Raw genomic sequence first — 56,672 nt, forward strand, 5'->3', positions numbered from 1 at the left:
CCGGGATCGGTCGCGCTCATCCACACGAACCTCAAGCCCGGCGACTCCCTCCGCCAGTACCTCGACCAGCCGGCGATCCGCGACTCGGTGAAGCAGATCGGCGGCAACCTGCTGCTGGGCGTGCCGTTCGGGGTCCTGCTGCCCGTCCTGTTCCCGAAGACGCGCGGCCTGCTGCGGGTGGTCCTCGTGACCGCGTTCGTGATGGTGCTGGTCGAGATCGCGCAGGGCCTGATCGTCGAAGGCCGGGCCTTCGACATCGACGACGTCATCCTCAACACCACCGGCGCGCTGGTCGGTTACCTGCTGCTCGGCCGCCGGCTGGGCCGGGCCCTGCACCCGCGGCGCCACCACTGGTGGCAGCGGCGGCAGCCGACCGAGGCCGCCTGACCGTCCCGGTCAGGCCGGCTCGTCGGCCAGTTCCGAGACGCCGGTGATGCGGTGCAGGGCGAACGTGCGGACCTCGTCGGCGGTGTGGTCGTAGGCGGTGACGAAGCCGCCCTCGACCCGCACCGGGCCGATGACGCGCTGGCTCGCCGCGCCCTCCGCGTTCACGTAGCCGATCCACAGCGAGTCGCCGGTCAGCACGGCGGCCTGCATCGTCGCGAGGGTCTCCGCCGCGGCGGTCCTGGGCAGCCCGCCGCCCGCCGCGGGAGCCGGGACGCTCTCGCGGTGCACGGCGGTGGAGGCCCGGTCGCCGGCCCTGATCGCCTTGACCGCGGCGCTGAGCAGCGTGCCGTCCGGGACCGGGGGTCCGTCGGTGACGGGGGTGGGCGCGGCCCGGCGCGGGGTGCGGACGGCGTCGGCGCGGGTGATGACGACATCGCCGTCGGCGGACTCCGCGGCCGGCGCGAAGCCCATCGCGCGCAGCCGCTCCAGCAGCGTCTCCGGCGCGGACTGGGCCGCGAGGACGGTCGGCGCGAGGCGGCGCAGGCCGAGGCCGGAGGCCCGGCGGTCCGCGAGCAGCTCGGTCAGCAGCGCGTCGTCGTCGCACCGCAGGTACGCGGAGGCCGCGCCGACCCGCAGCCGGCCGTGCCGGCGGGCCACGTCGTCGATGAGGTAGCTGAGCGGCTGCGGTACCGGCGTGCGTGAGTGCTCGGCGAGGAAGGCGTGCAGGTCGGCGGCGGTCTGCCCGGCGTCGAGCGCCCTGCGCACGGACGCCGGCGTGAACCGGTAGACCGTCGCCCCGCCCTTGGACTCGATGTCGGCCAGCACGCCGATCATCTCCGCGAGCGGCGCCTCCAGCGGGCCGGGCGCCACCGCCGTGAGGTCCGCCTGCAGCAGCACGTGGTCGAGGGGCTCGGGCAGCAGCGGCGCGAGGCGGGCCGCGGCTTCCGCGTCGGGCGTCGTGCCGCCCCGGCGGCCACGCCCCGCAGCCGGGGCCGGCCCGACGAGCGGGCGGGCGTGCCCGGCCAGGGCGCCGCGGCCGGTCAGGCCCAGGAGTTCGGCCTCGGTGACGGTCCAGCGCAGCAACTCCGCGCGCAGCGCGTCCGTGCCCGCGCCGCCGCGCAGCGGCCGGTCCCAGCGCAGCCGCTCCAGCAGTTCCGCCGGGGCGGCGGAGGCACCCTCGGGGAGCGCGGCGAGCAGCTCCAGCACGCGCCGCCGGACCTCGGGCGCCAGCGAGCGGTCCAGCTCCGGCCCGAGCGCGGACAGCGCCCGGCCCTTGGCGTCGCGGCTGCCGACCAGGCCCGCGGTGCGGGTGGCGGAGAGCCAGGCCCCGGCGAGCGCCGTCCAGCGCTCCTGCGCGGGCAGCCGGAGCCAGTCGTCCGACGCGGGCGTCGGCGCGTACGCCTCGTCCAGCTCGCCGTCGGAGGCCAGCAGCCCCGCCGCGTACGCCAGCTCCAGCCAGAACGCGGCCATCGTCTCGGAGACGTCCAGCTCCGTCGCGATCCGCTTCAGGTCGCGGACGCTGATGCCGCCGGCCCGCATGACGGCCGGGCCGCCGGTCTGCCACGCCTTGAGCAGTTCCTCGACGGTGCGGACGGCGTTGAACGCCTGACCGGCCGCCGTGCCGTCCACAGCCTGTGGAGCGTGCTCGACGGGCGTGACGGCCGGCGGCGCCGGCTCGACCGTGCGGTGCGCGCGGCCGGCCCGCAGGTGCAGGGCCGCCTCGCGGGGGAGCACGACGTTGTGCTGCCCGGCGGGCAGCAGCAGGCCCCGGGCGAGCAGCCACTGCACGGGCGTGGCCGCGGTGGCGGCCCGCACTGGCACGGTCGCGTCGCCGACCTCGCCGTACGGCGGGCCCCACGCCAGCTTGCCGAGCGCGCCGGTGGCGCCCTCCGGCGCCGTCGCCAGCAGCTTCTTCATCCGTTTGCGGTCACTGAACAGCCCGGCCAGCGCCGTCACCGCGCTCATCGGGTCGTGCGTCGCGGGCAGGCCGACGTCGGCGAGGATCTCCTGCAGCCGGGCCGGCGACATGCCGGACGTCGCCTCCGCGACGGACGGCCCCAGGCCCGTGGGCGACGGGACGGAAGCCGACGGCGCGAGCAGGTCGCGGGCGGTGCGCACCAGCCGCAGCCGGTCCTCGCCGCCCCACACCAGCCCCTGGGCGCGCAGGCTCTCCAGGGCTTTCGGCAGGGCGCCGGCGGTGGCGCTGTCGCCGGCGTCGCCGGTCATCAGCGCGCGCAGCACGGCGTAGGGCCCGCCGTCGGGCATCACGGCGAGCGCTTCCGCGGTCTGCAGCGTGAAGCGGTCCAGGCGCTCCAGCGCGCGCACGACGGACGCGCGGGTGGCGGCCCGGGTCGCGAGCTGCGTCAGATCGTTCGGCACGGGGCTGAGCAGGTCCGGCCGGGCGCGGAGCAGCACGGCGAGCGCCTCGTCCCCGCGCGCCCGCAGATCCTCCGCCAGCGTGCGCGGCGGCGCGCCGCCGGCCTTGCCGGGCTGCTCAGTGGTCATCCGTCCTACATTACCGGTCCCCTGGGACAGGTGGGGCCGGTGCCGCGGGCCCCGCCCGACCCGTACTCCGCGCCGGAGGCGGCGCGGTACCTTCGACGGGGAGGCGGCTGTCGGTCGAGCAGGGCGGGTGGGGGCACGTGGGTGTGGAGAGCGATCAGCTCGTGTTCGACTACCTGAGCAAGGTGGGCGACCTGGCGCAGGCGACGCTGCCCGCCGCCCAACGGATGCGCCTGGTGGCGCGGTTGCGCAGCGACATCGACCGGGAGCGGGTCAGCTCCGCGGCCGGCGGCGACAGCCCGGCCGCGGTGCGGCGGATCCTGGGGCGGCTGGGGTCGCCCGACGAGGTCGTGGAGGCCGCGGCCGGCGGGCCGCAGGTGCCGGACCTGGGCCCGCGGCAGCCGAGGCCGTTCCGGAAGATCCCGCAGCAGCGGGAGGACGAGCCTGACGTCCCCGTGATCGACGCGGGGGACGAGCTGGCGGGGCTGCCCGGCATGACGGGCCGGGTGTACTTCGACTTCGACGACCTGGACGACGAGGCCGAGAAGGAGGACGCCGAGGAGGAGGCCGAGGCCGCCGAGGAGGCGCCGGAGGACGAGGCCGAGGAGGCCGCCCCGCGCCGCCGGCTGCTGCGGCGGGGCCGCGTGGCCCGGCAGCCGCTCGGGCGGGCCAGCCCGATGCTGCTGGTGGCGGGTGCCCTGCTGGTGGTCGGTGCGGTGATGGGCTCGTGGGTGCCGCTCGGAGTGGGCTGGCTGGTCGCGTACTTCGCCCGCCGGCTGTCGCGCAACCAGGCGAAGTTCGCGGTGTTCGGCATCCCCGGCCTGGCCGGGGTGGGCCTGCTCGTCTGGCTGTGGGGGCGGAGCACGGGCAAGTGGGGCGAGCCCGTCCCGCAGGGGACGATGGGCGAGGCGCTGCGGGACGGGCTGCCGGTGGTGGTCCGGGTGGCGGCCGTGGGCTCCGCGCTGTACCTGTTCTGGCGGGGCCGCCGGGTCTGAACCTGTTCCGGCGGGGGCGGCGGGTCCGGAGCCGGTCCGGCGGGGGCGCCGGGGCCGACCGGTCGTCAGGCGGTGAGGTGGTCCGCCGAGGCGGCGTCCCCGGGGCACCAGGGCGCGCCCGGGACCACCAGCGGGTCCCCCGCCACCGGGTCCGGGACGACGACGCACTCCAGCCCGAACACCTCGCGCACCAGCTCCGCGGTGACCACGTCGCGCGGGGCGCCCTGGGCGACGACGCGGCCGGCCTTCATGGCGATGAGGTGGTCGGCGTACCGGGCGGCCTGGTTGAGGTCGTGCAGGACGGCGACGACGGTGCGCCCGCGCTCGCGGTTGAGCTGCCGCACCAGGTCGAGGACCTCCACCTGGTGCGCGATGTCGAGGTACGTCGTCGGCTCGTCGAGCAGCAGCAGGTCGGTGTCCTGCGCGAGCGCCATCGCGATCCAGACGCGCTGCCGCTGCCCGCCGGACAGCTCGTCGACGAGGCGCTCCGCGAGGTCGAGGGTGGCGGTGCGCTCCATCGCGTCGGTGACGGACCTCTCGTCGGCCTCCGACCACTGCTGCCACCACTTCTGGTGCGGCTGCCGGCCCCGCGACACCAGGTCCGCGACCGTGATGCCCTCCGGCGGCACGGGGGTCTGCGGGAGCAGCCCGAGCGCCTGCGCGATCTGCTTCGAGGGGATGCGCGACAGCTCCGTGCCGTCCAGCAGGACCGCGCCGGACCGGGGCTTGAGAAGGCGGCCGAGGGCGCGCAGCAGGGTGGACTTGCCGCAGGCGTTCGGGCCGACGACGACGGTGACCTGCCCGTGCGGGATCTCCAGGTCGAGCCCGTCGACGACCGTGCGGTCCTCGTACGCCAGGGTCAGCGCCTGCGCGGTGAGCCGGCTGGGCCGGTGGTCGGCGGTGGTCACGAGGTGCCTCCGGAGCGGGAGCGGATCAGCCACATCAGGTAGGGGGCGCCCACCGCGGCGGTGAGGACGCCGACGGGCAGTTCGGTGGGGGCGAGCAGCCGGCGCGCCAGCAGGTCGGCGACGACCACGATCAGGGCGCCCGCCAGGGCCGAGCAGAGCAGCGGGATCTGGGCGGTCCTGGTGAGGCGGCGGGCGATCTGCGGGGCGAGCAGCGCCACGAAGTCGACGGGCCCCGCGGCGCCGGTGGCCACGGAGGCGAGCAGGACGCCGATCACGACCAGCCCGAGCCGGACCCGGTCGAGCCGCACGCCCAGCGAGGTCGCGGTGTCGTCGTCGAAGGAGACCGTGCGCTGCGCGCGGGCGGCCCAGACGACGCAGGGCAGCAGGAGCAGCATGACGAGGGCGAGCGGCCCGGCCTGCTCGTAGCCGCGCCCGTTGAGCGAGCCGGTCAGCCAGACCTTGGCCTGCTGGGCGACGAGGTAGTCGCCCTTGGTGAGGAACAGCTGCGTCAGCGAGGCGAGCGCGACGGAGAAGCCGATGCCGATGAGGACGAAGCGCGAGGCGTGCATGCCCTTGCGCCAGGCGAAGGCGTACACGAGGGCGGCGGCGCCCAGCCCGCCCGCGATCGCGACGTACGGCAGCGCGGTGTACGAGGTCAGGCCGAACGTCATCGCGGCGACCGTCACCGCGCCCGCGCCGTGCGTCACGCCGATGACGTCGGGGCTGGCGAGCGGGTTGCGGGCCACGGTCTGCACCAGCGCCCCGGCCACCCCGAAGGCCGCGCCGACCAGCAGCCCCAGCACCAGCCGCGGCATGCGCAGCTCCCCGACGACGAGTTCGTCGGGGCTCGGCCGCCCGAGGACGACGTCGACGACGTCGGCGGGGGAGACGAAGGACTCGCCGACGCAGAGGTAGCCGACGCAGGCGGCGGCGAGCAGCAGCGTGAGGACGACCGCGACGGCGGCGGCCCGCCGGTGCAGCAGGAAGGTGCCGCCGCCCGCGCGCAGCACGGTGTAGCCGGCGGGCCGGACGGGGTGCGGGCGGGTCGGGTGGCCGGTGCGGCTCATGCGGCGACCACCGCCTTGCGGCGGACCAGGGCGACCAGGAACGGGACGCCGATCAGGGCGGTCATCACGGCGACCGGGACCTCCGAGGGCGGGAAGACGATCCGGCCGATGACGTCGGAGACGAGCATCATGACGGGCCCGAGCAGGGCGGCCATCGGCAGCACCCAGCGGTGCGCGGTCCCGACCAGGGCGCGGGCCATGTGCGGGACGGCGAGGCCGACGAAGGCGATGGGTCCGGCGGCGGCGACCGCCACGCCGGTGAGCACGGTCGCGCCGAGCGCGCCGAGGACGCGCAGCACGGCGACGTTCTGGCCCAGGCCCCTGGCCACGTCCTCGCCGAGGGCGAGGGCGTCGAGGCCGCGGGCCATGGAGAGCACGAGGAGCAGCCCGGCGACGAGGAACGGCCAGGTCTGGTCGATGACGTCGGTCTGGCGGCCGGACAGCGAGCCGACCTGCCAGAAGCGGAAGCTGTCCATGGTCTGCGCGTCGGTGGTGACGACGCCGGAGACGACGGACGTCAGGAAGGCGTTCATCGCGGCGCCCGCCAGGGCGAGTTTGACCGGCGTCGCGCCGCCGCGCCCGCCGGCGGCGATGACGTAGACCAGCACGGCGGCGGCCCCGGCCCCGACGAACGCGAACCAGACGTAGCCGCCGAGGGTGCCGACGCCGAAGAAGGCGATCGCGCAGACCACCCCGACGGAGGCGCCCTGGCTGACGCCGAGGATGCCGGGTTCGGCGATCGGGTTGCGGGTGATGCCCTGCATGACCGTGCCGGCCACCGCGAGCGCGATGCCGACCATGATGCCGATGACCGTGCGCGGCACCCGCATGCTCGTCACGACCTGCGCGTTGTCACTGCTCCCGCCGTGCAGCAGCGCGTCGACGACCTGGCCCGGGGGGATCTGCCGGCTGCCCACGGCCAGGCTGAGCAGGATCGCGAGCAGGAGCAGCGCCGCAGCGGCGAGGATCCGGCCGAGGCGGCGCCGGGTGAGCATGTCGCGGTCGTCCGTCCATCGGCTGGGGTAGGTGTGCGGTACATCGGTAAGCTTAGGCTTCGCTAAGGGTACGGGGTACGCGGGGTGAGAATGGCGGTATGACTACCGCTTCCCCGGTCCCCGGCGCCCCCACGATCACGGTCGGCTTCGACCTCGACATGACCCTCATCGACTCCCGGCCCGGCATCAAGGCCGCCTACGACCGGCTGTCCGCGGAGACCGGCGTGCACATCGACTCGGAGCTGGCCGTCACCCGGCTCGGGCCGCCGCTGGACGAGGAGCTGGCCCACTGGTTCCCGGCCGCCGCCATCGCCGAGACCGCCGACCGCTACCGCGCCCTCTACCCGGACTACGCGATCGCGCCGACGCCCGCGCTGCCGGGCGCCCGTGCCTCCGTCGACGCCGTGCGCGCGGTGGGCGGCCGGGCGGTCGTCGTCACCGCCAAGCACGAGCCCAACGCCAAGCTGCACCTGGCCCACCTGGGCATCGAGGCCGAGGTGCGCGGCTGGCTGTGGGCCGAGGCCAAGGCGGAGGCGCTGCTCGAGTACGGCGCCTCGATCTACGTGGGCGACCACACGGGGGACGTGCGCGGCGCCCGCGCCGCCGGGGCGCTGTCGGTCGCCGTGGCCACCGGGCCGTGCGACGCGGCGGAGCTGCGGGCGGCCGGCGCCGACGTGGTGCTGGCGAGCCTGACCGAATTCCCCGCCTGGTTCGCGAGCTACGCGCCCGCGGCGGCCTGACCCTCCCGCACCGCGCGCTTCTGCGCGAGCGCGGAGCGCAGCAGCCCGCCGAGCGCGAGCGCCAGACCGGCGCCCATCAGCATCGACACGAAGTACGCGGGCGTCGGCAGCGGGTCGGTGCCGAGGAGCAGCGGAACCATGGTGGCCAGCGTGCTCACGGCGCCCACGAAGAAGACGATCGCGCCGACGCGCACGAGGACGTCGCCCGCCCCACGGGTTTCGGACGTTGCGGGGGCCGTCCCCCGGGAGTGAGGTGTGTTGGTCACCCGACCAGGGTAGATCGGTCCGGAGAGATGGGGGACCACGGCGTCTTGTCACAGGCCACCGGGCCAATAGGCTGGTAGCACGAGCAGGTCTGGTCAGAACGGGCCTGCCGCACTGCTATCCAGGGCCCTTTCCAGGGCTTTACGAGCGATGAGGACGAGGTCGGACGTGCCTACCGGCAAGGTCAAGTGGTTCAACAGCGAGAAGGGCTTCGGCTTCCTCTCCCGCGATGACGGCGGCGACGTCTTCGTGCACTCGTCGGTACTGCCCGACGGGGTGGCCGCGCTCAAGCCCGGCCAGCGTGTGGAGTTCGGAGTCGTGAACGGCCAGCGCGGTGAACAGGCGCTCTCCGTCACCCTGCTCGAACCCGCGCCGTCCGTCGCGGCCGCGCAGCGCCGCAAACCGGACGAACTGCTGCCCATCGTGCAGGACCTCACCACGCTCCTGGAGGAGGTGGCCCGCTCGCTGCAGCGCGGCCGGTACCCGGAGAAGACCCACGGCCACAAGATCGCGGGCGTGCTGCGGGCGGTGGCGGACCAGCTGGACGTCTAGCCGCCGGGGGCTCGCAGGGCTCCCAGCACGTCAGTACCCGCAGGTCAGAGCGCCAGAAGATCCGGGCGCCAGAAGAGCCGAGCGTCAGAAGGTCAGCGCGTCGGGGCCGAGGGGCGGTACCAGTCCCTCGGCCGCCGCGCGGGTGAGCAGTCCGCGGACCGCCGCGTAGCCGTCCTCACCGAGGTCGGCCGTGAACTCGTTCACGTAGAGCCCGATGTGCTGGTCGGCGACGGCCGGGTCCATCTCCTGCGAGTGTGCGAGCACGTACGCGCGCGAGGCGGCGGGGTCGTCCCACGCCGCGCGCACCGAAGCGCGGATCGTGTCCGTCAGCGCGGCCAGCCGCTCGGCGCCCAGCGACCGCTTGGCGATGATCGCGCCGAGCGGGATCGGCAGGCCCGTGGTGGCCTCCCAGTGCTCGCCCATGTCGGCGAGCTTGTGCAGCCCGTACTCCTGGTACGTGAAGCGCGCCTCGTGGATGACCAGGCCCGCGTCGACCCGGCCGTCCCGCACGGCCGGCATGATCTCGTGGAACGGCATGACCACGACCTTGCCGATGTCGTCCGGCACCTCGGCCGCCGCCCACAGCCGGAACAGCAGGTACGCCGTCGAGCGCTCGCTCGGCACCGCGACCGTCTTCCCGCCCAGGTCCGTCGGCTCGCGGGTCAGCACCAGCGGGCCGCAGCCGCGGCCCAGGGCGCCGCCGCACGGCAGCAGCGCGTACTCGTCGAGCACCCACGGCAGCACGGCGTACGAGACCTTCAGCACGTCGTACGCGCACTCCGCGCCCTGCTCGGCCAGGGTGTTGGTGATGTCGATGTCCGCGAACGTCACGTCCGGGGCGGGCGCGCCCGGCACCAGGCCGTGCGCCCACGCGTGGAACACGAAGGTGTCGTTCGGGCAGGGCGAATACGCGATCTTCATGTCAGGTCCCCAGGTCCTCGCCGTCGAGCGCCGCCGGGAGTTTCCCGAAGGCCTCCGTCAGCGCCGCCAGCGCCTCTGTGATCCGCCAGGCGGCGCGGTCGCGCGGGCCCACCGGATTGGACACCGTACGGATCTCCAGCACGGGCACGCCGTGCGCCGCCGCGGCCTCCGCGACGCCGAACCCCTCCATCGCCTCGACGACGGCACCGGGATGGCGGTCCGCCAACTCGGCGGCCCGCGCGGCGCTGCCGGTGACCGTGGACACCGTCAGCACCGGTCCGTGCACCGCGCCCAGCGCCCGCGCCACGGCCGCGCCCAGCGCGGCGGGCGGGCGGTGCTCGCTCACCCCGAAGCCCAGTTCGGCGACGGGCAGGAAGCCCTCGGGCGTCTCCGCGCCCAGGTCCGCTGCCACGATCGTCCGCGCGACCGCCACCGAGCCCAGCGGGGCGGCCGGCTGGAAGCCGCCGCCGATCCCGGCGGAGACCACCAGGTCGTACGGGGCCGCCGCGCGGGCCAGCGCCGTGGCCGTACCGGCCGCCGCGGCGGCCGGACCGACACCGGCGGCGATCACGTCGCAGTGCACCGCGCCGTGATCGGCCGCGCGCACGCCGGCGGCGACGGCATCCCGTTCCGCCGCCACCGCGGTCACCACCAGCAGGCGCATACCGGGACCGCTACGCGGCCTTCTCCAGCTTGAACTGCCAGACGCCGAAGACGTTCTCGGAGCTGGCGTCGGGGCTGCCGACGATGTTCAGCGTGGCGTTCTTGAGCGGCATCGAGGAGCCGGTCTGCGGGTCGGTCGCCGTGAAGATGCCGGCGGACTCGGTGATCGTCCAGTACGTCTCGTCCTTGAGGACGTCCGTCTTCTGGTTCACGCCGGAGGCGATCAGCCAGCCCTTCTCACCGATGGACGGGTCGACGCCGACCCGGACCTTCTCGCCCGGCTTGACCTTGATCGTGTGCTCGGGCTTGGCGCCCAGGCACGCGATGAAGATCGCGCTCGGCAGCTTCTTGCCCTTGGCGTAGCACTTGGCAGTGGCCTCGGTGGTCACGGTCTTGGTGCCCACGGTCACGGTCGCCAGCGGGGTCGGCTTCTCACAAGCGGTGAGGAGGACCAGCCCGAGGGACACGGCACCGAGGGCGGCGGCAGCGCGGCGAATGCTCATGAAGAGGAGGCTACCGGGCGGTCGCCCTCCCGCCGCGCGGGGGTACGGCGTGGCGTTGGGAACAGGTGCGGGTCACGCCACGCGCGGGCGGGCCGTTCCGCGCCGGGCGGCGCCCATCAGGCCGCGGACCGACACCACGAAGCTCACCAGCACCAGTCCGGCCGCCACCGCCATGCCCAGCGAGCCGATCAGCGGCAGCACTATCCCCAGCCCGCCGCCGACCACCCACGACAGCTGCAGGGCGGTCTCGGAGCGGGCGAACGCCGACGTGCGCACCTCTTCGGGGACGTCGCGCTGGATCAGGGCGTCCAGCGACAGCTTCCCCAGCGCCTGAGAGATCCCGGCCACGGCGGCGACCACCGCGAGCGTCACGGTGCCGTACATGAGCGCGGCGACCGTCGTCGCCGAGAGGGCGGCGAGCAGCCCCGTCGCGATGATGATCTCGGGGCCGCGGGCCTTCAGCCACGACCCGAGCGCGGTCCCCAGCGCGTTGCCGCCGCCCGCCGCGACCGCGACCATGCCCAGCGAGAACGCCGGGGTCAGCCCTTCCAGGGGATGCTCGCGCAGCAGGAACGCCAGGAACATCGTCAGGAAGCCGGACAGCGCGCGGAACCCGGAGTTGGCCTGCAGGGCATGCAGCACGGACGACCCGACGCCCAGCAGTCCGGGCTTGCGCCCCGATCCGCGCGCGCCCTCGTTCGGCAGTCCGGTCCCGGGCGTGTCGACCCCGTCGCCCGACCCGCCGAGGTCGGCGGCCCGCAGTTCGGCGAACCGCGCCTTGGCCTCGCCCTTCGCCGAGTCCACCTTGTGCGGCAGCGACATCGACAGCAGCGCGCCGCCCGCGAAGACCACGAACGCCCCGTACAGCGGCCACTGCGGCCCGATCATGTGCAGCCCGGCGCCGATCGGCGCCGCGATCGCCGTGGCCAGCAGCCCGGCGAGGGTGACCCGGGAGTTCGCCTTCACCAGCGTGGTCTGTCCGGGCAGGAGTCTGGGCACGACGGCGCTGCGCACCACGCCGTACGCCTTCGACGCCACGAGCACGCCCAGCGCCGCGGGGTACAGGCCCAGGCCCGCCGTCGTCACGACCGACGCCATCGTCCAGGCGAGCACGGCGCGCGCCAGCATCGCCATCGCCATGGCGGCGCGGCGGCCGTGCGTCATCCGGTCGAGCAGCGGGCCGATGATCGGCGCGAGCAACGCGAAGGGCGCCATCGTGACCAGAAGGTAGAGCGCGACCCGCCCGCGCGCCTCGCCGGTCGGTACCGAAAAGAACACAGTGCTGGCGAGAGCGATCGTGATCAACATGTCGCCCGCAGAATTCACCGCGTGCAGTTCGATCAGTTTCGCGAGTCCGGACTCGCCCGCCCCGTGGGCGTGCGTGGACCGCCGGATGCGGCGGCGCACGGCCCCACCGGACCGCTGCGCCGCGCTCACCAGGGCACGTCCCGCCCTGCGGAGAGGTCCGGGACCGGACGTCACTGCGCTTGCCACGATGGCCATCCTGCCCCAAATGAGCTGCCTCTCACCCCCTCCTTTGCGCACGCGGTGCGCACGGGTAGCGTGCGATCGCGCAGAATGGGTGCCAACAGGTGCGCCCGAGGTCGTTCGGGTAGGGAAAGAAGCGTTGACGCGGTCCGCAGGTCCGCTCCGTTTTGGCCCCCGCCCGCCTCCGGCGGCGCACACGTGAGACGGCGTAACGGAGAGAATCGATTCTTGTGAGTGCTGCGATGCGAAGCCGTACCCCAGACCGCCTGTGCGCCGAGGCGGTCGATGTCGCGCTGGCTGTGACCGAGGAGGCCGCCGGGCCGCAATCGGTCGGTGAGCATCTCGGCGTCGTCGCCGAGGGCGACCGTGTCGTCACGCACTACTTCGCCTGCAAGGAGCCCGCCTACCGCGGGTGGCGCTGGGCGACGACGCTCACCCGGGCTTCGCGCGCCAAGAACATCACGATCGACGAGACCGTGCTGCTGCCCGGCGACGACTCCGTGCTGGCCCCCGAGTGGGTGCCGTGGAGCGAACGGCTGCGACCGGGGGACATGGGTCCGGGCGACCTGCTGCCCACGGAGTCCGACGACCTCCGCCTCGAACCCGGCTGGAGCGGCGAGGACACGCCGCTGCCGAACTCCGTTGTCTCGGAGGAGCTTGCCGACGTCGTGGAGGCCGAGGACGCGGAGCTGTCCGGCCCCGCGGCCGCGCTTCCCGCGATCGGCAGCATCGGTGCGATCGCCGGCGAGATCGGCATGGGCCGTCGGCGTGTCCTCTCCCGCTACGGCCTGCACGCCGCGGCGGACCGCTGGGAGGAGGAGTTCGGCCCCAAGACGCCGATGGCCCAGGCGGCCCCGGCCAACTGCCTCAGCTGCGGCTTCTTCGTCCCGATCGCGGGCTCGCTCCGCCAGGCCTTCGGCCTGTGCGCGAACGAGTTCTCCCCGGCGGACGGCCGCGTCGTCTCCCTCGGCTACGGCTGCGGCGGCCACTCGGAAGCAGCGGTCATGCCGAAGCCGCCGGTACCGGCCCCGATGACCCTCGACGAGATCAACGAGGTCGACCCCCTGGTCCTCCACCCGAACCGCCAGGGCTCGGTGGAGGAGTCGACACCGGCGGAGGAACTGGGCCACTCGTAGCCCTGCGGGCGGCTTGAGCGGGACGGGACGCCGTCCCGTCGGGCGGACGCCGTCCCGCGCCCCTGGCCGGGCGCGGCCCGCGGCGGCCCGCGCCCACGGACAGCCCGCGCCGGGTGTCCGGCCGGACACCCGTCAGGGCAGGCCCACCCGCGTCTCTGCCGGGCGCCAGCTCACCGCCAGGGCCGGCCTCCGGCCCGGCGCAGGCTCACCCGCGTCCCGCCGGGCGCCCGCCCACCCCCTGCCGGGCACCGGCCCCGCGCCAGACGCGATACCTTCCCCAGGCAGGGATGACGCGAGGCGAGGGAGACACCGACGTGAGCGGCGCAGCGGCGGTATGGGAGCCCGATCCGTTCGGGACGGGGCGGCTGCGCCGCGGAGTGCTCGACGCGTGGGCCGCGTCGGCCGCGCGGTTCAGGGAGGACGCCAACGCCGAGGAGGACCTGGCGCTCGGCGGCTACCGTGACCGGCTCGTCGTGGAGCTGGCGCAGAACGCGGCGGACGCCGCCCTGCGGGCGGGCGTGCCGGGCCGGCTGCGCCTGACGCTGCACCCGGCGCAGGGCGACAGCCCCGCCGTGCTGGCGGCGGCGAACACCGGGGCGCCCCTGGACGCGGCGGGCGTCGAGTCGTTGTCGACGCTGCGCGCGAGCGCCAAGCGGGAGGACACCGCGCTCACCGTCGGCCGGTTCGGCGTGGGATTCGCGTCGGTGCTGGCCGTCAGCGACGAGCCCGCGGTGGTCGGGCGCGCCGGAGGCGTGCGGTGGTCGCTGGCGGAGGCCAGGGCGCTGGCGGCGGAGACGCCGGGGCTCGCGGACGAGCTGCGGCGCAGGGACGGCCACGTCCCCCTGCTGCGGCTGCCGTTCCCTGCCGAGGGTTCCGCGCCCGACGGGTACGACACGGTCGTCGTGCTGCCGCTGCGGGACGGCGCCGCTGCGGACCTCGCGGAGCGCCTGCTCGCCGGGATCGACGACGCGCTGCTGCTGACGCTGCCGGGGCTGTCCGAGGTCGTGGTCGACACGCCGGACGGCGTACGGACGGTGACGCAACGTCAGGACGACGGAACGGTCCTCGTGGAGGACAGTACGGCGGGCGTCACCCGCTGGCGGGTGGCCTCGGCCGCAGGCCCGCTGGAGGCGGGGCTGCTGGCGGACCGGCCCGTGGAGGAGCGGCTGCGCCCGGTGTGGTCGGTGACCTGGGCGGTCCCGGTGGACAAGGACGGCTCGCCCGGCCGGCCGCGCACCGCGGCCGTCGTGCACGCCCCGACCCCGACCGACGAGCCGCTGGGACTGCCGGCGCTGCTGATCGCGTCGTTCCCGATGGACCCGAGCCGGCGGCACGCCGCGCCCGGTCCGCTGACGGACTTCCTCGTCGCGCGGGCCGCCGAGACGTACGTGGCGCTGCTGCGCGACTGGCAGCCGGTCGGCACGGGCATCGTGGACCTGGTGCCGGGGCCGCTGGGCAAGGGCGAGCTCGACGCCGAGCTGCGCCGCCAGGTGCTGGCCGGGCTGCCGCGTACGGCGTTCCTGCCGCGCGCGGTGGCGGTCCCCGAGCACGATGTCCCCGAGGTGGCGGAGGGCCACTGGGACGGCGGGGTCGGCGGCCCGGTGGTCGAGGGCGAGGCGCTGCGGCCGGTGGAGGCCGAGATCGTGGAGGGTGCGCAGGCGGAGGCCGTCAGCGTGCTCGCGGAGGTGTTCCCGACGCTGCTGCCGGCGACCCTGGAGCGCCGTCCCGAGCTGCGCGCGCTCGGCGTGGCGCGGCTGTCGCTGGCCGACGCCATCGACCGGCTGGCGGGCGCCGAACGCCCGGCCGCCTGGTGGCGCCGGCTCTACGACGCGCTGGCCGGGACCGACCCCGACCGGCTGACGGGCCTGCCGGTGCCGCTGGCGGACGGCCGGACGGTCGTCGGCCCGCGCCAGGTGCTGCTGCCGCTGCCCGACGGCGAGGTCGACCTCGCGCCGCTGGCCCGGCTGGGGCTGAAGGTCGCCGACCCGGAGGCGGTGCACCCGCTGCTGGAGAAGCTGGGCGCGCTCTCCGCGACGCCGAACGCCGTGCTGACGACCCCGCAGGTGCGGGCGGCCGTCGCCGGATCGCTCGACTCGGGCGAGGTCTGGGACGAGGACGGGCTGGACGCCGACGAGCTGGCGGAGGTCGTGCTCGGGCTGGTGCGGGCGGCCGGTCTCGCGCCGGGCGAGGAGCCGTGGCTCGGGGCGCTGGCGCTGCCGGACGACGAGGGCGAGCTGGCCCCGGCGGGCGAGCTGGTGCTGCCGGGCAGCGCGCTGGAGCAGGTGCTGCGGGAGGGCGAACTCGCCCCCGTGGACCAGGAGCTGGCCGACCGCTGGGGCGAGCAGCCGCTGACGGCCGTCGGGGTGCTGGCGACGTTCGCGCTGGTCCGCGCGGCCGACGTGGTGCTGGACCCGGACGAGTTGGAGCCGCGCGAGAGCGACTGGGCGGAGCCGGACGACGTCGGCCTGCTGGACGCCGTCGACGTGTGGTGCGAGGACGTCCTCGACCGGCTGCCGGAGACGGACGTCCCGCCGGTCGCCACCGAGATCGTCGCGGTCCGGGACCTGGACCTGGTCGACGACGACGCCTGGCCGCAGGCGCTGGCGATGCTCTCCCGGCCGCCGCTGCGGGACGCGATCACCGCGCCCGTGCGGGTGCTGCTGCCGGACGGCACGACCGACTCGGTCCGCGCGTACTCGGCGTGGTGGCTGCGCGACCACCCGGTGCTGGACGGCCGCCGCCCGGTGGGCCTGCGGGCCGCGGGCGGCGATCCGCTGCTGGCGGGGCTGTACGACGAGGCCGACGTCGACGTGGACGAGCAGGTGCTGCGCGCGCTGGGGGTCCGCACGACGGTGTCGGCGCTGCTCGACGAGCCGGGTGGCGGCGCGGAGCTGCTGGCGCGGCTGGCCGACCCGGACCGGCCGGTGGGCGCCGCGCAACTGCTGCGGCTGTACGCGGCGCTGGCCGCGCTCGACCCGGAGCAGGTGACGCTGCCGGACGAGCTGCGGGCGGTGGTCGACGGCGAGGTGCGCGTCGTGGAGGCGGGCGACGCGCTGGTCGCGGACGCGCCCGACCTGCTGCCGCTGGCCGCGGGGCTGGCGCTGCTGCCGGTGCCGCCGTACCGGGCGGGGGACCTGGCGGAGCTGTTCCAGGTCCGCCGGCTGAGCGAGGCGTTCGACGCGCGGGTGGTCTCCGAGGGGGAGACCCACGAGGTGCCGGCGGCCGTGCACGAGCTGCTGCCGACGGCTCCCCGGTCGTACGTCGAGCACGAGGAGCTCGTGGTGGCGGGCGGCACGGAGCTGGACTGGCGCTACGTGGACGGCGTGCTGCACGCCGCGACCGTCGAGGGCGTCGCGGCGGGGCTGGCCTGGGCCGCGGGCCAGTGGCAGCGCCGCTTCGAACTCGCGGCGCTGCTGGAGGACTCGTCGCGCACGGAGGAGCTGGCCCGCGCGCGCTGGTTCGACTAGGAGGAGACGACCTGGCCGCTACCCGCGCTACCCGCGCCACGCGGGCTGCGCGGGGTTCAACGGCCTGAGCTGAGCCTGGCCGCCTGGGTCCGCCCCACTTCGGTGGCGCGGCCCAGGAAGTCGGCGATGACGTCGAGGTCGCGGTCGCTGTACCCGTCGAGCAGCTCGGTGAAGGCCTCGCCGGGCTCGTCCCAGGCTTCCGCGAACCTGGGCAGCGCCTCTGGCGCGAGAGCGACCAGGGCGCGCCTGCGGTCGCCGGGGTCGGCGGTCCTGACGACGAGGCCGGCCTTCTCCAGCCGGTCGACGAGCCGGGTCGCTGAGCCGGCCGTGAGGCCGGTGAGCTGGGCGATCCGTCCGGTGCTGAGCGGTTCGGGCTCCATGCCGAGCAGGCCCAGGCACTGGAGGTCGGTGGGGTGCAGGCCGAGGTGGTCGGCCATGGCCTGGTTGAAGACCGTCCAGGCGGCGTAGTGGCGCTGACTCTCGTCGGCGATTCGGGCGAGCAGTTCTTTTCGGCTTGACATCGGGTCCTTCATGCTCCAAATTTATGTGTGTGACGCAACATCTGCGCGGCGCAATCTGACTGCCGCGGTTGCATCCTACGCGGCAACGACCGCGCCCTTCTCTCCGAAAGACCAGCTCTCATGTCCACACTCACGCTTTCCCCTGCGACGGCCCCCGAGGCCGTCTCCCCGAACCGGCGCTGGGCCATCCTCGCCGTCATCCTCGTCGCCGACGTCCTGGACCTCCTGGACGCCACGATCACCAACATCGCCGCCCCCACCATCAGCAAGGACCTGAACGGGGGCGCCGCCCTCATCCAGTGGCTCGGCGCCGCCTACGCCCTCGCCCTCGGTGTCCTGCTCGTCGTCGGCGGACGCCTCGGCGACAAGTTCGGCCGCCGCCGCGTCTTCCTCGTCGGCCTCACCGGCTTCACCGTCGCCTCCATCGCCTGCGGGCTGTCCTTCAGCCCCGCCTCGATCATCGTCGCCCGCCTGCTCCAGGGTGCCTTCGGCGCCCTGCTGATCCCGCAGGGCTTCGGCATCCTCGGTGCCGTCTTCCCGCGCGACCAGATCGGCAAGGCGTTCAGCGCCTTCGGCCCGACCCTCGGCATCTCCGCCGTCGGCGGCCCGATCCTCGCCGGCTTCCTCATCGACGCCGACCTCTTCGGCGCCGGCTGGCGCTCCATGTTCCTCATCAACATCGTCCTCGGCGGTCTCGCGATCGTCGCCGCCGTCCGCCTGCTGCCGAAGGACACCGGTGACTCCACCACCGCCGTCGACGGCATCGGCTCCGGCTACCTCGCCGGCACCATGCTCGGGCTGCTCTACGGCCTGATCGAGGGCTCCTCCAACGGCTGGACCCTCGTCCCGTTCGCCTCCCTCGCCGCCGGCCTCGTCTTCTTCGGCCTGTTCTGCCACCGCCAGCGCACCGCCGCCAGCCCGCTCATCCAGCCGTCGCTGCTCAAGAACCGCGGCTTCACCTCCGGCCTCATCCTCGGCATCGTCTTCTTCGCCGCCAACGCCGGCCTGCTCTTCGTCCTCTCGCTCTTCCTGCAGAACGGCCTGGGCTACTCCCCGATGCGCGCCGCGCTCGGCCTCGCCCCCGTCGCCGCCGGCATCGTCGTCGCCTCCATCGCCTGCTACCAGCTCGTCGGCAAGCTCGGACGCAACCTCGTCCTCATCGGCCTGCTGATCACCCTGATCGGCACCGGCTGGCTGCTCGCCCTCGTCCACGCCTACGGCACCGACCTCGGCACCTGGTCGCTGCTCACCCCGATCCTCGTCATCGGCCTCGGCATGGGCACCTGCTTCGGCACCATCTACGACGTCACCATCGGCGACATCGACCCGAAGGAAGCCGGCAGCGCCAGCGGCTCCCTCAGCGCCGTCCAGCAGCTCGCCAACGCCATCGGCGCCGCCGTCGTCACCACGGTCTACTTCAAGACCCTCGCCTCCGACGACGAGGCCCACGCCATGACCTACAGCCTGATCGTCGTCGCCGGCGTCGCGCTCCTCAGCATCGGCCTCGTGTGGCTCATGCCGCGCAACGCCCAGCCCGACGACCACCACTGACGCACCACCACGGACACATCACCACGGACACACCACCACCGCACCACACCCCCCCCAGGGGCGCCCGCACCGGGCGCCCGGACCCGGAAGGACCCACGACATGACCATCCTCGTCACCGGAAGCCGCGGACGCGTCGGCACCACGCTCATCGGCCTGCTGCACGAACAGGGCTACAAGGTCCGTGCCGCGTCCAGCGATCCCGACGAGCTGACCCTGCCGGACGGCGTACCCGACGTGAAGCTGAGCCTCGCGGAACCACATACGTTCCGCGACGCCCTGGCCGGCGTCGACTCCGTGTTCCTGTACGCCAACCCCTCGCACATCGACGAGTTCATCAAGACCGCCACCGACGCGGGCGTGCAGCACGTGGTGCTGCTCTCCTCGTCCGCCGTGCTCAACCCGGACGCGAAGAACGACCCCATCGCCCGCCAGCACCTGGAGGTCGAGGAGGCCCTCGCCTCCTCCGCGCTGCCGTGCACGTTCCTGCGGCCCAGCGCGTTCGCGACCAACACGCTCTACTGGTCCTGGCCGCTGCGGACCACCGGCACGGTGAGCCTGCCGTACCCCGGCGCGCACACCGACGCCATCCACGAGTCGGACATCGCCGAGGCCGCGGTGGCCGTCCTCAAGGACCCGGCGCTGCGCGGCGGCGGGTACACCCTGACCGGCGCCGAGTCGTTCACCTTCGCCGAGCAGATCGGCCTGCTCGCCCGTGCCACCGGCCGGCCCCTCACGTACGACGCCGTCACCCCCGAGGCCTGGAAGGCGCAGATGGCGGACTACCTGCCCGACTCCTTCGCCGACGGCCTGCTCGCGTACTGGCGGTCGCACGACGGCCGGCCCGTCGAGCTCGCCGCGGGAGTCGACGTGCTGACCGGCCACCCGCCGCGCCCCTTCGCGGTGTGGGCCGCCGAGAACGCCGCCGCCTTCCTGCAGTAGGACCCGCCGGGTGCGGGGTGGGGGTGTCAGTCGGTGTCGTGGACGCGGAGCGTCCGCCAGACCAGTTCCAGGACGAGCCCGGCCGCGAGCGCGACCCCCACCCCCACCCACGGACCCTCCGTCCCCACCAGCTTGAGCGCGAAGAAGTCCTGCAGCCAGGGCGTGACCAGCACGATCAGGAAGCCGCCGGCCATCGCCAGCACCAGGCAGATCCGCCACAGCGTGTACGGGCGGGCGACGATGGCCAGCACCCACAGCGAGATCAGGAACAGCGTGAGCGTCGCGTTGCTGGTCTCCGCGTCCAGCGCCCCGTCACCGGTGTAGTGGTGGCGGGCCAGCAGGTACTCGCCGAACGTGGCCACCGCGCAGATGATGCCCGCGGGCGCCGAGTACCGCATCACCCGCCGGACGAAGTGCGGCTTGGCCCGCTCCTTGTTGGGGGCGAGCGCCAGGAAGAACGCCGGGACGCCGATGGTCAGGGTGGACAGCAGCGTCAGATGGCGGGGCAGGAACGGATACGGCACCTGCCAGAAGACGACCAGCAGCGCCAGCAGCACCGAGTACACGGTCTTGGTGAGGAAGAGCGTCGCCACCCGGGTGATGTTGCCGATGACGCGCCGGCCCTCGGCGACCACCGAGGGCAGCGTGGCGAAGCTGTTGTTGAGCAGCACGATCTGCGCGACCGCCCGCGTCGCCTCGGACCCCGACCCCATGGAGACGCCGATGTCGGCGTCCTTCAGGGCCAGGACGTCGTTGACGCCGTCGCCGGTCATCGCGACGTTGTGGCCCCGGGACTGGAGCGCGGCCACCATGTCGCGCTTCTGCTGCGGGGTGACCCGGCCGAAGACCGCGCCGTTCTCCAGGACCTCCGCCATCTCGTCCCGGTCGGTGGGCAGTTGCCGGGCGTCGACCGGGTGGTCCGCGCCGGGCAGCCCGAGCTTGCCGGCGACCGCGCCGACCGAGACCGCGTTGTCACCGGAGATGACCTTGGCCTGGACGCCCTGCTCGGCGAAGTACCGCAGGGTGTCGGCGGCGTCGGGGCGCAGCCGCTGCTCCAGGACGACCAGTGCCTGCGGGACGACGTCCGAGCCGAGCGACGGATCGTCCAGCTCGCGGTCGGTGCGGGCGAGCAGCAGCACCCGCAGGCCCTGGTCGTTGAGCTCGTCGATGTCGGCGAGGGCGGCGTGTCCTTCGGGCAGCAGGACGTCGGGCGCGCCGAGCAGCCAGGTGCCGCTGTCGCCGCCGGGCTCGACGAAGGTGCCGCCGCTGTACTTGCGCGCGGAGGAAAAAGGCAGCGCGCGGCTGCAGCGCCAGCCGTCGCCGTTCTCGGAGACCGGATAGGCGTCGACGATCGCCTGGAGGCTGGCGTTGGGCCGCGGGTCGGAGGCGCCGAGCGCGCCGAGCGCCTGCCGGACGTGGGGCTCCGCGGCGCCGTCGAGCAGCCGCAGCCCGGTGACGTCCATGCCGCCCTCGGTGAGCGTGCCGGTCTTGTCGAGGCAGACCACGTCGACGCGCGCCAGGCCCTCGATGGCGGGGAGTTCCTGCACCAGGCACTGCTTGCGGCCGAGCCGGATGACGCCGATCGCGAAGGCGACGGAGGTGAGCAGCACCAGGCCCTCGGGGACCATGGGGACGATGCCGCCGACCGTGCGGCGCACCGCCTCGCGCCAGTCGTTCCGCTCCAGCACGAGCTGGCTGATGATCAGGCCGATCGCGGTCGGCACCATCATCCACGTCACGTACTTGAGGATCTGGCTGATGCCGTTGCGCAGCTCCGAGTCGACGAGGGTGAAGCGGGACGCCTCCTCGGCGAGCTGCGCGGCGTACGCCTCCCGGCCGACCTTGGTGGCGGTGAACGCGCCACCGCCGGCGACGACGAAGCTGCCGGACATGACGGGGTCGCCCGCCTTCTTCAGCACCGGGTCGGCCTCGCCGGTGAGCAGGGACTCGTCGATCTCCAGCCCCTCGGCCTCGACGACCTCGCCGTCGACGAGGGCCTTGTCGCCGGGGCCCAGTTCGATGAGGTCGCCGAGCACGATCTCGGAGTTGTGGATCTCGACGGCCTCGCCGTCGCGGCGCACGGTGGGCTTGGACTCGCCGATGACGGCGAGGCTGTCCAGGGTCCGCTTGGCGCGCATCTCCTGGAAGATGCCGATCGCCGTGTTGGCGACGATGACGAAGCCGAAGAGGCCGTCCTGGATGGGGCCGACCACGAGGATGACGAGGAAGAGCACGCCGATGATGGCGTTGAACCGGGTGAAGACGTTGGCTTTGACGATCTCGGAGGTCGAGCGCGACGACCGCACCGGAACGTCGTTCACCTCGCCCCGGGCGACCCGTTCGGCGACCTCGCCGCTGGTCAGTCCGGTGTTTCGGGCAACGGTCTGGGTGTCCGTGCTTTCCGTCATGGGGACGACGCTACGTGCGCGCCGCCCGCTTTACCCGTCGGACGGCCCGTCGGAGGGAGCGTTCCGGGCCGCCAGGGCCGCGTTCCGGCCCCGGACGTACCACAGGCCGAAGACGCCGAGCAGCGTGCCGGCCAGGCAGGTCCAGATCCACCAGGTGTGGCCGTGGTCGGAGTACCAGCCGTAGAACGGGAGCTGCCCGACGAAGAGCGCGAACCAGACGGCCGTGCCGACGAGGACGGTCGCGACGTCGTTCGCTTCCAGGGGCTCGGGCGTCTCGTGGGTGGCTTTCCACTTGGTCATGCGGCCAGGGTACGGGGTGTGCGGAGCCGCCCTCCGGAAGGTGCCTGACCGGGGTGCGCCCGGTCGCCGCATGGGTCTACGCGCGGAGATAGCGCACGATCCATGGTTTGTTCATACTGAAACGGTCCCCCGGTGACTGGTTTCAGTCGTACGAACGTACAAAAACGCACACATTGAGGACCCACATGTCCCCCTCGGCCACCGCTTCGGTCGACGCCCAGAACCCGTCCCCCGCGCCGCCCCGGAACGGGCTGGACCGCTTCTTCCGGATTTCCGAGCGGGGATCCTCGATCTCCGGCGAGGTCCGGGGAGGGCTCGCCACCTTCTTCGCGATGGCCTACATCATCGTGCTGAACCCGATCATCCTCAGCTCAGGAGCGGACAAGTACGGCCACCACCTGGACGGCGGCCAGCTGGTCACCGCCACGGTGCTGACCGCTGCCCTCACCACGCTCCTGATGGGTGTCATCGGCAACGTCCCGATCGCGCTCGCCGCCGGCCTCGGGGTGAACACCGTCGTCGCCCTGCAGCTCGCACCCAGGATGAGCTGGCCCGACGCGATGGGCATGGTCGTCCTGGCCGGTTTCGCGATCATGCTGCTGGTCGCCACCGGGCTCCGGGAGCGCGTGATGAGCGCGGTGCCGATGGGGCTCCGCAAGGGCATCGCGATCGGCATCGGCCTGTTCATCCTGCTGATCGGCCTGGTCGACTCCGGCTTCGTCACCCGCATCCCGGACGCCGCGCACACCACCGTCCCGCTGCAGCTGGGCTCTGACGGCCACCTCAACGGCTGGCCGGTGCTGGTCTTCGTCCTGGGCGTGCTGCTCACGCTGGCCCTGATCATCCGCAAGGTGCCGGGCGCGATCCTGATCAGCATCGTCGCGATGACGGTGCTGGCCCTGATCATCGACGCGATCGCGGACATCCCCGGCCAGGCCTGGGGCCTGACCGTCCCCGCGTGGCCCGGCAACCCGGTGGCCAGCCCTGACTTCGGCCTCATCGGCAACGTCAGCCTCTTCGGCGGCTTCGGCGAGGTCGGCATCCTGACCGGCGTGCTGTTCGTCTTCACGGTGCTGCTGTCGTGCTTCTTCGACGCGATGGGCACGATCCTCGGCGTCAGCGACGAGGCGCACCTGCTGGACGAGAAGGGCGACCTGCCCGGCATGAACAAGGTGCTGATGGTCGACGGCATCGCCACCGCCCTGGGCGGCGCCACCTCCAGCTCCGCCAACACCTGCTTCGTGGAGTCCACGGCGGGTGTCGGGGAGGGCGCGAGGACCGGCCTGGCGAGCATCGTCACCGGGCTGATGTTCGTGCTCGCGCTGTTCTTCACGCCGCTGGCCACGATGGTCCCGGCCCAGGCGGCCACCCCCGCGCTGGTCGCGGTCGGCTTCCTGATCCTGGCGAACAGTGTGCGGGACATCGACTGGAGCGACTTCACGATCGCCGTCCCGGCGTTCCTGACCATGGTGATGATGCCGTTCACCTACTCCATCACCAACGGCATCGGCATCGGCTTCATCAGCTTCTGCGTGCTGCGGCTGGCGGCGGGGCGCGGCCGTGAGGTGCCGGTGGCCCTCTACGTGGTCGCGGCGGTCTTCGGCTTCTACTACCTGATGCCGGCGCTGGGCCTGACCTGAGCCGGCCCGGCGGGCTCGGGCCGTCCCGGCCCGAGCCGGTCCGACCTGCGGGAATACGGGGTGGTGTCACCCCGGCGGAGCCGCGTAGAAGCGCTCCGTCTCGTCGACGGCGGTCTTGAACCGCTCGTCGAAGTCGTCGCGAACGAGCGTCCGGACCACATAGTCCTGGACGCTCGTTCCGCATTTGGCGGCGTGGTCACGGAGCCGATCCAGCAGGTCGGCGTCTATGCGCAGGCTGAGCACTCGCGATGCCATGTGCCAACGGTCCTCGGCGGAGGCGGTTCCCCGGGTCGTTTTCCGGCGCTAACTCACTCATATGGGTGAGGTTTACTTAGCCTAGGTAATGAGCTACGCTAATGAACGTGACCGAACTGTCCGAGGACGACCGCGCTGCGGTGAACTCTCTGCGCTCCGCCGTGATGCGACTGTCGCGGCGGCTGCGCCACCAGAGGGTGGACGAGTCGCTCAGCCCGACCGAGATGTCGGTGCTGGGCACCCTCGCCCGCTGCGGCTCCGCGACCCCGGGGGAGCTGGCCCGCAAGGAACACGTGCAGCCGCCCTCCATGACGCGCATCGTCGCGATGCTGGAGGCGAAGGACCTCGTCCGGCGGGACCCGCACCCGGACGACCGCCGCCAGGTCGTCGTCAGCCAGACGGAGCAGGCCGAGGCGATGCTCGAGGAGAGCCGCCGCAAGCGCAACGTGTGGCTGGCACAGCTCACGGAGGGGCTCACCGACGACGAGCGCGCCGTGCTGCGCGCCGCGGCGCCCGTCCTGGAGAAGCTCGCACAGCTGTAGCAAGGCCCGACCGGCCTACGGCAGGTCGGGAAGACCGTGGAACACCGCACGACAGCAGACCGCACCACCGCACCACCGCACGTGAACGCTCGTCAGTGAAACGCAACGCCACACAGGGGAGGCGAACCTAGATTGAGTTCGGCAGCCGGATCGGACACCGCACCCGGACAAGAACCCGAGAGGACCCAGCAGCGCGGTGGCATGTTCAGCTCGCTGAAGGTTCGTAATTACCGGCTCTTCGCGACCGGCGCCGTAGTGTCCAACACCGGCACCTGGATGTCGCGGATCGCCCAGGACTGGCTGGTGCTCAGCATCACCGGTTCCTCTTTCGCGGTGGGCATCACCACCGCGCTGCAGTTCCTGCCGATGCTGCTCTTCGGCCTCTTCGGCGGCGTGATCGCCGACCGTTACCCCAAGCGGCAGATCCTGCTCTGCACCCAGGCCGCGCTCGGCGCGCTCGGACTGCTGCTCGCCGCGCTGACGCTCAGCGGACACGTCCAGGTCTGGCACGTGTACGTCATCGCCTTCGCCCTCGGCATGGTGACCGTCGTCGACAACCCGGCCCGGCAGACCTTCGTGGTCGAGATGGTCGGCCCGAGCGAGATCCGCAACGCGGTCTCGCTGAACTCCGCGAACTTCCAGGCCGCCCGCCTGATCGGCCCCGCCGTCGCCGGTGTCCTCATCACCGCGGTCGGCAGCGGCTGGGCGTTCCTGCTCAACGGGCTCTCCTTCCTCGCCCCGCTCGCCGGCCTGCTGCTGATGCGCACCGCCGAGCTGCACAAGGTCGAACGCGTACCGCGAGGCAAGGGCCAGCTGCGCGAGGGCCTGCACTACGTGGCGGGGCGCCCCGAGCTGATCTGGCCGATCGTGCTGGTCGGGTTCATCGGGACCTTCGGCTTCAACTTCCCGATTATCCTCACCGGCTTCGTCGACCACGTCTTCCACAGCGGCGCGAGCACCTACGGGCTGCTGAACACCATCATCGCGCTGGGCTCGCTCGGCGGCGCGCTGCTCGCGGCCCGCCGCGGCCGGACCCGGCTGCGGCTGCTGGTCTTCGCCGCGTTCGCCTTCGGCATGCTGGAGGTGCTGGCCGCGCTGGCCCCGTCCTTCTGGATGTTCGCGCTCCTGCTGCTGCCGATCGGCGTCTTCGGGATGACGTTCAACACCTCGGCCAACGCGTCGGTGCAGCTCGCCTCCGACCCCGTCATGCGGGGCCGCGTCATGAGCCTGTACATGATGGTCTTCGTCGGCGGCACCCCCATCGGCGGCCCGCTCGTCGGCTGGGTGACGGACACCTACGGGGCCCGCGTCGGGTTCCTGTCCGGCGGCCTCGTCGCGGCGCTCGCGGCGGTCGGCGTCGGCCTGGTGCTGGCACGGATCGGCGGGCTGCGGCTCAAGGTGGACCTGCACCGGGGAAAAGACCACCGGCTGATCGAGTTCGTGCCCCGTGAGGGCGCTGCCGCCCCACTGGTGACGGCCGCGTGAGGCCCTCGGCATGAGACTGTTCGCCGCGGTGCTGCCTCCTCCCGAGGCGGCCGACGAACTCGCCCCGGCCGTCTCCGCGCTGCGCCGGCTCCCCGGAGCCGGCCGGCTGCGCTGGACCGAACGCGCCGGGTGGCACTTCACGCTCGCCTTCCTCGGAGAGGTCGGCGACGGGACGCTCCCCGGGCTGCGGGACGGCCTCGCGGCCGTCGCCCGGCTGCACGAGCCCTGCGCACTGCGGCTGTCCGGCGGCGGCCGGTTCGGCGAGCGGGCGCTGTGGGCCGGCGCGGCGGGCGACACCGGACGGCTGGAGGAGCTCGCGGACTCCGTGCACAGCGCCGCCCGGCTGGCCGGCGTCGATCCGGCACAGGAGCACGCGTACACCCCGCACCTGACGCTGGCCCGCAGCCGCGGCGGCGTGGCCCTCGGCCCGTACGCCGCCGCGCTCGACGGATTCCTGGGCACGCCCTGGTCCGCCGACACCCTCGCGCTGGTGCGCAGCCACCCCGCTCCGGACGCCCGCTACGAGACGGTGGGGACCTGGCCGCTGGGCCGGTGACCCCGGCCGGTTAACCTCGACACGTGGACCCCAAGACCCGAACCCGCGTAGTGACCGCCGCCCTCGTCCTGATGCTCGTCGTGGTGGTCGCGGGCGCGCTGCTGCGCTGAGCGCCCGCGACCACCGTCCCGACCGGCCAGGACCACCGGGCGCGGACTACCAGGCGAAGGCTTCCGGGGACGGCCCCGGGCCGGGGAAGACCTCGTCCAGTGCGGCCAGGAACTCCTCCGACAGCTTCACCTCGACCGCGTTGAGCGCGGAGTCCAGCTGCGCCTGCGTGCGCGGGCCGACGATCGGGCCGGTCACGCCGGGCCGGGTCAGCAGCCACGCGAGACCGACGTCACCGGGCGCCAGCTCGTACTTGTCGCACAGGTCCTCGTACGCCTGGATCTGCTCGCGCTGCTTGGCGCTCTTGAGCGCGTCCGCGCTGCGGCCGGACGTCGAGCGCGCGCCGCCGCCCTCGCGCTCCTTGCGGAGCGCCCCGCCGAGCAGCCCGCCGTGCAGCGGCGACCACGGGATGACGCCCAGGCCGTACGCCTGCGCCGCCGGGATGACCTCCATCTCCGCACGCCGCTCGGCCAGGTTGTAGATGCACTGCTCGCTGGTCAGACCCAGCGAGTTGCGCCGCGCGGCCGCCTCGTTGGCCTGCGCGATGTGCCAGCCGGCGAAGTTCGACGAGCCGGCGTAGAGGATCTTCCCCTGCTGGACGAGGACGTCGATGGCCTGCCAGATCTCGTCCCAGGGCGTGTTCCGGTCGACGTGGTGGAACTGGTAGAGGTCGATGTAGTCCGTGCCGAGCCGCTTCAGGCTCGCGTCGCAGGCACGGCGGATGTTGAGGGCGGAGAGCCGGTCGGTGTTCGGATAGGCGTCGCCCTCGGCGGCCATGTTGCCGTAGACCTTCGTCGCGAGAACGGTCTTCTCGCGGCGCCCGTCCCCCTTGGCGAACCAGGAGCCGACGATCTCCTCGGTGCGGCCCTTGTTCTCACCCCACCCGTACACGTTGGCGGTGTCGAAGAAGTTGACGCCCGCGCCGAGCGCGGAGTCCATGATCGCGTGACTGTCGTTCTCGTCGGTCTGGGGACCGAAGTTCATGGTGCCGAGCACCAGGCGGCTGACTTTGAGACCCGTACGTCCAAGCTGCGTGTACTCCATGACACCCAAGCCAAGCTCTTCGAGTGCGCTCGAAGCAAGGGCCGGTTCGCCCGCTGGGACGGCGGTGCCGGCGGGCGCCGCCGCTACCGCCGGACGTAGCGGCCGCCGACCCCCCAGGCCTGGTGCATCGCGTCGGCGAACGCGGCCGCGAGACGGTGCTCGCCCGAGAGGTTGGGGTGCGTGCCGTCGTAGGTGTCCGACGGCAGCTCGTAGCCGTCCGGCCGGGAGGCGAGCAGCAGCGGCGAGGTGCCGGTGTCCAGGTCGGCGACGGCCTTGGACATCCGGACGTTGAGCTCCCCGCACTGCTCGGCGAACGGGAGGTCGTGCCCGGCCCGGATGTTGGGGATCACCGGGAGCAGCACCATCCGGATCCGCGGGTTGGCGGCCCGCGCCTCGCCGACGAAGGCGCGCAGGTTCTCCGCGGTCTGCTCGGCGGTCGTGTAGAAGCCGAGGTCGATCAGCCCGAGGGAGATCAGCAGGAGGTCCGGACGGTGCGCGCGCACCGCGTCCCCGATCACCGGGGCCATGTGCAGCCACCCCTCGCCCCAGCCGGCCAGGTGCCGGCGGGCGTCCGGCGGGAAGTCCGGGTCGGCGTACGCGTGCGAGACGGGTCCGCCGCTCACCTTGTCGTACAGCGCGTCGCGCGGGCCGACCACCGTGAACGGCTCGCCGAGCGCGCACAGGTGCTGCCACATGCGGTAACGCCAGGTGAAGTCGCCCGCGCTGCCGATGGTCATGGAATCGCCGACGAACATATAACGCACGCCCAGATCATCCCGGATACCCTGCCCCGGCCGCGATGCCCCGAGGCGTGAAGCCCGACACATGGCGGGATGGCAGGCTGGGGGCATGCCGCGCTTCCGCACCGCCCTCGCCGCCTCTGTCACCGCTGCGGCGTTCGCCGTCCTCGGACCGGTGCCGGGGGCCCTCGCCGACGCCGACGGCACCTCCGTCGCGTTCACCATCAGCGATCCGCGGATCACCGAGTCCAGCGGGCTGGCCGCCAGCCGCCTCCACCCGGGCGTGTACTGGACCCACAACGACAGCGACGACGGCCCGTACGTCTACGGCGTGGACTCCGCGACCGGCAAGACCCTCGCCCGGGTCACGATGCGCGGCATCGACCCCCGGGACGTCGAGGCGATCTCCCTCGGCCCGGACGGCGACCTCTACGTCGGCGACATCGGCGACAACCTCGGCGGGACCTGGCCGCACGTGTGGATCTACCGGTTCGCCGAGCCGAAGAAGCTGGGGAACACGACGGTGGACATCGTCCGCTACAAGGTCCAGTACGAGGGCGGCCCGCGGAACGCGGAGGCGCTGATGGTCCACCCCAAGACCGGCCGGGTCTACATCGCGAGCAAGAACGAGGACGGCGGCGGCCTGTACGCGGGCCCGGTGAAGCTCAGCTCGAAGGGGGTGAACACCTTCCGGCGGATCGCCGAGGTCCCGTGGGTGACCGACGGCTCGTTCTCGCCCGACGGCACCCGGCTGGTGCTGCGCGGCTACTTCTGGGCGACCGCCTGGCGGTGGTCGGGCGAGGCCCCCACCAAGATCGGCAGCCTCGATGTGCCGATGCAGCGCCAGGGCGAGTCGGTGGCCTTCACCCCGGACGGCCGGGCGCTGATGTACGGCAGCGAGGGCAAGAACAGCGAGGTCTGGAAGGCCCCGCTCACGGGTGACGACCTGCCGGACTCCGCGGCCCGGGAGAGCGGATCCACGAGCACGGGAACGCCCGGCGGCAAGGGGCCGGCGGCCGGTACGGGCGCGGCCGGGGACGGTTCGTCCGGCCACGGCACCGTCGTCGTCGGTTTCGCCGCGCTCGCGGGGATCTTCCTCGCCGCCACCGGCCTGCGCCGGATCCTGCGCCGCCGCCGCGACTGACGAGGGGCCCGGCCGTCACCGGCCGGACCCCTTGCGTCCTACGTCCTGCGTGCGCCGCCGAGCGGTGCCGCCGTGCGGACTGCTACAGCTTGTCGATGACGTAGTCGATGCAGACCGTCAGCGCCTCGACGTCGGCCGGGTCGACCGCCGGGAACATCGCGACGCGCAGCTGGTTGCGGCCCAGCTTGCGGTAGGGCTCGGTGTCCACGATGCCGTTGGCGCGCAGCGCCTTCGAGATCTGGGTGGCGTCGATCGCGTCGTCGAAGTCGATCGTGCCGATGACCTGCGAGCGCTGCGCCGGGTCGACGACGAACGGCGAGGCGTACGAGGACTTCTCGGCCCAGCCGTACAGCCGCGACGAGGAGTCCGCGGTACGGGCGACCGCCCAGTCGAGACCGCCCTGGCCGTTGATCCAGTCGAGCTGGTTCGCGAGCAGGAAGAGCGTGGACAGCGCCGGGGTGTTGTACGTCTGGTTCTTCGTCGAGTTGTCGATCGCGGTCGGCAGGTCGAAGAACGCCGGGATGTGCCGGCCGGAGGCGGCGATCTCGGCGGCGCGCTCCAGGGCGGCCGGGGAGAACGCGGCCAGCCACAGGCCGCCGTCCGCCGCGAAGGACTTCTGCGGGGCGAAGTAGTAGACGTCCGTCTCGGTGATGTCGACCGGCAGGCCGCCCGCACCGGAAGTGGCGTCCACCAGGACGAGTGAACCGGCGTCGGCGCCCTCGACGCGCTTGATCGGCGCCGCGACACCCGTCGAGGTCTCGTTGTGGGTGAACGCGTACACGTCCACCCCGGCCTCGGCGACCGGCACCGGGTGCGTGCCCGGGTCGGACTTGACGACCGACGGGTCGTCGAGCCACGGCGCCAGTTTGGCGGCGGTGGCGAACTTGGAGGAGAACTCGCCGAACGACAGGTGCTGGGACTTCTGCCGGATCAGGCCGTGGGTGGCGATGTCCCAGAACGCGGTGGACCCGCCGTTGCCGAGGACCACCTCGTACCCCTCGGGCAGGGAGAACAGCTGCCGGACACCTTCGCGGACCTGGCCCACCAGGTTCTTCACCGGAGCCTGCCGGTGAGAGGTGCCGAGCAGGGACGTGCCGGTCGCGGCCAGCGCTTCGACCGCCTCCGTCCGTACCTTGGAGGGGCCCGCGCCGAAACGGCCGTCGGCGGGCTTGATGTCAGCGGGAATCTGGATATCAGCCACGGGCGAAGCGTAATCCGTCCCGAGGCCGGTCTCGCTACCGGTCCACCGGGTGAGACAAGGTGGGACGCATGGATCTCGAGCACGCGATGCGGGCGGCGGTGCGTGGCACGGTCGCCTTCGACGCCGGGGCGCGGGCCCTGATGACGATGGACGCGTCGAACTACCGGCGGGTCCCGCTGGGCGTCGTGGCGCCCCGCGACGCGGACGACGTCGCGGCGGCACTGGCCGTGTGCCGCGAGTACGGCGTGCCGGTGGTGCCGCGCGGCGGCGGCACCTCGATCGCCGGGCAGGCGACGGGGGTCGGAGTGGTGCTCGACTTCACCCGCCATATGCGGGCGATCGAGCACATCGACCCCCAGGCACGCACCGCGGTCGTGCAGCCGGGCGTGGTCCTCGACGATCTGCGGGCCGCCGCCGCACGGCACGGGCTCACCTTCGGCCCCGACCCGTCCACCCACAGCCGCTGCACGCTCGGCGGCATGATCGGCAACAACGCGTGCGGGTCGCACTCGGTCGCCTGGGGGACGACCGCCGACAACGTGCGCGAGCTGGAGGTGCTGACGTACGGCGGGGAGCGGGCCGTGCTCGGCCGCGGCCTGCCCGGACCGCTCCACGACAGGACCGCCGCCTTCGCCGACGAGCGGCTGGCCCTGCTCCGCACCGGTTTCCCCGACCTGCCCCGCCGGATCTCCGGCTACGCCCTGGACCGGCTGCTCCCCGAGCACGGCCGGGACCTGGCGCGTGCCTTCACCGGCAGTGAGGGCACCCTCGGCGTGCTGACCCGCGCCACCGTACGGCTGGTGGAGCCGCCCGCGGCCCGCGCACTGGCCGTGCTCGGCTACCGGGACGAGAGCGCAGCCGCCGACGCCGCACCCCTGCTGCTGCCGCTGCGCCCGCTGACCGTCGAGGGCATGGCGGCCGACCTCGTGGGCTCCTCCGCCCAGGAGTCCCTGCCGCGCGGCGCCGCGTGGCTCTTCGTGGAGGTCGGCGGCGACACCGCGGCCGAGGCGCGGGCCCGCGCCTCGGAGCTGTGCCGCCACGCCGCCGCCGACGGCGCCCTGGACCACGCCGTCCTCACGGAGCCCGCCGAGCAGCGGGCCCTGTGGCGGATCCGCGAGGACGCCGCCGGGACCGCGACCCGGATGCCCGACGGCACCGAGGCGTGGCCGGGCTGGGAGGACTGCGCCGTGCCGCCGACCCGGCTCGGCGCGTACCTCCGGGAGTTCAGGGCCCTGCTGGGGGAGCACGGCCTGCGCGGCTCCCCGTACGGACACTTCGGCGACGGCTGCGTGCACGTCCGTATCGACTTCGACCTGCTGACACCGGCGGGCATCGCCCGCTTCCGGCGCTTCTCCGAGGAGACCGCCGGCCTGGTCGTCGCCCACGGTGGCTCGCTGTCGGGCGAGCATGGCGACGGCCAGGCGCGGGCGGAACTCCTGCCGAAGATGTACGGCCCCGAACTCGTGGCACTCTTTGCAGTTTTCAAGGAGCTGTGGGACCCGGCGGGCGGAATGAACCCCGGGATGCTCGTCCGCCCCGATCCAATGGATACCAACCTCCGCTTCGACGTGCTGCCGTCCCGCGCGTCACATCCGGTTGACGTCGAATTCACCTATCCGGGTGATGGCGGCGATTTCACGGCGGCCGTCCGGCGCTGCGTCGGCGTCGGAAAATGCCGTACGTCCGCGACCACCTCGCCCGGCGGGGACAGCGTGATGTGCCCGTCCTACCGCGTGACGGGGGAGGAGCGGCACTCCACGCGCGGGCGCGCCCGGCTGCTGCACGAGATGCTCGCCGGCGAGATCATCCAGGACGGCTGGCGGTCCGCGGAGGTCCGGGACGCGCTCGACCTGTGCCTTTCCTGCAAGGGCTGCCGCAGCGACTGCCCGGTCGAGGTGGACATGGCGACGTACAAGGCCGAGTTCCTGCACCACCACTACGCGGGACGGCCGCGCCCCCGCTCGCACTACTCGATGGGATGGCTCCCGGTCTGGCTGCGGGCCGCCGCCCCGTACGCCCGCGCCCTGAACGCCCTGGCCCGCGGACCGCTGGCCGGCCTCGCCAAGCGGGCCGCCGGCCTCGCCCCGGAGCGCGACCTCCCCGCGCTCGCCGATGAACCGTTCCGCCGCTGGTGGAACCGCCGGACGACCGGCGGCCGGACGACCGGCGGCGGGACGGCCGTCGGTCCGATGGCCGGGGGGCGGGCGACCGTCGGACCGATGACCCAGCGGCGGGCGACCGTCGTGCTGTGGCCCGACACCTTCACGAACCACCTCTCGCCGCAGGTCGGACAGGCCGCGGTGAAGGTGCTGGAAGCGGCCGGCCTGCGGGTGGTCGTACCGCCGAAGGCGGTCTGCTGCGGCCTGACGTGGGTGTCCACCGGGCAGCTCGACCGGGCCCGTACGGTCATGCGCCGCACCGTCGACGCCCTCGCGCCCGCGCTCGACGCCGGGCTGCCGATCGTGGTCCTCGAACCCAGCTGCGGGGCGGCGCTCCGCGCCGACCTCCCGGAGCTGCTCGGCAGCGACGACCCGCGCGCGGCACGGCTGGCCGCCTCCGTCAGGACGTTCGCGCAGGTGCTGGAGGAACTGGCGCCCGGCTGGGCGCCGCCCCGGCTGGACCGTCCCGTCGTCGGGCAGACGCACTGCCACCAGCACGCCGTGCTCGGCGACGGCGCCGAGCGGCGGCTGCGCGAGCGCGCCGGCCTCACCGGCTCGCTCGCCGGGGGCTGCTGCGGTCTCGCCGGCAACTTCGGCTTCGAGCGGGGCCACCACGACGTGTCGGTGGCCTGTGCCGAGGAACAGCTCCTCCCGGCGGTCCGCCAGGCGCCCGCCGGGGCCGCCGTCCTGGCGGACGGCTTCTCCTGCCGTACCCAGCTCGCGCACCTGGCCGGCACACCCGGGCGGCACCTGGCCGAACTCCTGGCGGAGGCGCTTCCCGACGCGTAGCCCGCCCCGTAGAGCCCGCAGAGCCCGTAGAGCCCGCAGAGCCGGCAGGGGGGCCGGACGGACCGGCCGCGCCGACGGCTGTGGCCCGCCCCCACCCGGTTGCGGGGTGGGGGCGGGCCACAGGACCAAACGATTCAGCAGCTGCCGTTCAGCAGACGGCCCGGGTCAGTGCCCGATGCCCGCGAAGCCGTCGACGTCGCGCGGGTCGCGCGGGCCGGGGCCCATGTAGCGGGCGGAGGGGCGGACGAGCCGGCCGGTGCGCTTCTGCTCCAGGATGTGGGCCGACCAGCCCGCCGTCCTGGCACAGGTGAACATCGACGTGAACATGTGCGCGGGCACCTCGGCGAAGTCCAGGACGATGGCCGCCCAGAACTCCACGTTGGTGGCGAGCACCCGGTCGGGGCGCCGCGCGTGCAGCTCCGCCAGTGCCGCCTTCTCCAGCGCCTCGGCGACCTCGAAGCGGGGGGCGCCCAGCTCCTTCGCCGTGCGCCGCAGCACGCGCGCACGCGGGTCCTCGGCGCGGTACACGCGGTGGCCGAAGCCCATCAGGCGCTCGCCCTTGTCCAGCGCGCGCTTGACGTAGGCGCTCGCGTCGCCGGTGCGCTCGATCTCCTCGATCATGCCGAGGACGCGCGAGGGGGCGCCGCCGTGCAGCGGGCCCGACATGGCGCCGACGGCGCCGGACAGGGCCGCGGCCACGTCGGCACCCGTGGAGGCGATGACGCGCGCGGTGAACGTCGAGGCGTTCATGCCGTGCTCGGCGGCGGACGTCCAGTAGGCGTCGACGGCGGCCACGTGCTTGGGGTCGGGCTCGCCGCGCCAGCGGATCATGAAGCGCTCGACGATCGTCTGCGCCTTGTCGATCTCCTTCTGCGGCACCATGGGCAGGCCCTGGCCGCGCGCCGACTGGGCGACGTAGGAGAGCGCCATGACGGCGGCGCGCGCGAGGTCGTCACGGGCCTCGTCGACGTCGATGTCCAGCAGCGGTTTCAGACCCCAGACGGGCGCGAGCATGGCGAGCGCCGACTGGACGTCGACGCGGATGTCGCCGGAGTGCACCGGGATCGGGAACGGCTCGGCAGGCGGCAGGCCCGGATTGAACTTGCCGTCGACCAGCAGGCCCCACACGTTTCCGAATGAGACATGGCTGACGAGATCTTCGATGTCGACGCCTCGGTAACGGAGAGAGCCGCCTTCCTTGTCAGGTTCGGCGATCTCCGTCTCGAACGCGACTACTCCTTCGAGTCCGGGTACGAAGTCGGACATCAGGCGGCTCCTCGTGATGTGGTCGACAGGTGCTTGGCCGGCCGACTGCTTGGCCGGCCAATCCGGTAATGCCCCGCTCGGGTGATGGTCACCCTGCTCCATCCGAGACCGGGGGCCGGAGTCAGAAACGGTATCTCTTGATGTCAAGAGGCCACAGCCGCCCGACCCGCAATTCTGTCGGTTCTGGCACATGACGGGAAGCGTGAGGTGCGGCACACTCTTCGGTCCTGCCGCCCCGGCGGGGCCTTGTCCGCCCGGTCCGGGGACGTGGGGGGCCCAGGGGATGCAAGATGTCCGGGTGCAGTCTCCTGTCGATCCAGCCGCCATGCGCGAGCAGTACCGCGCCCAGGGCCTCTCCGAGGCTGAACTGGCCGCCGACCCGTACTCGCAGTTCACCCGCTGGTTCGCGGACACCGTGACCGCGGGCCTCGCCGAGCCGAACGCGATGGTCGTCTCGACCGCCGACGCGGAAGGCCGTCCCAGCTCCCGGACCGTGCTCCTCAAGGGCTTCGACCCGCGCGGCTTCGTCTTCTACACGAACTACGGCTCCCGCAAGGGCCGCGACCTCGTCGAGAACCCGCAGATCTCGCTGCTCTTCCCCTGGCATCCGATCGCCCGCCAGGTCATCGTCTCCGGCACGGTCGAACGCGTCTCGCCGGACGAGACCGCCCGGTACTTCCGCAGCCGCCCGCACGGCTCGCGGCTGGGCGCGTGGGCCAGCTCGCAGTCCTCGGTGGTGGGGTCGCGGGAGGACTTCGAACGCCGCTACGCGGAGCTGGAGGCGCGCTACCCGGAGGGCGCCGACGTCCCCGTGCCCCCGTACTGGGGAGGCATTCGGGTGCGCGCGCGGAGCGTGGAATTCTGGCAGGGGCGCGAAAACCGGCTGCACGACCGCTTGCGCTACGAGCGCGCCGACGCGGACGGCGGGGAGACGGACGCCTGGAACGTCGTACGGCTGGCGCCGTAGGGCCCTCGCCCTCAGGACGAGGCGGCCGACGACCCGGGGACGGGAACGCCCTGGAGACGCGAACGACCCGCGGGCTGCTCCCTGGAGTTTCCTCCAGGCACCGGCCGGACAAGTCCGACGAGCCCGCGGGTCGGGTGACTGCGTGGAATTGGCCCGCCCCTCGACCCCGTGCACGGGGTCTGCGCGACGAGCGTGACGCGCGGGACTAGCCCGCAGTCACCTCACGTGTCCGACTGCACATCATGCTTCGAACCACCTCCCTTCATGTGTGGCCGCAACATTAGGAACCGGCCCCGGGACGCACAACCGATTTATCGAAACGCCGTGTGGGCTGGGTCACAGCGGGGTTGAATGATTTGACGTGCAGCCATTCGATGCGAAGCCGCTCAGTGATGGCGACGAGCAGCTACTCGCCGCTCTGCTCGACGGTATGGAGGCGGGCCTGTGCGCCTTCGACCGCGAGGGTGTCATCACCCATTGGAATTCCGAAGCCGTACGGATCCTCGGCTGGTCGGCGGACGATGCGGTCGGCCGCCGCGGCTTCTCGGGCTGGGCGGCCCGTAGCGCCGACGCGCCCGACGTGCAGACGCGCCTGCTCGGCGCCATGGAGGCCCCCGGCCGCCAGGTGCACGAGTTCGCGCTCCTGACCAAGGACGGCCACCGGGTGCTCGTCCGCACCCAGTCCGCCGCCGTGCAGGGGCAGGACGGCCGGCCCGCCGGGGTCTACTGCGCCTTCTCCGAGGTGCACGCCCAGATCGACCTGGAGCGCTCGATCGCGCTCAGTGAGGCGCTCTTCGACGACGCCTCGTGGGGCGTGGTGCTGATAGACGCCGACCTGCGGCCCGCCGTGGTGAACGCGCACGCGGCCCGGCTGCTGCGCACCGGCCGGGACACCCTGCTGGGCCGGCCGCTGGGCGACCTGCTGGAGCAGGGTTTGGAGGAGCTGGAGACGGCGCTGCAGCACGTCCTGGCGGAGGGCAGCCCGCCGGTCCCGTCCGACCTGTGGCTGAGCCTGCGCGGCGACGAGGGCGCCAAGCGGCAGTGCTGGCGCAGCGGTTTCGTCCGCCTCGGGTCGCCGCTCGGCGAGGAACCGGTGCCGCTCGGCGTCGGCTGGCTGTTCCTGGACGTGACGGAGGCCAAACTCGCGGAGCAAGAAGGATCGTTGCTGCGCTTCCGCCACAACCAGCTGCACCGGGCGGGGCGCTCGGCCGCGGAGTGCGAGGACCCGGTGGAGGCGGCGACCACGTATCTGGACTTCGCGCTGGCCGGGTTCGCCGACCACGCGCTCGTCGACCTCGTGGGGGACGACGGCCGGCTGGTGCGCGCCGCCGCGACCCCGGAGGGGTCCACGGGGCCCTGCCTGCCCGTCGCCGTCGGCACGATCCCGGTGGCGTACGGAACGGCGCACCCGGTGCTGCAGGCCGTGGAGCGGATCGGCACCGTACGCGCCAGCTTCGGCGCCCTCGCGGCGGCCGAGCCCGCCTCGCGGGCCAGGATCGACGAGTGGGCGACCGCCCGCCGTTGGCCCGAGGGGACCGTCCACGGCCTCTCCACGGTCCTGCGGAGCCGCGGACGCACCCTGGGCGCGGTCACGTTCCTGCGGGGCGGTGGGCGCCGCCTCTTCGACCGTTCGGACGCGGCGTACGCGGAGGACGTGGCGGTGCGGGTGGCCGCGGCGCTGGATCTGGCACAGCAGCTGGGCTGAGGCACCGCTCCCTCGCTCCGGAATCGACGCCGTGAAGGCGGCGCCGGCGGCTCGGCGGCGGCTCAGCGGTCGTTCAGCGGTCGCTCAGTGCCGGAAGAAGATCCGCGAGCCGTACTCCTCGAAGATGCGGCCGTTCCAGTCGTGGCCGCCGTCCACGTTCCCCGAGCGCAGCAGCGGCGGCGTGATGCCGCGCGCGGCGAGCTCCGCGACCGCGCGGGCGACGACGGCCTGCATGAGGGCGCTGGTCACCACCGTCGAGGCGGGGGCGAAGGGGGCCGGGACGTCGTCGCGGACGAGTTCCGCGTCGCCGACGGCGATCTTCGAGTCGAGCACGATGTCGCAGTGGTCCTTGAGGAAGGTGCCGGACACGTGCCGGGACTTCGTCTCCTTGGCGTACGCCACCGAGGTGACGCCGATGACCGTGAGGCCGAGGGCGCGGGCGTTCTGCGCCATCTCGACCGGCAGGGCGTTGCGCCCGGACAGCGAGATGACGACGAGGACGTCGCCGGCCTTGGCCGGGCTGGTGTCGAGTACGGCCCCCGCGAGGCCTTCGACCCGCTCCAGGGCGCTGCCCAGGGTCGCGGGCATGACGTCGATGCCCACGACGCCGGGCACGGCGAGCAGGTTGACGAGGGCGAGGCCGCCCGCTCGGTAGACGACGTCCTGGGCGGGGAGCGAGGAGTGGCCGGCGCCGAAGACGAAGATCCGGTTGCCGGCGGCGACAGCGTCGGCGATGGCCCTGCCGGCTTCCGCGATACCTGCGGACTCCTCGTCCCGTACCCTCCGGAGGAGGGCGATGGCCGCATCGAAGTATTCGTCGGCCAGATCGTCGCGGGGCTCACTCATGCGGATCACCGTGCGGCCAGGCTGCCGTCGCTGTCAAGAATCGCGCGCCGGGGCCGGTTGTCGGTGGGATGCGTAAGAATTGGTGCAGGGCCACGCACTAGCTATTGAGGGGCGCGCATGTCCGGACTCATCGACACGACGGAGATGTATCTCCGCACCATCCTGGAGCTGGAAGAGGAGGGTGTGGTCCCCATGCGCGCCCGAATCGCCGAGCGCCTTGATCAGAGCGGTCCGACGGTCAGCCAGACCGTGGCGCGCATGGAACGTGACGGCCTGGTGCATGTCGCCGGCGACCGGCACCTGGAACTGACCGACGAGGGCCGGCGGACGGCGACGCGCGTGATGCGCAAGCACCGGATCGCCGAATGCCTGCTCGTCGATGTGATCGGCCTGGAGTGGGAGCAGGTGCACGCCGAGGCCTGCCGCTGGGAGCACGTCATGAGCGAGGCGGTGGAGCGCAAGGTGCTGGAGCTGCTGCGGCACCCGACCGAGTCGCCGTACGGGAACCCGATCCCGGGCCTGGAGGAGCTGGGCGAGAAGGCCGAGGCCGACCCCTTCCTGGAGGAGGGCATGGTCAGCCTGTCGGAGCTGTCGCCCGGCCCGGCCGGAGCCAGCGTCGTGGTGAAGCGGATCGGCGAGCCGATCCAGACGGACGCCCAGTTGATGTACACGCTGCGGCGGGCCGGTGTGCAGCCGGGCGCGGTGGTGAGCGTGACGTCCTCGGCGGGCGGGGTGCTCGTGGGCAGCGGCGGCGAGGCCGCCGAGCTGGGGGCCGAGGTCGCTTCGCACGTGTTCGTGGCCAAGCGGTAGGACCCGCGGTTTGACCTGGCGGGAAAGGGCGGGGGCCCCGGTGCCTGACGGCGCCGGGGCCCTCCTCCCCTTGTCCCTCCCCTGGTGGTGCTCCCCTCGGAGGACCCGGAACCCCGAGCTTCCCGAGTACTCCGCGCGACCGCTTCCCCTTCGAGTCGCGCCCCGCAGGAGATCTCCCCTCGGCTGCGGCGGTCAATCCTTGAGTGTTGTCACTCGAAAGAGCGGTCTTGTGGACTCCGACCCTCTTATCGAATGAAAGTTCGATAACGTGAGCGCCTGAACGACTCGATCACGTTCGTCAGGGGGTGCGGCACATGATCCGACGCATCGAGGTGACCGGAGCGGGCTCCGTCCGGCTCGCGGCCTGGGATTATGCCGCCGACGCCAAGGAGGACGGCTCCGCCGGCCCCGGCGTCCTGCTGCTGCACGGGCTCATGGGCCGCGCCTCGCACTGGGCCGGCACCGTCCGCCGGCTCGCCCCGCGCTACCGCGCCATCGCCCTGGACCAACGCGGCCACGGGCGCAGCGACAAGCCGGAAGGCCCGTACAGCCGCGAGGCGTACCTCGCCGACGCCGAGGCGGCCGTCGAGCAGCTCGGGCTCGCCCCCGTCACCCTCGTCGGGCACTCCATGGGCGGCCTCACCGCCTGGCAGCTCGCCGCCCGCCGCCCGGACCTGGTGCGGGCCGTCGTCGTGTGCGACATGCGTGCCGCGGCCCTCGGGGAGGAGAGCCAGCGCGACTGGGAGGCGTGGTTCGCCTCCTGGCCGCTGCCCTTCGCCAGCCTCGCGGACGTGCGCAAGTGGTTCGGCGAGGACGACCCCTGGGTCGATCCGCCGCGCCCCTCCAGAGGCGATTTCTACACCGAGGTCATGGAGGAGCGCGACGACGGCTGGTGGCCCGTCTTCGCCCGCCGCCACATGCTCCGCTCCCGGGCGCCGTGGATCCTGGACGCCCACTGGGAGGAGCTCACACAGGTCCGCTGCCCCGCCCTCGTCGTGCGCGGCCTGGAGGGCGAACTGGGGCGCGCCGAGGCGCAGGAGATGGTCCGCGTCCTGCCGCACGGCAGCTACGCCGAGATCCCGGAGGCCGGTCACCTCGTCCACTGGGAGCAGCCCGCCGCCTGGTACGAGACGGTCGAGCGCTTCCTGGAGGAGTCCGCGATACCCCGGCAGCGGACCGGGACGACCGGGACGGCCTGACGGGAGCCCGTACGGGGGGGCGGCTGCGCGGGAGCCCGTACGGGGCGCGGCTGCACGGGAGCCCGCCGCAGGGGAGGCGATTGGTCGGGAAGCGGCCGCGTCGCAGGGGGCCGCGACGCTACGCGCCGTCCGCCGTCGCCGACTGTTTCTCTTCCTCCTCCGGAGGTGTGAAGCTCACCGTCCGCAGGATCGCGACCGTCATGTCGCTGATCTCGCCCCAGTAGTCCACGGCGGCCGTGTCCAGCGTGAAGACGGCGGTGAACGGACCGGTGGGGAACGGCACGTAGACCTGGATCTGGCCGGTGAGCAGCGAGACGTCCTCGCCGGTCGCGGTCATCTCGCCGCCGACGGTGATCTCGCGCATGGAGACGGCGGAGACGGCGGGGCCGCACGGGAGGTCCAGCCAGCGTGCGTCGTTGAGCGGGTCGCGGGTCATGATCTCGCGCAGCCCCAGCGCGGCGACTTCGACCGACGGGTGGTCGGACGCGACGGCGGAGACGGTGAACGAGCAGTGCGCGATGCCGCCGTCGTCGATGCCGAACAGGCCCATCGCCGAGAAGGCCAGGCCCCCTTCGGTCATCAGCTCGGCGAGGCCCGCGTAGAAGAGCGCGGCCGGCGTCCACAGGTCGTCGTCACCGTTGGGGAACAGCTCGCGGACGAAGTCGGCGGCGCCCGCGGCGCGTTCCTCCGGGGTGGCGGCGATCGGGAGGGGGTGGAAGCCGTCGGGGACGACGAACCACAGGGGAGGGATGTCCGGGCCGTCGAGCGAGGTCGGGACGGAGGGGGTGATCGCGGAAGTGGTCATGGAGTCGTGTCGCTCACAGGTCGCCGGGTCGGGGTGGCGCGGGCTCGCCCGCGGTGCGGACCGTGTCGCTCAGGTGCTGGACGACCTTGGCGGCGTTGTCGGCCGATCCGGCGGACACCCGGATCCAGGATCCGTCCGCGAAGGTGAGCAGCAGGTCGGCCTTGGTCTCGGCGTACGCACGGCGTTCCGCCGTCGCGACGCGCTCGCGCGGCGCCTCCCAGAGCACGTCCGCCGGTGCCGTGACGGAGGCGATACCGAGGATGACCAGCCGCCGGTCGGTGACCACGGCGTCGGTGCGGTAGCCCTTGGGCTGCCGGGCTGGGTCGAGCTGCCACGGCAGCGTGCGGGCGACCGTGCCGGGCGCCGCCCACATGACGGGGAAGTCCTCGACCTCGTTCGCCGGGTCCTGCGGATCGCCGCGCAGGGCGGGATCGCCGAAGGGCGAACCGGGCGCGCCGCCCGCGTTGGAGATGAGGTTGAGCAGCAGCGGGATGCCCAGCCAGGCGGCGCGGCCGGCGCGCCGCGTCGTCTGGTCCGTCCTGGTCCGGATGGTGAACTCCGGTCCGGGCGGCCAGCCGCCGGCCACCAGCTCGGGCTGGATGTCGTGGCGGCCGGTGTCCCGGAACCACCGCGAGCCGGCGACGGGCGGGGCCATCCCGGTCGCGAAGCGCAGTGTGGTGCGGAACAGCGAGGCCTCGCCCGCGTCCGGATACCAGTCCATGGTCTCGCCGTCCTCAGTGCTCGTGCGCTGATCAGTGGTGGGGGGAGGAATCATGTGCTGTGGTCTTTGGCGCCCCCGTCAGTGTGCGGCGGCCGCCTGGTTGAACCGGTCGCCCGGGTGGAGCGCCTCACCGACGTGCTGCGGTACCGACCACAGTTTCGGCGCGATCTTGATGCCCGCGTCGATCCCGCGCCCGAGGCCGGACATCGGGTTGATCGCCCACTTGCCCTTGCTGACCAGGTCCAGGCCGCGGGTGCCGAGCCACTGGCCCTTGGCGTAGTTCTGCTCGGCGACCAGCCCGAGCCGGCCCATCGTGCCCTCGGCCTTGATCAGACCGCCGCTCTTGAGCCCCCACAGGCCGATCGTCTTGCCCTTGACGGTGAAGCTGAGGGCGCCGGCCACCCGATCGCCGACGCCGACGATGTTGCGGCTGATCGTCGTCACACCGCGGAAGCCCTCGCCGAGTTCGGCCGCGCGCCCGGCCGCCACGGCGCCGTCGGCGACCTTGACACCCTTGGCGAACGCCCCCAGGCCGGGGACCGCGCCGAGCGCGTCCAGCCCGATGGACATCCAGCTGACGTCGGCGCCGGCCGCCTTGGCGACGAGGTGCGCCACGAGGGCGAGGGCGCTGGTGGCCACCGCCGCGCCCGCGAAGATCGCGCCCAGCGGTTCGAACGGGGCGGTGATGATGGCGAGCATCCCGAGGATGCCGCTGAGGTCGCCGAGCAGGTCGCCGATCAGCTTGATCATGTCGGCGTGGTCCTGGACCCACTTGACCGTGTCGTTCCACGCGCCCTCGACGCCGCTCACCATGCGGTGGAAGAGGCCCGGCTTGTCGGGCGCCATGTCGCCGGCCTTGTCGAGGTCATGGCTGACGGCTTGGGCGGCCCGGGTGAAACGGTTGTGCAGCTCCTCGGCACGGTGCCGGACGCCCTGCAGCGCGGTGTTCGCGTCCGTGACGTCCTTCTGCTTCTTCTTGTTCTCGTCGGCGGCCGTGGGGCTGGGGGCGGCGCCCGGCTGGGGGTGCGGGGTCTCGGTGCCGCTCGGGGTGGAGCCGGGGTCGGATCCCAGGGCCCGCTTGGCGCCGTCGAGGGCCTCCTGCTTCGTCGAGGCCTCACGCTCCAGTGCGGCGGCCTCGTCCTGGAAGCCGTGCAGTTGCTCGGCCCAGTTGCCGATCGCGTTGGCGGCGCGTCCGAAGGAGTCGTGCGCCTTCTTGATCAGCGGCGTGACGTCCTGGGATATGTGGTGGCTGAAGGCCTTGGCCGCCTCGCCCTTCCAGTAGCCGCACTCGATCTGCTGCAGCTCGCCGACGGTCGTCGTCAACTCCGCCGTCAGATCGCCCAGCTGCCGCGACAGGGCGCGGGTCTGCCCGACGTCGCCGGGCGTCGGATCGAACCCGAGGTGGGGGAAACTGCGGGTCACTGGCACTTGCCTTCCGGCTTCAGGGAGTTGGCGAGCTGCAGATCGGCGTCGTCGAAGGTCTTGCCGATCTGGTCGATCATCTGGACCGCCGTGTCGGCGTGCTCACCGATCTGCCGGACGCCGTACTTCCACTCGTCCGCGAAGTCGTGCACGTCGTCGATGAGTTCGGGCGCGCCGACACCTTCGCCGTTGGCGTTGCCCATGGTCCGGCTGACGGCCTCCATGCGGTGCGCGATGGTGGAGAACGTTCTGCGGAGGTCACCCATCACGGTTCCGTTGATCTGCAGATCACCCATGGTTCGCCCCGTTCATCCCGTTGCTCCATTGCCTCGCACGCCGCCTGCCGCCCACGGCCTGCCGGCTGCCGATGGGTGCGACGTCACCTGTGTGGCTGATGGTTCCCCAGACTACGCATGGGCCTGAGGGGGAGGGGGACCGCATCCGCCGTGGAAAACCCGGCCCCATAGGCTGCCCGGTCGGGGTGACCCGAGCCTACGGATGCGCACACAGGAGACGGGGGTGGCTGTCGATGCAGCCATTGGAGCCGGAAGATCCGCAGCACCTCGGGGCGTACCGCCTGTTGGGACGACTCGGCGCCGGCGGCATGGGGCGGGTCTATCTCGCCCGGTCGCCGGGCGGACGGACCGTCGCCGTGAAGGTGGTCCGCCCCGAGTTGGCCGAGGACGCGCAGTTCCGGGCACGGTTCCGGCACGAGGTCGAAATCGCGCGGGCGGTGTCCGGCGGCTACACGGCCCCGGTCGTCGACGCCGACACCGAGAGCCGGCTGCCGTGGCTCGCGACCGCGTACGTGCTCGGACCGCCGCTCGACGAGGTGATCGAGCAGCACGGTCCGCTGCCCGAGGCGTCCGTGCGCGCGCTGGGTGCCGGGCTGGCGGAGGCGCTCGTGGTGATCCACGGCGCCGGACTCGTGCACCGGGACCTCAAGCCGTCCAACGTGCTGCTGGCCGCGGACGGGCCGCGGGTGATCGACTTCGGCATCGCCCGGGCCGTCGACGGCGACCGGATGACGAGCACGGGCGTGGTGGTCGGCTCGCCCGGCTACATCCCGCCCGAGCAGGCGGTCGGCGGGGTGGCCGGGCCTCCCGGTGACGTCTTCTCGCTGGGCGTGGTGCTCGCGTACGCGGCGACCGGGCAGCAGCCGTTCGGGCTCGGGACGGCGGCGTCACTGCTCTACCAGGTGGTGCACGGCACCCCGAACCTGACCGAAGTGCCCGCTTCGTTGCGGCCCTTGGTGCAGGCCTGCCTGCAGAAGGACCCGGCGCAACGGCCGACGCCGCAGCAGATCAGCGAGGCGCTGGCCCCTGCGGGGGCCGCTTCCGTGCTGCGCGACTGGCTGCCGGGGCCGGTCTCCTCGACCATCGCCCGGCACGCCTCGCGGATCCTCGACCTGGACACGCCGGCCCATGGGACGGCGGACGGGGCGGCGGGCGTTGCGGCGGGCGGGGCGGTTTCGCATCGGACTCCGACCACGTTGGACGGGACGGTGCTGGAGCCGGCGGGTGCTGCCGGTTCCGCTGGTGCTGCCGGTGTTTCCAGCGCTGCCGGTGCCTTCGGTGCCTCCGGTGCCTCCGGTTCTTCCGGTGCTTCCGTGCTGCGCTCCCGTCGGGGGTTCCTCGCGCTCGGCGCGGGCGTCGCGGTCGCGGCCGCCGGCGGCGGGGCCGTGTGGGCGTTGGGCAGGAAGGACGACGACAAGCCCAAGCCGCCGCCCGCGGCGGACGGCACGAAGAACCCGACGACGCCGTCCGGGGCGGCGCAGTGGCCGGGCGGCGCGGCGCGGGCCCTGTGGTCGCACACCGGCACCCCGCTCCAGATGGGTCTGCCGCTCGTCGTCGACGGCTCCGTGGTGCTGCCCGCCGACCCGGTCGTCGCACTGCTCGAGCAGGGCGGCAAGCAGCGGTGGTCGGGCGAGAAGGTCATCGACAGGTACGCACGTCTGGCGGTCAGCGGCGGCTCGGTCATCGGCCTCGACGAATCCTCGGACATGATCGCTGTGGACGCCCGCAGCGGTCAGGAGGCCTGGCGCTACAAGCCCGCGCAATACCAGGGCATCGAGACGCTGCTCGCCGCCGACAGGACGGCCGTCTACTACATGGGGTCGAAGTCGGACGCGGACTCCCTGCACGGCCCCGCCATGCTCGTCGCCGTGGACACCGCGACGCGCAAGGAGCGCTGGCGCGAGCAGCGTGACGCGGGAACGCTGAGCAATTCCGTCGAGGGAACGGTCGGCGGCCGCTACCTCGTCTACGCGGACGGCTCGTCGAACGTGACCGTGCGGGACACCAGGGACGGCCGTCAGATCTGGACGAAGAAGCTCGGCGACCGGTCGGGCACGGTGCGCCCGGTGCTGTCCGGCGACACGCTCTACCTCTGCGGGAAGGAGCTCAGGGCTGTCGACGTCGCGACGAGCAAGGTGAAGTGGAGCGTATCCGCGGGCAGCGACGGCTACTTCGGGGCGCCGGTCGTCGCCGACGGCGTCGTGTACGTGGGCGACACGATCACCGGCATCCGAGCGCTGAACGCGGCGGACGGGAAGCGGATCTGGATCCGTGAGATCTACGCGTCGACGTCGGTGTCCTCCTCACCTGTGCTGACCGAGCGCGGTGTGTACGTGGCGAGCCAGCTCGGCGGAGTGGGCGTCTTCGCCCTCGACCGGAAGGCCGGCAGCGTGACCTGGAACTTCCACACCACGCTGACCGACGACAGCCTGGACTGGCGGCTCGCGGCGGGCAAGGACGTGGTCGTGGCGTCCAACGGCGGCCAGGTGTTCGGCCTCCCTGCGATCTGACCGGGCCAGCACCGCGAGGTGCACCTGCCGGGGCGACACCGCGTGCGGCGGCGCCCCGGCAGTCCGTGCCCCGGCAGTCCGTGCCCCGGCAGTCCGTGCCCGGGCAGTCCGTATCCAGGCGGGGCGGGCGCGTCAGGCCAGTGGCACCGTGACCGTGCGCGGCTCGCCGTCGCCCAGGTGCAGGAGGGCGCGGCCGGGGGTGACCTGGCCGCCGGCGCTGCTGCGGGCGAGGCGGACGCCGATCAGCTCGCCGCTCATCGTCTGCTGCGGGGAGAGCAGCGCGCCGCGACGGGCCTTCTTGGCGTCGACCTGCCAGCCGGAGAAGCCGGAGCAGATGTCCTCCTCGCTGCCCGCCAGCACGAGCGCCCGGCGCAGGTCCGTGCCGCGCGCGATGATGTCGCGCAGTACGTCCTTGGCGTCGATGTCGCGCAGCAGCTCGGCGTCGTCGAGGAGGACGACGGCCGGGCTCTCGCCCGCCGCTTCCAGCGCCGCGGTCAGGTCCTCGCCGGACAGCTCGCTCTCGGTGAAGACGCCCAGCACCCCTTCGGTGCCGACCAGGTCGCGCAGCGGCGAGGGCCGGGGCGCGACGACGACGATGCGCGCGCCCTGCCGCAGGTAGCTGCGGGCGAGCGACAGCAGGACGGTGCTGCGGCCGGACTTGCCGGGGCCGCCGATGACGAACGCCGGCAGGCCGTCGGACAGGTCGGGGCCGTAGCCGGTTATCTCGTCGCCGCCGACGCCGACCAGCCCCCACAGGGGCGAGCGGGCGGCATCGGTGTCGCGCATCTCCCACGCGTCGTCGAAGGACAGCCGCGACGGCAGCACGTCGACCTTGAAGGGCCGCCGCGCGCGCGGCACGTCGGCGTCGCGTTCGAGAACCGCCGCTCCGATGGCCGTGATCGCGGCGGCCTGGCCCTGCCCCGACGCGTCCGGGTCGAGGAGCGCGACCTGCGTCTCGATGCCGGACTCGGCGCGGTAGGCGCGGCCGGGGGCTATCTCGTCCGGGACCTTGCGCGGGTTGACGCTGATGAGGGAGAAGTCGGAGCGGTCCGAGAGCCGGAACGCCATCTTGTCCTCGGTGAGGGTCGCGATCCGGCCCGCCATCAGGGTCCGGTCACCGGTGATGATCACGTGGATGCCGACGCTCGCACCCTCGCGGAGCATCGTGAACAGGTCGTCGGTCAGCGCCCCGTGGTCGAGTTCGCCGAGCGAGGGCAGCCAGCCCTCCCACCGGTCGAGCAGGACGACGATGTGCGGGAGCCGGTCCTCCTCGGTCACTCCGCCGCGCTGTTCGCCGATGTCCGCGTAGCCATCGGCGGCCAGCACCTCCTGGCGGCGCGTCATCTCGGTCTTGAGGCGGCCGATGAGCCGGATCGCCCGTTCGGTCTGCGCACGGCCGACGACCGCGCCGCAGTGCGGCAGCCGGGAGAGCGCGTTCAGTGCGCCGTTCCCGCAGTCGATGCCGTAGATGTGCACGTCGCGGACGCTGTGCGTACGGGCCAGCGAGCCGGCGATGGTGCGCAGCAACTGGGAGCGCCCGGAGCGCGGGGCGCCGGCGACCAGCAGGTGGCCGAAGGTGGTGAAGTCGACGGAGACAGGCCGCCGGGCCTGCAGCGCCGGCAGGTCCTCGATGCCGTACGGCGCGGGCGGGAGCGCGCCCGTCGTGACGGGCACCGGCAGGTCGTCGAGCAGCAGGGTGTCGGGGAGCGCGGGCAGCCACGGGCTGTGCTGGGGCGGGATGCCGAGCCTTTCGTTGGCCTCGCAGACCGCTTCGACCAGCACCTTCAGGTCGGTGATCTCGTCCTCCTCGCCCTTGGCACCCGCTGGGCGCCGCGGGACGGGGCGGCCGAGCTGCGACCACTCGACCAGCCCCACCCAGGGGGCGGCGACCGCAGGGTCCACGGCGCCGGGGCGCCGGCCGCCGACGCGGCCGGACTGGAACGGCACGAGCGAGGTCGCGCCGAGCCGCACGTAGGCCCGGCCGGGGGTGGACTTGGAGATGGTGCCGGCGTCCGGGGCGTCGATGACGTCGGAGGACTCGCTGGCGTCGGTGACGCGCAGCGCGATGCGGAGGTTGGTGTTGGCGCGGATCTCGGGGGAGACGACGCCGGAGGGGCGCTGGGTGGCGAGGATGAGGTGGATGCCGAGCGAACGGCCCCGCTGGGCGATGTTGACCAGGCCGGTGACGAAGTCGGGCAGCTCACGGACCATCGAGGCGAACTCGTCGATCACGATGAGCAGCCGCGGCATCGGCTTGAGGCCGGGCTGCCGCTTCATCAGGTCCGTGTAGTCCTCGATGTCCTTGGCCCCGGCCTCGGCCAGGATGTGCTCGCGGCGCTTGAGTTCGGCGCCGAGCGATTCCAGGGCGCGCTCCACGAGGTGCGCGTCGAGGTCGGTCACCATGCCGACGGTGTGCGGGAGTTGCACGCAGTCCTTGAAGGCCGAGCCGCCCTTGTAGTCGATGAGGACGAACGTCATCGCTTCCGGGGTGTTCGCGACGGCGAGCGACGCGACGATGGTCTGCAGCAGTTCCGACTTGCCGGAGCCGGTGGTGCCGGCGATGAGCCCGTGCGGACCGTCCTTGCGGATGTCGATCGCGAACGGCCCGTCGTAGGACTCCCCGACGACCGCCTGCGTCGAGATGGGGCTGAGCCGCCAGCGCGCGGCGATCGCGTCACCGGTCGGCGGCTCCAGCTCCAGGACGTCCAGCAGGCGGCTGGAGCCGGGGATCGCGGAGTCCTCCGCGTCACCGCTGATGTCGCGGATGGGGGAGAGGCAGCGGGCGAGGCGCGCGCACCAGGCGGCCGAGACGAGGTCGGGGCGGACCTTGCGGACCCGTGCGGCCCCGCTCTGATCCACGCGCAGCCGGAACGAGCCGGCGGCCGGCTCCACGGCGGTGGCCGTGGACGACTGGCTGCCCTCGTACCAGGCGTTGAGCGACGGGAAGCCGCCCTGCTGGGGTGCCGGCTGGGCGGCGGCCTGCCCCTGGGCCGGGATCCGGTTCTGGCTCTCGGCGGGCGTCTCGAACTCCGCGATCACCACCGCCTGGCACTCGCCGGGCAGGAAGCGCTCCTCCGAGTCCAGGCACAGTGCGTAGATACCGACCGCGGGGCCTTCCCGCAGCAGGGCCACGACGCCCGGCAGCGACCGCAGGCGGCGCGATCCGTCGAAGACCACCACGATGTCCGGGTCCTTGAAGAACGCGGCGTGGTTGGCGGCGCTGCCCGCCTTCTGCTTGGCCTTCTGCCGGCCGTCGAGTATCGACGTCAGCTCGGCGATGCGGGCCGCCACCGTCTCGGCGTCCGTGCCGAGCAGGGCGCTCGCGTCCTGGCCGTCGGTCGGCCGCGAGTGCGGCAGCCAACGCACCCAGTCCCAGCTCTCCTGCCCCGAAGCGTCGGTGAGCACGTAGAACTGCACGTCCATCGGGCTGTGCAGGGCCGCGGCCTGCGCCACCGCCCACCGGCCCATCGCCCGCACGCTGTCGCCGGGCGCGGCGAACCCCACCACGCCGAGCCGGCGCAGCTCGACCGCGACGGGGGCGTCGTCGATCTCCCAGGCGACCTGCCGGCGGTGCTCGTCCTGCTCGGGGTCGTCCAGCACGACCTCCGAGGGGAGCTTGGCGGTGCCGACGCGCAGCAGCAGGTGGTCGTTGTCACTGCGGCGGCGCTCCCAGAGCCGGGTGCGCGGCCCGGTCGCGGTGTTGAGCACCGTCGCCGGGTCGGGGGAGGCGGCGGCCCGGTCCTGCCGCTCGGCGAGGAGGGCCTCCGCCGCGTCCTTCTCGATGCGCTCCTTGTGGGCGCGGTACTCGGCGACGGTCTTCGTGTGCGACTTGCGGCCGTTCTTCTTGTCCATGAAGTAGTTGCCGATCATCACCATCGGACTGACCACCGCCATGAGCAGATACATCATCCGGTGCATCATGAACGCCATCGTCACGGACATGACCAGCGGCATCAGCGCCATCAGCCACGGCAGCGGCCGGGTGTTCATGTCCCCGGGAGGCGACGGCAGCCGGAAGAGAGTGGTGCGCTCGGGCGGCAGCATGCGCGGCGGCCGGTTGTACTCCAGGGTGCTGCCGTCGTCGCCGGGGTGCAGGGCGGCGTTCGGCGGGATGTAAGGGCCCAGTTCCAGCAGCGAGTTGCCGAGCGCGATCTGCTCGCCCAGCGGCCAGTCGCGGGTCTCGCCGTCGATGGTGACCTGGCACGTGCCGCCCATGCCGACGGAGAGCACGGCGGCGCGCTCCGCCAGCTCGGAGTCCTCGACGCGGATCCGGACTGACGAGCCGCGCCCGATCTCGACCCGCCCGATACCCAGTCGGTGCACCGCCCCGGCGTCCGGCCCACCCGCCACCCGCAGTTCGACCACGCCGGCCGGCTCGCCCGGCAGGCAGCCCGCCGGGTCGTACAGACTGACGACCGCGCCCTCGCGCAGCGGGGACTCCGCCACCGTCCGCGAAGGGTCCACGGCGTACCCGTCCACGAAGAGCGCGGGCGATCCCGGCTGCCGGGCGGATCCGCCGCTGATCGAGATGATCGCCGCGCCGTCCCCGCCGACCTGCCGGTCCAGCTCCCGGGCGATGTCGGCGACGGTCGACGCCGCGTCGGCGTCCAGCACGACATCCGCCCGGTTCCCGCCGAGCGGATCCACCACGGTCAGTGTCAGTCGCACGATCGTCCTCCGGGGCTCCGTTTGGGTCATACGGACGATATCCGCCCCACAAGCCCCAGCAACAGCCGCGCGAGCGCCCCACGGACACTGCGCCGCTGGTGGGACCGTCCGCAGGGCCGGTCCGCAGAAAGTTATCCACAGGCAGATCCGGGAGGAGGGACGGACCGGTCATCATCGGTGCATGACCACGAACCGCGTCTCACCGCACCCCCGCTCCCGCACCTCCTCCCGCGGCGGCCACACCCTCGCGCACCTCCGGCAGGACGGTGTCGCGACCGTCCACCAGCTGCGCCGCCTGGGTGTGACCAGCGGGGCTCTCACCCGCCGCTGCCGGCCCGGCGGGCCGTGGCAGCGGGTGCTTCCGCGCACGTATCTCTTCCACAACGGGCCGCCGACCGCGCGACAACGGTCCAGGGCGGCGCTCCTGTACGCGGGCGAGGGGGCGATGCTCACCGGGCCGGAGGCGTTACGGCTCTTCGGGCTGCGCTACATCCCACCGCTGCCGGGCACGCACGTGCTCGTCCCCTACAACCGGCACGCCCGCAGCCGGGACTTCGTCACCGTTTTGCGCACCCGCCACGTACCCCGCCCCCGCAACGTCGCCGGCTTCCCCACCGCGCCGCTGCCGCGGGCGCTGGTCGACACGACGCGGCTCGGCGCCGACCTCCAGCAGGTCCGCGCGGCCTGTGCGGAGGCCGTCCAGCGCGGCCGGTGCTCCGTCGAAGCGCTCACCGAGGAGATCCTCGGCACCTCGGCCCGGGGCATCGCCCCGATCCGGGCCGTCATACAGGAGCTGCTCGCCGGCGTCCGCTCCGTCTCCGAGGCCCAGGCCCGCGACGTGCTGCGCACCGGCGGCCTGCCCGAACCCCTGTGGAACGCCACCCTGCTGCTCGCCGACGGCACGTTCCTCGCCACCCCCGACGGCTACTGGCCGGACACCGGGGTGCTCCTGGAGATCGACTCCCGCGAGTACCACCTCAGCCCCGCCGACTGGCACCGCACCATGAACCGCCGCAACCACCTGTCGTCCCACGGCCTCCACCCCCTGGCCTTCACCCCGGCCCAACTCCGCCTCAGACCGAGCGACGTGATCCGTCACATCGCCCAGGCCCTGAGCACGTACGCGGGCTGCGCGCCGCCCCATATCCGAGTGGTGCCGATCGGACAGGGATGAGGTCGGCGGCCAGGGGGCTTCACCTCGCCCTGAGGGGCTAGGAGGTCGGTTTGACGACCGTCTGGATCTCCTGGACGGCGACGGGCTGGTCGAAGGTCGAGTAGCCGTCCGGCAACCGCTGCCCCGCGCCGATCTGGGGCGTGGCGGTCGGGGTCCAGCTGACGGTCCAGGTGATGCGGGCCCTGAGGGCGTATCCGCCACCGCCGGTGGTGGCCTTCCGGTACGTGATGTTGCACGCCGAACCGGAGCTGTCGACCTGGTAGGCGGCACCTACCTTGGTGAAGGCGTAGTCGCAGGACTGCGGGTCCGCGTACTGGGTCCCGGCCTCGATGTGCAGCGCCGAGGGGACGGCGACCACGGTGGCGGCGAGGTTCACCGCCGGCAGAGCGGCGGTCACCCAGACAGGGTCCACGGGATCGTCGAACTTGATGAAGGTGGGGAGGTTGACCTTCTGGCTCGCCGCAGCCGGGCTCAGAGTCACCTTGCGCGAGGGCAACTTGGTGGCGCCGTAGGCGGCTTTGGAGAGCATTTCAGCGGTGATGACGGGACCGGTGGGGGGATTGGCCGGCCCGATCCACTGCCAGGAAGGCGTTGCCTGGCACAAGGGGGAGCCGGGCGGGAGATGGTCGTTCTGCACGAGCAACCACCACGTACCCTTATCGCCCTTGTGGTAGTGGATTGCCTCCATTTGCGACCGTATTTGGTAGTAGTAGTCGTAGACCGTATCCGCACCGCTATGTCCGGCTTCGGTGTACTTGGCCATGAGATACGCGTCGAACTCTTCCGGGGTGTAGAAGGGCTCGTACCAGCACGGCGGAGCGACCCAGTTCGAGTCGGCGGAGGCGATGGGCTGGGCTTCCTCGCCGTTGCTGCTGCCGGACCACTTGACCTGGGACTTGATCACGGTGTTGGTGGGTTCGGTGTGTCCGGGCGTGGGCGGCAACGTGTCCTTGGCCAGGGCGGGTGACACTGTCGTGGCGAGGACGGTCAGGCACGCGGCCAGACCGGCGATGCCGTACTTGTAGCGCGACTTCAGCTGTTGCGGCATTCCTTCACACCCTCCGTGTAGGTGTAGTTGAGCACCTGCCAATCGCCCGCCGTGTTCTTCGACAGGACCATGTTCCATCGGCTGAAGTCGGCAAGGGACGGGGTCGTCGCTACGGCCTTGCCCGTCTTGCGGTTCTTCGAGAACGCCTTGCTCTGGTCCTCGCAGAGCAGCACGGTCGCCTTGTCCTTGCCGGTGATCTGCACCGTCGGCTGGTAGTAGCGGTAGATCCCGGTGACGGTCATTCCGCTCTTGCCGAATTTGATGACCGAGTCGCCGAGTTCGGCACCCTGGAGCCCGGTGAAGTAGCGCTTGAGGTTCGGGCTCTTCCCGTTTCCGCTGGCCTTGGCCTCGACCCATGAGGTCATGGCGAAGGAGCTGTCCCGCAGTACCGCCTTCTTCGCGGCGTCCGAGCTCTCGAATCCGGTGGTCTCGACCTTCACATCGGCCGGCAGCTTGAACGTCGGGGCGCCTGGTTCCGGCGCGGCGGGGGTCGTGGTGGGGGCTGTGGTCGGGGGGGTGGTTTGGGCGCCGGGGATGGTGGTGGAGGGTTTGTCGTCGCTGCCGCAGGCGGTCAGGGCCAGGGCCGTGGCCATGACGAGAGCGGCGGCGATGGGCGGCGTGCTGCGGGTCACGATGGGGTCCCCCGTGTGATGCGCGGACAGAGCGTTGGGGCTCGACGCTACCCGTGATGGCCGAGCGGTTATAGGGACCCTGCCCGTTCTGTGACCGGGTCCGCACGTTGGTGTCACATTCCTGCGCGGAAGCCGTTGACCTCTGGATGATCACTGACAGTCCTGTAGCGGTTTTGTGAGTCTCCTGTCACACGACGCGCCTTGAGGGCGTTTATGTGGCGCTGATAGCGTGCGGTGACTTGACACCGGCCTGCGGGCTGTCGCCATCCGGAGCGCGACGACCTCTCCCCATGCTGCCGGGAGTCCAAGCACGCCAGCTCGACGGGGGCTATCGACGTGAAGATCAGGGAACGTTCCGCTGCAGGTGGCAGTGGTGGTAGGCCGTCTGCGCCCGGACCGGCGATGGGTGGGCCGATGGGTGAGCGGCTGCCGGTCGCGCCGCGGGAGCGGAAGCCCGCGCTGGCCGCGCTGGCGGTGCTGCTCATCCTCGTCGGGGCGCTGGGTGCGACGCTGCTGGTGATGCGCGCCGGAGACCGGATATCGGCGATCGAGATCACGGAGCCCGTGCCTGCCGGAGAGAGAATTCCGGATTCGGCGATTCGGGAGGTCGAGGTCGCCGATGGTTCGGGTATTGACTATGTCGAGTGGGGCAAGAAGGGCCTGTTGGGCGACTATCGGACCTCCACCGACATCACCAAGGGCAGCGTGCTCGTCGGCTCCATGCTCACCCAGGGCGAAAACCTGCTCAAGGACGGCAAAGCGGTCATCGGGCTCTCCCTCAAGGGCGGTCAGTTCCCCGAGGGGTTGAAGGTCGGCGACACGGTCGCCGTCTACCGCGTCGGCAATGACGCCGCGAAGCCCGCCGCGGGCAACTCCGGCAATTCCGGCGGGGGGAACACGCTGCTCGCCGACAACGCCAAGATCAAGGCCGTGCCGAACGGTACGTCGGACTCGCTCAGCAGCAGTGGCGCCGCGTACTCGATCATCGTGGATCAGAGCGACGCCGGCCCGCTGACGCTGGCGGCGTCCGCCGGCGAGGTCTCGCTCGTGCTCGTACCCGCCAGCAAGGGCTGAGGCCCGCCATGGCACTGATCGCGATCGCCGCGGACAAGGGATCACCCGGCGTGACGACGACGGCCGTCGCCCTCGCCGCCGTCTGGCCCCGTCGCGCGCTGCTCGTCGAGGCGGACCCGTCCGGCGGTGACCTCGTCTACCGCAGCCAGGCCGCGCACGGCGGCGTGCTCGACCCGAACACCGGCATGCTCTCGCTGGCCGCGACGGCCCGCCGGGGGCTGGCCGCGGAACAGCTGTGGGACCACGCGCAGCCGCTGGCCGGCGGCCTCGACGTCGTCGTCGGGCTCGGCGGGTCCGAGCAGGCGGCCGGGCTCGTCGGCCTGTGGCCGACGCTGGGCCGGGCGTTCGCCACGCTCGCCGAGTCGCCGAACGGCTCGGCCGACGTGCTCGCCGACTGCGGCCGGATCGGCGCCGACTCGCCCTCGCTGGAGCTCTTCTCGCACGCCGCGCTCGTCCTGCTGGTCTCCCGCACCGAGCCCGAGCAGCTCGCCCGCGTGCGGGACCGTGCCGCGGCGCTCTCCGCCAAGCTGCACGGTTCGCAGCGCGGCGGGGCCGCGCTCGGGTTCCCGCCGATCGGCGTGCTGCTGGTGGCCGAACCCGGACAGAGCGCCCGTATCGTCAGCCAGGTCAACGACATGCTCGTCGCCTCGCAGATCGCCGCCCGCGTCGTCGGCACGCTCGCGCACGACCCGGCGGGCGCCGAGCAGCTGGCCGGCCGCCGCCGCGGCCGTCTCGACAAGTCGCTCCTGATCCGTTCGGCCCGGCAGATCACCGCCGACGTGCCGCACCGGTACGGGGTCATTCGATGACCGCGATGGACCACCAGCTCGTCAAGCGGTTCCGGCAGGACGCCGGCGACCGCATATCCGAGCAGCGCCGCCTCGACCAGGTGTCGGGCGTCCCCGCGATGTCCCCCGAGGACGAGCGGCAGTTCGCCCGCGCCGTCATCGCGCAGATCCTGGAGGACTACGCCCGCGCCGAGATCAACCTCGGCCGCACCCCGCCCAACGCGGAGGCGGAGGAGGCGTACGCGGCGGCCGTGCACGCCGCGCTGTTCGGCGTCGGGCGGCTGCAGCCGCTGCTCGACGACCCCGAGGTCGAGAACATCGACATCAACGGCTGCGACCAGGTCTTCGTCGGGTACTCGGACGGCCGCGAGCTGCGCGCCGACCCGGTGGCCGAGTCCGACGAGGAGCTCATCGAGCTCATCCAGGTGCTCGGCGCGTACTCCGGCCTGTCGTCGCGCCCCTTCGACTCGGCCAACCCGCAGCTCGACCTGCGGCTCCCGGACGGCTCGCGTCTGTCCGCCGTCATGGACGTCACGCGCCGCCCCGCGCTCTCCATCCGTCGCGCCCGGCTCGGCAAGGTCTTCCTCTCCGACCTGGTCGGCAACAACACGCTCACCCCGGAGCTGCACTCGTTCCTGAGCGCCGCCGTGCTCGCCCGCAAGAACATCATGATCGCGGGCGCCACCAACGCCGGGAAGACGACGCTGCTGCGCGCGCTCGCCAACGTCATCGGGCCGACCGAGCGCCTGATCACCGTCGAGCGGGCGTTG

48 protein-coding genes (2 of these 48 cut by a window edge) are annotated in these 56,672 nt (G+C 72.8%); 23 read left to right on the plus strand and 25 right to left on the minus strand.

Annotated elements, in window-relative coordinates:
- Positions 1–387: the 3' portion of a VanZ family protein gene (locus ABZ721_RS00515; RefSeq protein WP_358786310.1), read on the plus strand. 318 nt of this gene lie to the left of the window's left edge; 387 of the gene's 705 nt are visible here — the last part of the coding sequence; its start codon lies off the left edge, out of view; it ends in the stop codon at positions 385–387.
- A gap of 9 nt (positions 388–396) precedes the next feature.
- On the opposite strand, the gene ABZ721_RS00520 is transcribed toward ABZ721_RS00515, so the two are convergent.
- Positions 397–2,892: a helicase-associated domain-containing protein gene (locus ABZ721_RS00520; RefSeq protein ID WP_358786311.1), complete on the minus strand. Its 2,496-nt coding sequence runs from the start codon at positions 2,890–2,892 to the stop codon at positions 397–399.
- Positions 2,893–3,035: 143 nt separating this feature from the next.
- On the opposite strand from ABZ721_RS00520, the gene ABZ721_RS00525 reads away from it, so the two are divergent.
- Positions 3,036–3,884: a hypothetical protein gene (locus tag ABZ721_RS00525; protein WP_358786312.1), complete on the plus strand. Its 849-nt coding sequence runs from the start codon at positions 3,036–3,038 to the stop codon at positions 3,882–3,884.
- Between the two features lie 65 nt (positions 3,885–3,949).
- Here the strand turns inward: ABZ721_RS00525 and ABZ721_RS00530 are convergent, their stop codons facing one another.
- From ABZ721_RS00530 to ABZ721_RS00540, 3 genes are read right to left on the minus strand one after another with little or no spacing between them, the layout of a single operon-like run.
- The gene (locus ABZ721_RS00530) at positions 3,950–4,792 is read right to left on the minus strand and encodes an ABC transporter ATP-binding protein (protein WP_358786313.1); all 843 of its coding nucleotides are present in this window, start codon (positions 4,790–4,792) and stop codon (positions 3,950–3,952) included.
- On the minus strand, positions 4,789–5,859 hold the full coding sequence (locus ABZ721_RS00535) for an iron chelate uptake ABC transporter family permease subunit (protein WP_358786314.1): 1,071 nt from the start codon (positions 5,857–5,859) through the stop codon (positions 4,789–4,791). Before ABZ721_RS00535 ends, ABZ721_RS00530 begins: the two co-directional genes overlap by 4 nt.
- Positions 5,856–6,854 carry an iron ABC transporter permease gene (locus ABZ721_RS00540; RefSeq protein WP_358786315.1) on the minus strand — a complete coding sequence of 333 codons (999 nt, stop codon included), beginning with the start codon at positions 6,852–6,854 and terminating at the stop codon, positions 5,856–5,858. The genes ABZ721_RS00535 and ABZ721_RS00540 overlap by 4 nt, the downstream gene beginning before the upstream one ends.
- 98 nt (positions 6,855–6,952) lie before the next feature.
- Between ABZ721_RS00540 and ABZ721_RS00545 the strand changes: the two genes are divergently transcribed.
- A complete protein-coding gene (locus ABZ721_RS00545; RefSeq protein ID WP_358786316.1) occupies positions 6,953–7,594 on the plus strand; it encodes an HAD hydrolase-like protein in 642 nt (213 codons plus the stop codon).
- Here the strand turns inward: ABZ721_RS00545 and ABZ721_RS00550 are convergent.
- Positions 7,573–7,860 (minus strand): hypothetical protein, encoded by a 288-nt coding sequence (locus ABZ721_RS00550; protein WP_358786317.1) that lies wholly within the window; start codon positions 7,858–7,860, stop codon positions 7,573–7,575. The two genes, ABZ721_RS00545 and ABZ721_RS00550, sit on opposite strands and share 22 nt — an antisense overlap.
- A gap of 166 nt (positions 7,861–8,026) precedes the next feature.
- On the opposite strand from ABZ721_RS00550, the gene ABZ721_RS00555 reads away from it, so the two are divergent.
- Positions 8,027–8,410, plus strand: coding sequence for a cold-shock protein (locus tag ABZ721_RS00555; protein ID WP_138358916.1), 384 nt, complete (start codon positions 8,027–8,029; stop codon positions 8,408–8,410).
- An 84-nt stretch (positions 8,411–8,494) separates the two neighbouring features.
- Here ABZ721_RS00555 and ABZ721_RS00560 read toward each other — a convergent pair whose 3' ends face one another.
- From ABZ721_RS00560 to ABZ721_RS00575, 4 genes are all read right to left on the minus strand, one after another.
- Complete coding sequence (locus ABZ721_RS00560; RefSeq protein ID WP_358786318.1) at positions 8,495–9,331, minus strand: 1,4-dihydroxy-6-naphthoate synthase; 837 nt, start codon at positions 9,329–9,331, stop codon at positions 8,495–8,497.
- 1 nt (position 9,332) lies between these two features.
- A complete protein-coding gene (locus ABZ721_RS00565; RefSeq protein ID WP_358786319.1) occupies positions 9,333–9,995 on the minus strand; it encodes a futalosine hydrolase in 663 nt (220 codons plus the stop codon).
- A gap of 10 nt (positions 9,996–10,005) precedes the next feature.
- Positions 10,006–10,497: a hypothetical protein gene (locus ABZ721_RS00570; RefSeq protein WP_358786320.1), complete on the minus strand. Its 492-nt coding sequence runs from the start codon at positions 10,495–10,497 to the stop codon at positions 10,006–10,008.
- Positions 10,498–10,569: 72 nt separating this feature from the next.
- Positions 10,570–12,000: an MFS transporter gene (locus ABZ721_RS00575; RefSeq protein WP_358786321.1), complete on the minus strand. Its 1,431-nt coding sequence runs from the start codon at positions 11,998–12,000 to the stop codon at positions 10,570–10,572.
- 227 nt (positions 12,001–12,227) lie between these two features.
- On the opposite strand from ABZ721_RS00575, the gene ABZ721_RS00580 reads away from it, so the two are divergent.
- Together ABZ721_RS00580 and ABZ721_RS00585 are read left to right on the plus strand one after the other, a co-directional pair.
- On the plus strand, positions 12,228–13,121 hold the full coding sequence (locus tag ABZ721_RS00580; RefSeq protein WP_358786322.1) for a DUF3027 domain-containing protein: 894 nt from the start codon (positions 12,228–12,230) through the stop codon (positions 13,119–13,121).
- A gap of 314 nt (positions 13,122–13,435) precedes the next feature.
- Positions 13,436–16,588 carry a molecular chaperone Hsp90 gene (locus tag ABZ721_RS00585; protein WP_358786323.1) on the plus strand — a complete coding sequence of 1,051 codons (3,153 nt, stop codon included), beginning with the start codon at positions 13,436–13,438 and terminating at the stop codon, positions 16,586–16,588.
- A 56-nt stretch (positions 16,589–16,644) separates the two neighbouring features.
- On the opposite strand, the gene ABZ721_RS00590 is transcribed toward ABZ721_RS00585, so the two are convergent.
- Positions 16,645–17,109: a MarR family transcriptional regulator gene (locus ABZ721_RS00590; protein WP_358786324.1), complete on the minus strand. Its 465-nt coding sequence runs from the start codon at positions 17,107–17,109 to the stop codon at positions 16,645–16,647.
- A gap of 120 nt (positions 17,110–17,229) precedes the next feature.
- Between ABZ721_RS00590 and ABZ721_RS00595 the strand changes: the two genes are divergently transcribed.
- Both ABZ721_RS00595 and ABZ721_RS00600 read left to right on the plus strand, forming a co-directional pair.
- A complete protein-coding gene (locus tag ABZ721_RS00595; RefSeq protein ID WP_358786325.1) occupies positions 17,230–18,660 on the plus strand; it encodes an MFS transporter in 1,431 nt (476 codons plus the stop codon).
- Positions 18,661–18,760: 100 nt separating this feature from the next.
- Positions 18,761–19,600 (plus strand): NAD(P)H-binding protein, encoded by an 840-nt coding sequence (locus tag ABZ721_RS00600; protein WP_358786326.1) that lies wholly within the window; start codon positions 18,761–18,763, stop codon positions 19,598–19,600.
- Positions 19,601–19,626: 26 nt separating this feature from the next.
- Here ABZ721_RS00600 and ABZ721_RS00605 read toward each other — a convergent pair whose 3' ends face one another.
- Positions 19,627–22,008 carry an HAD-IC family P-type ATPase gene (locus ABZ721_RS00605; protein ID WP_358786327.1) on the minus strand — a complete coding sequence of 794 codons (2,382 nt, stop codon included), beginning with the start codon at positions 22,006–22,008 and terminating at the stop codon, positions 19,627–19,629.
- Positions 22,009–22,038: 30 nt separating this feature from the next.
- Positions 22,039–22,308, minus strand: a complete 270-nt coding sequence (locus tag ABZ721_RS00610; RefSeq protein WP_358786328.1) for a DUF2530 domain-containing protein — start codon at positions 22,306–22,308, stop codon at positions 22,039–22,041.
- A 185-nt stretch (positions 22,309–22,493) separates the two neighbouring features.
- Between ABZ721_RS00610 and ABZ721_RS00615 the strand changes: the two genes are divergently transcribed.
- Positions 22,494–23,948 carry an NCS2 family permease gene (locus ABZ721_RS00615; protein ID WP_358786329.1) on the plus strand — a complete coding sequence of 485 codons (1,455 nt, stop codon included), beginning with the start codon at positions 22,494–22,496 and terminating at the stop codon, positions 23,946–23,948.
- Between the two features lie 66 nt (positions 23,949–24,014).
- On the opposite strand, the gene ABZ721_RS00620 is transcribed toward ABZ721_RS00615, so the two are convergent.
- On the minus strand, positions 24,015–24,203 hold the full coding sequence (locus ABZ721_RS00620) for a ribbon-helix-helix protein, CopG family (RefSeq protein ID WP_138353500.1): 189 nt from the start codon (positions 24,201–24,203) through the stop codon (positions 24,015–24,017).
- A 101-nt stretch (positions 24,204–24,304) separates the two neighbouring features.
- Between ABZ721_RS00620 and ABZ721_RS00625 the strand changes: the two genes are divergently transcribed.
- The 3 genes from ABZ721_RS00625 (at position 24,305) to thpR (ending at position 26,786) form a co-directional block, all read left to right on the plus strand.
- Entirely contained in the window at positions 24,305–24,745 is a 441-nt protein-coding gene (locus ABZ721_RS00625; RefSeq protein ID WP_358786330.1) for a MarR family transcriptional regulator, read from the plus strand.
- A 132-nt stretch (positions 24,746–24,877) separates the two neighbouring features.
- On the plus strand, positions 24,878–26,230 hold the full coding sequence (locus ABZ721_RS00630; RefSeq protein ID WP_358786331.1) for an MFS transporter: 1,353 nt from the start codon (positions 24,878–24,880) through the stop codon (positions 26,228–26,230).
- Between the two features lie 10 nt (positions 26,231–26,240).
- Entirely contained in the window at positions 26,241–26,786 is a 546-nt protein-coding gene (gene thpR, locus ABZ721_RS00635; protein ID WP_358786332.1) for an RNA 2',3'-cyclic phosphodiesterase, read from the plus strand.
- Positions 26,787–26,942: 156 nt separating this feature from the next.
- Here the strand turns inward: thpR and ABZ721_RS00640 are convergent, their stop codons facing one another.
- Both ABZ721_RS00640 and ABZ721_RS00645 read right to left on the minus strand, forming a co-directional pair.
- Positions 26,943–27,938, minus strand: a complete 996-nt coding sequence (locus ABZ721_RS00640) for an aldo/keto reductase (protein ID WP_358786333.1) — start codon at positions 27,936–27,938, stop codon at positions 26,943–26,945.
- A gap of 83 nt (positions 27,939–28,021) precedes the next feature.
- Positions 28,022–28,693 carry a GDSL-type esterase/lipase family protein gene (locus ABZ721_RS00645; protein WP_358786630.1) on the minus strand — a complete coding sequence of 224 codons (672 nt, stop codon included), beginning with the start codon at positions 28,691–28,693 and terminating at the stop codon, positions 28,022–28,024.
- 94 nt (positions 28,694–28,787) lie between these two features.
- On the opposite strand from ABZ721_RS00645, the gene ABZ721_RS00650 reads away from it, so the two are divergent.
- Complete coding sequence (locus tag ABZ721_RS00650; protein WP_358786334.1) at positions 28,788–29,822, plus strand: hypothetical protein; 1,035 nt, start codon at positions 28,788–28,790, stop codon at positions 29,820–29,822.
- Positions 29,823–29,904: 82 nt separating this feature from the next.
- Here the strand turns inward: ABZ721_RS00650 and serC are convergent, their stop codons facing one another.
- Entirely contained in the window at positions 29,905–31,023 is a 1,119-nt protein-coding gene (serC, locus tag ABZ721_RS00655; RefSeq protein ID WP_358786335.1) for a phosphoserine transaminase, read from the minus strand.
- A 68-nt stretch (positions 31,024–31,091) separates the two neighbouring features.
- Here serC and ABZ721_RS00660 point away from each other — a divergent pair, with 68 nt between their 5' ends.
- Complete coding sequence (locus tag ABZ721_RS00660) at positions 31,092–33,971, plus strand: FAD-binding and (Fe-S)-binding domain-containing protein (RefSeq protein ID WP_358786336.1); 2,880 nt, start codon at positions 31,092–31,094, stop codon at positions 33,969–33,971.
- Between the two features lie 165 nt (positions 33,972–34,136).
- Here the strand turns inward: ABZ721_RS00660 and ABZ721_RS00665 are convergent, their stop codons facing one another.
- Positions 34,137–35,237 (minus strand): citrate synthase 2, encoded by a 1,101-nt coding sequence (locus ABZ721_RS00665; protein ID WP_358786337.1) that lies wholly within the window; start codon positions 35,235–35,237, stop codon positions 34,137–34,139.
- Between the two features lie 283 nt (positions 35,238–35,520).
- On the opposite strand from ABZ721_RS00665, the gene pdxH reads away from it, so the two are divergent.
- Positions 35,521–36,204, plus strand: coding sequence for a pyridoxamine 5'-phosphate oxidase (gene pdxH / locus ABZ721_RS00670; protein WP_358786338.1), 684 nt, complete (start codon positions 35,521–35,523; stop codon positions 36,202–36,204).
- A 361-nt stretch (positions 36,205–36,565) separates the two neighbouring features.
- Entirely contained in the window at positions 36,566–37,909 is a 1,344-nt protein-coding gene (locus tag ABZ721_RS00675) for a PAS domain-containing protein (RefSeq protein WP_358786339.1), read from the plus strand.
- 84 nt (positions 37,910–37,993) lie between these two features.
- Here the strand turns inward: ABZ721_RS00675 and ABZ721_RS00680 are convergent, their stop codons facing one another.
- Complete coding sequence (locus ABZ721_RS00680; RefSeq protein ID WP_358786340.1) at positions 37,994–38,755, minus strand: SIS domain-containing protein; 762 nt, start codon at positions 38,753–38,755, stop codon at positions 37,994–37,996.
- 117 nt (positions 38,756–38,872) lie between these two features.
- Between ABZ721_RS00680 and ABZ721_RS00685 the strand changes: the two genes are divergently transcribed.
- A complete protein-coding gene (locus ABZ721_RS00685; protein ID WP_358786341.1) occupies positions 38,873–39,565 on the plus strand; it encodes a metal-dependent transcriptional regulator in 693 nt (230 codons plus the stop codon).
- Between the two features lie 314 nt (positions 39,566–39,879).
- Positions 39,880–40,764, plus strand: a complete 885-nt coding sequence (locus tag ABZ721_RS00690) for an alpha/beta hydrolase (RefSeq protein ID WP_358786342.1) — start codon at positions 39,880–39,882, stop codon at positions 40,762–40,764.
- A gap of 118 nt (positions 40,765–40,882) precedes the next feature.
- Here the strand turns inward: ABZ721_RS00690 and ABZ721_RS00695 are convergent, their stop codons facing one another.
- The 4 genes from ABZ721_RS00695 to ABZ721_RS00710 form a co-directional block, all read right to left on the minus strand.
- On the minus strand, positions 40,883–41,569 hold the full coding sequence (locus ABZ721_RS00695) for a hypothetical protein (RefSeq protein ID WP_358786343.1): 687 nt from the start codon (positions 41,567–41,569) through the stop codon (positions 40,883–40,885).
- 13 nt (positions 41,570–41,582) lie between these two features.
- Complete coding sequence (locus ABZ721_RS00700) at positions 41,583–42,290, minus strand: hypothetical protein (RefSeq protein WP_358786344.1); 708 nt, start codon at positions 42,288–42,290, stop codon at positions 41,583–41,585.
- Between the two features lie 78 nt (positions 42,291–42,368).
- Entirely contained in the window at positions 42,369–43,712 is a 1,344-nt protein-coding gene (locus tag ABZ721_RS00705) for a putative T7SS-secreted protein (protein ID WP_358786345.1), read from the minus strand.
- Complete coding sequence (locus ABZ721_RS00710; protein WP_358786346.1) at positions 43,709–44,008, minus strand: hypothetical protein; 300 nt, start codon at positions 44,006–44,008, stop codon at positions 43,709–43,711. Before ABZ721_RS00710 ends, ABZ721_RS00705 begins: the two co-directional genes overlap by 4 nt.
- Before the next feature lie 233 nt (positions 44,009–44,241).
- On the opposite strand from ABZ721_RS00710, the gene ABZ721_RS00715 reads away from it, so the two are divergent.
- Positions 44,242–46,518 carry a serine/threonine-protein kinase gene (locus ABZ721_RS00715; RefSeq protein ID WP_358786347.1) on the plus strand — a complete coding sequence of 759 codons (2,277 nt, stop codon included), beginning with the start codon at positions 44,242–44,244 and terminating at the stop codon, positions 46,516–46,518.
- A 132-nt stretch (positions 46,519–46,650) separates the two neighbouring features.
- Here ABZ721_RS00715 and ABZ721_RS00720 read toward each other — a convergent pair whose 3' ends face one another.
- A complete protein-coding gene (locus ABZ721_RS00720) occupies positions 46,651–51,186 on the minus strand; it encodes an FtsK/SpoIIIE domain-containing protein (RefSeq protein WP_358786348.1) in 4,536 nt (1,511 codons plus the stop codon).
- Between the two features lie 181 nt (positions 51,187–51,367).
- On the opposite strand from ABZ721_RS00720, the gene ABZ721_RS00725 reads away from it, so the two are divergent.
- Positions 51,368–52,360 carry a hypothetical protein gene (locus ABZ721_RS00725; protein ID WP_358786349.1) on the plus strand — a complete coding sequence of 331 codons (993 nt, stop codon included), beginning with the start codon at positions 51,368–51,370 and terminating at the stop codon, positions 52,358–52,360.
- A gap of 37 nt (positions 52,361–52,397) precedes the next feature.
- Here ABZ721_RS00725 and ABZ721_RS00730 read toward each other — a convergent pair whose 3' ends face one another.
- Positions 52,398–53,408 carry a hypothetical protein gene (locus ABZ721_RS00730; protein WP_358786350.1) on the minus strand — a complete coding sequence of 337 codons (1,011 nt, stop codon included), beginning with the start codon at positions 53,406–53,408 and terminating at the stop codon, positions 52,398–52,400.
- Positions 53,393–54,040, minus strand: coding sequence for a hypothetical protein (locus ABZ721_RS00735; protein ID WP_358786351.1), 648 nt, complete (start codon positions 54,038–54,040; stop codon positions 53,393–53,395). The genes ABZ721_RS00730 and ABZ721_RS00735 overlap by 16 nt, the downstream gene beginning before the upstream one ends.
- A gap of 414 nt (positions 54,041–54,454) precedes the next feature.
- Here ABZ721_RS00735 and ABZ721_RS00740 point away from each other — a divergent pair, with 414 nt between their 5' ends.
- The 3 genes in view from ABZ721_RS00740 to ABZ721_RS00750 are tightly spaced (at most 8 nt apart) and all read left to right on the plus strand, a layout consistent with a single transcriptional unit that may run on beyond the window.
- Complete coding sequence (locus tag ABZ721_RS00740; protein WP_358786352.1) at positions 54,455–55,114, plus strand: hypothetical protein; 660 nt, start codon at positions 54,455–54,457, stop codon at positions 55,112–55,114.
- Positions 55,115–55,122: 8 nt separating this feature from the next.
- Entirely contained in the window at positions 55,123–55,923 is an 801-nt protein-coding gene (locus tag ABZ721_RS00745) for a hypothetical protein (protein WP_358786353.1), read from the plus strand.
- Positions 55,920–56,672 carry the 5' portion of an ATPase, T2SS/T4P/T4SS family gene (locus tag ABZ721_RS00750; RefSeq protein ID WP_358786354.1) on the plus strand. The gene runs 555 nt beyond the window's last position, so the window shows 753 of its 1,308 coding nt (coding positions 1–753); it begins with the start codon at positions 55,920–55,922; its stop codon lies off the right edge, out of view. Before ABZ721_RS00745 ends, ABZ721_RS00750 begins: the two co-directional genes overlap by 4 nt.

This window comes from Streptomyces sp. NPDC006733 (assembly GCF_040636125.1).
Lineage (GTDB): Bacteria > Actinomycetota > Actinomycetes > Streptomycetales > Streptomycetaceae > Actinacidiphila.

Bases quoted from the DNA above. Each gene is read 5' to 3' on its own strand.
- ABZ721_RS00715 (WP_358786347.1), top strand. From the start codon at position 44,242: ATGCAGCCATTGGAGCCGGAAGATCCGCAGCACCTCGGGGCGTACCGC.
- ABZ721_RS00660 (WP_358786336.1), top strand. From the start codon at position 31,092: ATGGATCTCGAGCACGCGATGCGGGCGGCGGTGCGTGGCACGGTCGCC.
- ABZ721_RS00740 (WP_358786352.1), top strand. From the start codon at position 54,455: ATGGGTGAGCGGCTGCCGGTCGCGCCGCGGGAGCGGAAGCCCGCGCTG.
- ABZ721_RS00640 (WP_358786333.1), bottom strand. From the start codon at position 27,938: ATGGAGTACACGCAGCTTGGACGTACGGGTCTCAAAGTCAGCCGCCTG.
- ABZ721_RS00605 (WP_358786327.1), bottom strand. From the start codon at position 22,008: ATGACGGAAAGCACGGACACCCAGACCGTTGCCCGAAACACCGGACTG.
- ABZ721_RS00610 (WP_358786328.1), bottom strand. From the start codon at position 22,308: ATGACCAAGTGGAAAGCCACCCACGAGACGCCCGAGCCCCTGGAAGCG.
- ABZ721_RS00725 (WP_358786349.1), top strand. From the start codon at position 51,368: ATGACCACGAACCGCGTCTCACCGCACCCCCGCTCCCGCACCTCCTCC.
- ABZ721_RS00565 (WP_358786319.1), bottom strand. From the start codon at position 9,995: ATGCGCCTGCTGGTGGTGACCGCGGTGGCGGCGGAACGGGATGCCGTC.
- ABZ721_RS00615 (WP_358786329.1), top strand. From the start codon at position 22,494: ATGTCCCCCTCGGCCACCGCTTCGGTCGACGCCCAGAACCCGTCCCCC.
- ABZ721_RS00685 (WP_358786341.1), top strand. From the start codon at position 38,873: ATGTCCGGACTCATCGACACGACGGAGATGTATCTCCGCACCATCCTG.
- ABZ721_RS00730 (WP_358786350.1), bottom strand. From the start codon at position 53,408: ATGCCGCAACAGCTGAAGTCGCGCTACAAGTACGGCATCGCCGGTCTG.
- ABZ721_RS00700 (WP_358786344.1), bottom strand. From the start codon at position 42,290: ATGGACTGGTATCCGGACGCGGGCGAGGCCTCGCTGTTCCGCACCACA.
- thpR (WP_358786332.1), top strand. From the start codon at position 26,241: ATGAGACTGTTCGCCGCGGTGCTGCCTCCTCCCGAGGCGGCCGACGAA.
- ABZ721_RS00535 (WP_358786314.1), bottom strand. From the start codon at position 5,859: ATGAGCCGCACCGGCCACCCGACCCGCCCGCACCCCGTCCGGCCCGCC.
- ABZ721_RS00560 (WP_358786318.1), bottom strand. From the start codon at position 9,331: ATGAAGATCGCGTATTCGCCCTGCCCGAACGACACCTTCGTGTTCCAC.
- ABZ721_RS00580 (WP_358786322.1), top strand. From the start codon at position 12,228: ATGCGAAGCCGTACCCCAGACCGCCTGTGCGCCGAGGCGGTCGATGTC.
- ABZ721_RS00570 (WP_358786320.1), bottom strand. From the start codon at position 10,497: ATGAGCATTCGCCGCGCTGCCGCCGCCCTCGGTGCCGTGTCCCTCGGG.
- ABZ721_RS00540 (WP_358786315.1), bottom strand. From the start codon at position 6,854: ATGCTCACCCGGCGCCGCCTCGGCCGGATCCTCGCCGCTGCGGCGCTG.
- ABZ721_RS00690 (WP_358786342.1), top strand. From the start codon at position 39,880: ATGATCCGACGCATCGAGGTGACCGGAGCGGGCTCCGTCCGGCTCGCG.
- ABZ721_RS00595 (WP_358786325.1), top strand. From the start codon at position 17,230: ATGTCCACACTCACGCTTTCCCCTGCGACGGCCCCCGAGGCCGTCTCC.
- ABZ721_RS00520 (WP_358786311.1), bottom strand. From the start codon at position 2,892: ATGACCACTGAGCAGCCCGGCAAGGCCGGCGGCGCGCCGCCGCGCACG.
- ABZ721_RS00680 (WP_358786340.1), bottom strand. From the start codon at position 38,755: ATGAGTGAGCCCCGCGACGATCTGGCCGACGAATACTTCGATGCGGCC.
- ABZ721_RS00710 (WP_358786346.1), bottom strand. From the start codon at position 44,008: ATGGGTGATCTGCAGATCAACGGAACCGTGATGGGTGACCTCCGCAGA.
- ABZ721_RS00575 (WP_358786321.1), bottom strand. From the start codon at position 12,000: ATGGCCATCGTGGCAAGCGCAGTGACGTCCGGTCCCGGACCTCTCCGC.
- ABZ721_RS00600 (WP_358786326.1), top strand. From the start codon at position 18,761: ATGACCATCCTCGTCACCGGAAGCCGCGGACGCGTCGGCACCACGCTC.
- ABZ721_RS00645 (WP_358786630.1), bottom strand. From the start codon at position 28,693: ATGTTCGTCGGCGATTCCATGACCATCGGCAGCGCGGGCGACTTCACC.
- ABZ721_RS00590 (WP_358786324.1), bottom strand. From the start codon at position 17,109: ATGTCAAGCCGAAAAGAACTGCTCGCCCGAATCGCCGACGAGAGTCAG.
- ABZ721_RS00745 (WP_358786353.1), top strand. From the start codon at position 55,123: ATGGCACTGATCGCGATCGCCGCGGACAAGGGATCACCCGGCGTGACG.
- pdxH (WP_358786338.1), top strand. From the start codon at position 35,521: ATGCAAGATGTCCGGGTGCAGTCTCCTGTCGATCCAGCCGCCATGCGC.
- ABZ721_RS00620 (WP_138353500.1), bottom strand. From the start codon at position 24,203: ATGGCATCGCGAGTGCTCAGCCTGCGCATAGACGCCGACCTGCTGGAT.
- ABZ721_RS00545 (WP_358786316.1), top strand. From the start codon at position 6,953: ATGACTACCGCTTCCCCGGTCCCCGGCGCCCCCACGATCACGGTCGGC.
- ABZ721_RS00695 (WP_358786343.1), bottom strand. From the start codon at position 41,569: ATGACCACTTCCGCGATCACCCCCTCCGTCCCGACCTCGCTCGACGGC.
- ABZ721_RS00625 (WP_358786330.1), top strand. From the start codon at position 24,305: ATGAACGTGACCGAACTGTCCGAGGACGACCGCGCTGCGGTGAACTCT.
- ABZ721_RS00665 (WP_358786337.1), bottom strand. From the start codon at position 35,237: ATGTCCGACTTCGTACCCGGACTCGAAGGAGTAGTCGCGTTCGAGACG.
- ABZ721_RS00650 (WP_358786334.1), top strand. From the start codon at position 28,788: ATGCCGCGCTTCCGCACCGCCCTCGCCGCCTCTGTCACCGCTGCGGCG.